The following is a 45,675-nucleotide window of genomic DNA, read 5'->3' as shown; positions in this document are numbered from 1 at the left end:
GCGGGTTCGAACCCTGCCGGGGGCACCAGTAAAATCAATCACTTAAGCGACGATTTGATGGCTGAACGTTCTTCGCGTTCCAGCCGCGTTCCTCAGTCTTGTTTACGCCCCGTTCTTGTCGTTGCGCGCTGCTACGCGCAGCTTTGCGACTTGGCGCGTCTTTTCCAGCGTAGTGCGGTTATACCGCTGCGTGGTCTGGGCGTTTTTATGGTTGGCGTGATGGCGCAGATGTTCAAGGTCGGCACCAGCATCGGAGCCTTCGGTTACACCACCGGCACGGCTGTCGCGGTTCCACACTGATTTCGGAATGCCTGCCTCCGTTGCCAGTGCACGCCAGACATCAGCGAAGTGACGACGGCGGTAGGGCAGTCCGGTTGCTTCGCATTTGATCATGGGGCCGATCCGGTTCGACGCCGGGAACAGCTCGAGCATTTTCTGCAGGAATGGGTATTCCTTCGTGTCGTGTTCGGCCGTGACATCATCAACCTTCGTCGTCTGCTTACGCAGGATGCCATTCTGATCGAGGTTCGCCCAGGTGAGGCCGTCACGCCAGCGCTGGCCACGGTCAAGGATGCCGCCGCCGGTCTGGTCTGCGTTCTTCTCCCAGATGCCGATAACGTCGACCTGTCGCAGCGTCAGCTCGAACTGCAACGCCTGCGCCAGCGCCATTGAGTGCATGCCCTTGGCAATCGCCAGATCGCAGATCGCCTGCACCTGTTCGAAGGTTATCGTTTCCGTGCGAGCCTTCGGGACAGGGAAGCGCATTTCTTCCAGCACGTTCTTGAGCCGGTAGCATTCGGAGATATCCGAGACGACGCCGAACCCGATCACGATGCGCAACACCTGCATGCACTGGTAGGCGCGGCGTGGGCGCTCCGGGTTCGGCGGAAGGATGATTCCGTTCGCCTTTGCCGCGGCGCGTTTCTTTGCCTGCTTCTCGGTGTCCTCGGCGGGCGCTCGCAGATATGCGAACCATTCCTTGATATCGAGGCCGGTCACCTTGTCGAGACGACGCATGCCGCAGGACTCGTTCAGAATGTCGAGGGCATAGTCGTACATCTCGCGGGTCTTCGGACTGATGTCGAAATAGCCCGATGCTTTGTTGGTCCGGTACATGCGGATCAACGAACGCAGCGTGCGGTCGTATTGAACTGGCGCATTGATTCCCTTCTCGGCAAGCCACTGCTTCAGCTCGGATGTGAGCGCGCGGCACTTCGCTTCGATCTCTTCCATCGATCCGTGCACGCGCACGGTTTTCAGCGGGAAATCACCCGCCTTTTTCGAGACGGCCGACGCCACCCAATAATAGGCGGTCGTTCCGTCCTTCCGTGGCCTGCTTTTCAGGCCGGTTATCGTTTCCATGGTTCTACCTCATCACGCGCCGGAATGGCGCTATCCGATCCTGACGCGAGTCCAGCCCGTCGATCAAGAAAAGCCTGAATGGCCGGCCAGTAGCGGCGATCTGCAAAGAGTGGGTCCGGCTGAGGAAACCCGATCCTCTGCAACGCTGGCAGCGCGTTTTTGAACTGGTCGGTATTGAGGCCAATGCGCTTTGCGATCTCTGACTCGGTTAGAAACAGGGTGTCGTTTTTCGCCGTCATCCCTCGCTCCTTTCAAGCTCCGCTCGGCCGGCGTCGGTGACATATGCCATCAGTTCACCTCGCTCTTGGCGCGGGCAGGCCCTGTGCCATCCTCATATTCGGACAGATCGTAGCCATAGCGCTGGAATTCGAGAATGTGCTTGGCGCGCTCCAGATTGTCGTCGCATCCCCATTCGTCCAGAGCATCGAGGAATTCAGCAAGCTTTTGCTCAAGACTGTCCGTCATCTGAAATCCCTCCCTGAACGATTGAGAATTTTCGCTTCCTTTTGATGAACGAGACGTACATCCAGCCATCGGTTCTGTCGTAATGGCCATCGAGGTCATAACCCATAGCTTGGGCCATACGTTTGAAGACTTCGATATTTTCGGAGTGCGTCGGCGGTTCGGTTGCTCCGCCAATCAATTCATCACCCGAAAGCATGCGCTGCCAGATCATGCCGGCTTCAAAGCCGTTGACGAAGCTTTCGCTCTCATCGGTGAACGGGACGAGACAGTGAAACTCGGAATCTGTGTCCATCACCGCTCCTCCGATTGCAGGGCCATCGTCGGTTCAACATTTACGCCAGTGAACTCCCAATACCCCGCAAGTTCCACAAGGCCAAAATCTCCAATCTGGGGCGGGTTCCATGAAAACTCTGCCCAAACATGATCGCCTTCGCCAAAGCCAAGGCTCTCTGCATGACGAATGATCGCCTCTGCATCATCGCTATCGAGATCGGCATCAGGGATGTCGACGGATCGTGGGAACGATTGGATGACGTGCGAGCCATGCTCGTTTCGTCCATCGAGAAACAGGACGCAAAAAGGCTTCCTCAAAAACTCCAGCGCCTTAGCCCTTGCCTCAGCCTCTGCGGCTTCGGCAAATTCACGTTCTGCCATGATAGCGCGGGCAATAGGAGATGCCATTTCGTCCAGTGTCCCGTAGGTGTTCGCCACCTCTGCAAACACAACTCGAGCAGTATTCATCACGTCTTCTGGGATGTCGCACATCCGTCAGCCCTCCTGCTTTGCGGGTGCTGCGGGTTTCATGATGTCACGAAGACGACCGGCAAATTTTTCGCTAACATCGGCAACAATCTTAGCAACCTTCTCAGCGCCACACGTGCAAAACTCTGGTTGCGCGCGGAAACGTGTGCATGGGCAAAGGTCATCATGCTTAATCGCGGCCATGTGCGACCTCCTTAAAAGCATCCCACAGACCATTTCCTATGATAAATTCATCGCGACGCTCGACCATTCGCCGCAACCTTTCTGCCTCGCACCCCGCCACGTCCTGCACCTGTGCGGTGAGGGCGGAGAGAATTTCGCTTTTGTGCTCACGGGCAAGATGAAATGCCGACGAGGACATGATCATCTTGCTCGTATCGGCAGAGAGTGAAAGCATGTCCTTCTCATCGGGATCCGCGCAGCGGAAAGCTTCTGTGCGTTTGCGGTCGTGATCTTCGCAGGCATCCACCAGACGATTGAACCACTCCAGCGCGCCCCAATTATCCACGTTGCTCGAAAAGAAACGCATCGGGCTTTCGTCAGCCTTCACAGCCACGGATGGCTCCGCAGCGGACAGGGCTGCTTCAATGTCGCTGAATTTTATATCCCAGAATGCGTCTCCGCCTTCGGGTGCGTGTTCGATAACTGCTTTTGCCAGTTTAACCAGCGTGTTGCTTTCTTCACTCTGCATGGTGTTCGCCTCCTGTGCTGGCGAGGGCGGTGCGGGCGGTACGAAACTGATTTTCCGTCAGGACGTAGCGACCGTTGGCGTCTTCGTCTTCATTCTCGTAGACATTGATCGGGTCGATTTCGGCAAACGGCTTCAAAGCTGCTTCAAGCACCTTCACGCGCTCCTCTATCTGTCGGCGGGAGTAGACGGGCTTGGACAGCGCCAGTTCCGTTTCGAGACGGAGGATTTCGCCCTTGGCTGCTTCGACGTATTCACGGACCGGTTTAGCACCCTGCCAGTTGGCCGGTTCGCCTTTTCCGCCGCTGATGATCTGGTAGATTTCGTTGACGGTGGCATTCGCACCGCGAGCTTCCATGGAGTGAATCTGGGCTTCCTGCTTCAGCCGGTCGGCCAGATTGCGCAGTTCCTCGTTATCGCGCTGCAAGCTTTCGAGGGTGGGTGAAACGGCATCAATTATTTTCGTGATGAACCCATGAACTTCAGATTCAACATCACATTCTTCATCCGTAAAATACAAAAGCCCTTCGTCAATGGATTTTGCTATCGCCTTCTTGATCTCTTCCAATGCGGTCATGACATCACCCGTCGATCACTGTTGAAACGTAAGTGGCGGTGGCATCGTCGTCGGCGTCACCGTTTAGGCGTGAGCGGTGGGCGATGAACACCTTCTGCGCGCTGTCGATCGTCGCCTGTCCCTTGAACTTGGGCTTATACTTCGTATGCACCGCGACCATCGCATCCTTGTCGGCCGTCGTGGCAAGGGCTGCATGGTATTCCCACAGCAACACGGAATCATGGGCGGGGGCCGACGCTTGGGAGGGGGTGTCGGCCCCCGTTTCGACCTGTTGGTCCGCTACAGGTCGTTTCTGTGATGGTGACTGCTCACCGCGCGCCCAGGCACCGAGACGTTCACCTGTCTCGACCGAAACCTGTTTCCCCGGCTCGAAGAACTGCGAATAGGGAGGGTTGAGCTTGCCGTAAAACTGGTTGCCCTGCATGAGCGGCACACCCTTGGCATCTGGCGTAACCATAAACGAGATCGTCAGATCGTAGAGCATGTTCTTTTCGCAGATCGGTTGCCAGCCTACATTCTGCACCGTCATGCGCTTCTTGCCGCGATCATCCGTCACCTCAACCGGTTTCGTTACCTCGTTGGCGCGGAAGCAGAAGATGACGTGCGCGCGGACTTGGCGCAGGTTCTTCATAAGGTGCTGCTTATGCTCGGCTTTCGGCACGGCCCAAGCCGGGAAATTGTACTTGTGCAGCTCCCAATCCTGAAATTCCTCATATGGCTTTTTCGCCAAACGGGCCATTTCGGAAATGTGCATGTCATGAAGACCGCCGATTCCTTCCCATTCGTCAGAGGCGGAATCCACTACGACAACCTTTGCGCCGATCCGGATTGCCTCGTTAATGGAATCCCAAATGGCGCGCGGGCTGAAGGGTGGGCGCATGTCGAGATACTTGACGCGGAACAGAAATTCCTTGCGCAGCTCGGCCTTTGAGCGCTTGTCACCGGAAGTCGGGAAATAGTGACGGGCTCTGCCGCCCTCGGTGTCGATAAATGCGACTTCGCCATCGTCGCCGGCCAAGCCTTCAGCGATCAGGAGCGCCGTGACAGTCTTGCCGGAGCCGGATGCACCAGCAATGCCGATGATGAGGGACGTGTCGTCGCGCACGCCGTCTGTGTAGTTGGTCATTATGATCTTCCGTGATTTTGATGAAAGCCATAAAGGCGCTCTGCCTGCTTCCGCGCGGCGACAGCATCCTCAAGTTTTTCGAAATGCCCCAGATGAACCCGCTCACCGTCAGAGCGGATGGATGCGCGCCATTTCCCTGATGGCGAATACCAATCGACTCCGGTGTGGTCGGACTTGTTGCGAGCCTGGCGCTTCTGGTTCTTCGTGTTTGCGTCCTGATCGGTGTGGCGAAGGTTACCGATCCCGTCGCCAGCCTCGATGCCATTTTCATGATCAACGGCGAGAGGAAGGACGCCGAAGACGTAGAGCCAGATCAGGCGGTGGCGGAGGTGGAGCTTTCCGTCGAAATGGATTTCGCGATACCCGCGCTTGTTCGTTGAGCCAGCTTCTTTTCCAGCGAACCGAGTGTTCCACGACTTGCATGCTCTCTCGGAATTGAACGCAGACACGGGGCGTTCTTTCCAGAACATAAGCCCACGGTTTGGGAACACGACGAAAAGCTCGTCCAAGCGATCTTTGGTGAGCATCAGCATGGATCCGTTATAGGCGTCGGGCGATATGGTTGGGTTTCGTAGAAGGGCATCGGGTCATGTCCGAGTCCCTGCAGGTGCGGGTCCTCGATCTCTTTCGAGGTCCACCGCGTATCGACATAGGCTGGCATTTCAGCGGTGACGATCTCTCCCGGATATCCCGGCCACCAGTTTTCGGCATGGCACTTGCGCCACATCAGGAAGGCGGCCGATGCCATCTTCTCGCCGATTACACGTCCGGCGGCGTCGACACGCGCGACAGTGATTTCATAGGGCGGCTCTTGCTCCTGCATGATGAACAGGAAGTCGAGGCGCATTTCGTGTCTGTCGATTTGCGGCAGGAGTGCGCGGATTCCTCGACGATAGAACGCATCCTGAAAATGATAGTTGTTGTTGTAGATCGCGCGCTGCACGGCGTCCGGTGCCACGCTCAATTCCGTGGTTTTGTAATCGAGGATCGTCACCAGCTTTGGCGCGAGGTTGAGGCGGTCCATTCTGGCGCGCGCCCACTTATCGCCGCAGCGGTCAATCCATGCCGCCGTGACTTCATTGAACACAACTGCGCTCGGGTCCGGGTCGACGATAGAGCGGATGGCCGGATGCTCGTTATCAATCAGCACGGCGCGGGCCTTCTCGACCATTGCTGTTGCTGTCTCGAAGTCCTTTTCCAGCAGCGGAATGCCGCCACGCTCCTGCACCTCGGCGCGGTGTGCACGCGCGCCGCCGGTCTTGAAGTCGGGATATTTCAGCACGGCGATTTCTGTCTGCTGCCCGAGCAACATGGCATGTGTCGCGCTGCCGATATCGCGTGTGCGGCTATTGGTTTCCGGCGTTTCGTCCTGCGCAGTCATCCGCGGATGTGCAGCTCGGGCGTGACGCGGCGATTCCAAGATCAGCTTTTCAGCAATCGACCGGCTCAAGCTGGGCGTCGGTGCCGGATCACCATGATAAGCCTTCTCGCTCATCCGGTAGATGCCTGGTACCGTGATCGTCTCGGAGTGGATGAGGTTCAATCCATCCGCTTCTTGTGTGTTGGTGGTGGAGAAAGCGGAGGGCATCACGAGCGGCCTTCCAGTTCAGAAAGGATCTGGTCGCGCGCGATCTGGATGTCGTTACGGCAGCTCGCGATAGACGTGGCAACGATATCCGGCGTTGACAGCCGCATGTATGACGACATCACTGCCATCGCTTGGCTATGGCCTTCGCAGCTACCTGCGAACCCGACGTCAATCCTTACTGATACGTTTCCATCGTCTTTTCCGCTCAGTTGAACCCCATAGTTCTCAAGCCAGCTTAGAGCCGCAGACTGTCGCTCGATAGTCGCGACGGCAGTTCGAATGCGCTGGGTGTCAATTTTATCTGCCATTATTCCTGCCCCTTTATATCTCGGGTTACTCTGACAAAGCCGGTGGGTTGGTTAGGAGGCCGCGCGAGGGAGTGTTCCCATGAGGTAGCAATTCCAATTCAGGCTTGCTTTTTCCCAGAAACTCCGCGCTTCCGTTTCGTCATCGAAGACGGCCAAATCCATCTGAGGATCATCGAACAGAACCAAGAATTGCCTTTTTGGCTGGTCTGCCGGTTGGCACCAGATTTCTTGATGTTCTGTCATGACTGGTGCGCCTCGCAATCGCGTTCAGCATCAGCATCCCGGACCGCCCACCATTTCGGGCACATGCCAGCGGCGGCATCATCGGCACTTTTTGCCATCTTCCGACCGCAGTCAGGGCATGCCGGTTTGGATGCGCGGTCTAGGCGGTCTATCTCCGCAAGAATGAAAGCAGCCGCCTTTTCGAGGTTTCTCCTACGATTGGTAGGCTTCCAAAAAGAGGCGTGGAACGGCCAGTTTTTTGGGGCAGCAGGCTCGCCAATGGCAAGCTTGACCGCCTCGCGGGTCGTTTCAACTTCTTTTTCTGAAATGGAATTGCGAGCATCCACGACAGCCGCATATTTCTTCCTCGGCGGGTAATGATCTGGCGCAGTGTAGGTCACTCCAGCAAGAGCGTAACAAGCTGCGGCTCCGGCCAACTCGCCCTTTTCGTGAGCGTCATCATGTTCCGAAGACCATCCTTCGACGTCTATCTGACGCTTGCGTTCGGCTATTACGTCTTCAATTGCCTTGCTCATCTTCATCTCCCGCTGTGCTGTGGTTACTTGGTGGGGGAGACGGCAAGTTTGCCGTCGATGACGCCAGCGCTTGTTGCGATCATTGAGGGAGCCCAGCCGACATTGACAAAGCGATATGCGCGCTCTTTTCCCCATCCGCTGACACCTGGAGTTCCGCCCCAAAGACGGTCCCAATCAGGCTCAATGCAACGCTTCTGATCCCAGAAATCGCCATTATCAGCGAGGTAGTCGGCAAGTTCTTCCTTGGTGGAGAACGGCGGCGAAACTGGTGTACCTTCGCTCACTGTTTCCCAAAGCTGGAACCATGTCGCTTCATCGTCGCTCCAAGGACGGTAATACTCTCGGGAAGGCGGCTGCACGTCCCACTCCCAGAATTCATATCCTTCAGGACGGTCCTCAAAGTAATCAGGGCGCTCTCCAGATTCCCACTTGAGGAACCCCGCCTTCCATTCTCCTGCTGCGGTGGAGAACGTTTCATCGTACATCGGTTGAAGCCGTTCGCGCCCGTACACGTCTCTCGACACCGGATGTTCCCAATTTGGAGGAACCATTCTGATTTCACGTCCCATTTCCCTATCCCTTGTCTGAAGCCCTATGCGGGGCGGCTATTCGGCGGACGGCTCGTTGTGGAGCGCCTCGCGCACAATTGTGAGAAGTCGCATCTCGTCGTTGGGAATGAAGCCTTCCTGATCGCAATCGGCGTCAGCGCGACCGTCGAAATAGTCTTCGCAATCGACCAAGACGGCGATCAAAGCAGCTATGCGCTTTTTCAGTTCGATTTCTTTTGCCGTCTCGGCTTTGGTGAACTGGCTCAATTCGAGGAAAAGACGATCGAGCGTTGAAGTATCCTTGATGTACGACACTAATTGATCCCCTCGTTGATCTCTTTCGCAATAGTAATGGCTTCTATCTCGCTATTGCATTCTCTAATTAAAACGAAATTGTAGTCCCAAATCTGATGCAATATTCTATCCGCGTCTTTTTCATCGGCAGGCCCGTCCCCTTCTGCAGTTACTGGCATTTTGACGTAGAATACTGAGTTCATCGTCACTCTCTCTCTTAGATGTATTTTGGAGCTGCTCGTAGTACCTTCAGAATCTTTACTGCTTCCTCATGTGAATAGTGCTTCCACTCCCAAACCAGTTTCCCAGATTTGAAAAAGATACTTTTGCTCTCAATAGAAAAGTTGCCTTCCCCACGAGCCTCCATCAAAGCCGCATCAATGCCGCTAATCTTGTGATTGTTCATAGTCATCACTCCGCCGCTTCCAGACGACCGATGACGGCGCCGTGGACGATGGGGTTGGAAACACGAATGGCGTAAGAAGCCGGATCAGCGTGGGTGGCATAGCGCTCGAACTTGACGACCTCGCCGCCGAATTCTTCGGCATCGTCATGCGCCTGACCTTCGCTGCGATACTCAAACACGTCGCATTCGTCGGTCGTGAACTCGGTTCCGTTGAAAACACGGGCACCGTCTTCAATTCTGTATCGAGTTACCCATGCCATTTGCTCATCCTCAGTGGTTGAGATCGAATTGGATATCCGCCCGGAGACGGATGCCGACTTAAGCCTTGACAGGGGCCGCGAAGAGCTTGGTACCGACTGCCAAAGTTGGTGGGTCGTTGAGGATTTCGATGATTGCCGTCTTACCGGGCTGGTTGTCGTTGATGACTACAGCAGCAGGAGTGGCGGCCTTGAATGTCTGCCAACCCTGCTCAACCTCCTGAGAAAATTCCTCGGTCATCTGGTCGAACAGTTCGGCATCGAGTACGGCCTGCTCATCGGTCAGAATTGCGATGACGAGATCTGAAAGCCCGTCTGCTGCCTTTTCCCTTGTCTCGACGTCATGCGGTTTCTGCAAGGTAGTCGCCAAAGACAGGAGCCGTTCCCTATCTTCCGGGTACGTGCTGAACGGGCGAATTTCATCTACCGGCGCATTGCCGTTAAATTCGCCGTCTCTGGTTATTCGGTGATCTAGAAATTCAATCCCAAGCTCGTGAGCGACCCTTTTCATGACCCTTGTGGTTTGTTCCGAGGCATCAGCCTGGAATGGGATGCCTGCTATCCAGACGCGGATCTGCTCAAAGCGCTTTCCATTTGAATTTTCAGAGTGCGCTATTCTGATCTGATCAATCATCACACCGCCTCCGAAACAGAACCGTCTTCGTAGCGGACTGCGTGATAGGTGCGCTTGCCATTTGGTCGGCGAAGCCTGATCTCAAAGCGGTTGTCGAAACCTGAGATTTTCTGCTCACCTACGACTTCGTAGAAAATTCCGTTTATCGACATCCGTCTCATCTCCGGTTCTTGTGGTGGCAGCGAGATCGGCGGGTGGCCGGTCGCTGGCGATGTTCAGTTGATTTGCTGGTGGTTGTCGTGAATCCAGTTCACGGCGGATTCCGCGTCCGGCAGGTAGCCGGCAGATGCCATTCCCTTGAAAGCAGGGACAAAACCGTTTGAGGCTTTGAATACGGTGCCGACAGAGCGGCCGATACGCACGTCACAAACCTGATGCGCTGATGCGTCTTTGTTTGCAGGGTGTGCGGCAAGTGCGATGATCTGATTGTCCATAATCAGACCCCCGCCGTGATGATGAAGCTGATTGAAAAGATGATCGCGCCCAGCAGGACGTTCTCAACTGCTTCGATGCGGATTGCCTGCCGTTCGGTCAGAAACTCGACGGCTTGTTCCTTGCAGGATTTGATGATTGCACGAGACATAGCGCTCTCCTTTGATGGAGAGCATTACACCTTAAAGAGTAATCGTTGTCAACACTAAATGGTGTAATTAATCTCAGCGATTAGTAGCCGCGTGTGCTGAGGTGCGTCTGCATCGCATCGTCTATTCTTTTTCGCTCGCTGGCGTAGTAGTTGGGGCCGATCGCTTTTGCGCCTGCTCTCCAATCGACAATTCGATTGTCAATCATCTCGCGAGCTGGCGCGAGGTCAGACATGTCGCCCGCCTCACATCTCTGCTGCGCAAGTTCTTCACCTCTTTCTCCGAATTTAACCTGAAGGTCCAATGCCAAGCTATTGCATGATGCCTGTATGTAGGCGTCCCACTGATCTCGACACCGTTGAATCGCGGCTTTGCTTATCGTGGATGCGGGTTCGTCCGTCATCTCTGCGTAAATCGAGGCCGCCTTGAGTGAGCACAGCTTTGCTTCTAGCAATAAATCTGACTCGGCCTTTTTTGCGACTCGTAGCTGGACGTAGAGTGGCTGATCCTCAAGTTTTTCCTGCGCAAACAACTCGCCCGACGTGCTCAGTGTCAGCATCAACGCCGTCGATAACTTCCAACAACCAAGTGACATACCGGCCATTCCTCCCGGTCCAGCGTGAATTCTGCCGGCTCATCCGGGCCGGGATTGTATTGCTTCAGGTGCCACTTATCTGCCGTCACCTTAGTCAGAAGCTTGATCACAGCATAATGTTCGCCGTTCACGTCTATGGAGCAAACCACCACTTCATCGCCGGGCTTCGGCGGCATGTTCGGGTGCACGAGGGCGAGATCGCCCTGCCGGAAAGCGGGTTCCATGGAATCGCCTACGATATAGAGGCCATACCCATTCTTTGCTTTAGCCAAAGGCTCCGGGCGCTTCACATAGTCAATCGGCTCTGGTGAGACGAGGATGCTGTCGTCGATGGCTCCGGCGCGCACCGATACGTAAATTGGCAGATCAGCGATCCCAACAAGTTCTGATTTTGGAACAATAGGCTGCGCTGCCTGGGCGGATGCTTCCGTCAATGCCTCAAGGGGAATGCCAAGCACGTTGAAAACGGCAGGCAGAAACTTTGACCGCTGGCTCCGGTTGTTCTCGATCTTATCGATAGTTCCTTGTGACGCACCAGCGCGCTCCGCCAATGTCTCTTGAGACATGCCGAGTGCTTCTCTGCGTTCCTTAACGAGTTTTCCAAACGATTCCATGCGGTTAAAATACCCCTTTTGGTGTAAAAATCAGCACTCTTTTGGGTGTATTGACGATTACACCATATAGTGTCATTGTGGGTGTTATGAGCGACACTCACGAAAACCCACTCATCCGTGCCGCAATCGAAATTGTCGGCAGTCAAACGAAATTGGCGGACGCCATTGGCGTTCGTCAGCAGACGATCTCAAAATTGCTGCTTGGCCAGAGAGAAAAGATTTCTGGTGAGATTGCCGTTGGCATCCATCAAGCCACCAGCGGTGCCGTCCCGAAGTGGAAGGTTCGCCCCGATCTTTTCGAGGCTCCTGTTTCTGCGGAGGTGGCGTGATGGACATTGCCAGCCAATATCCAGAGTTCACTGCCGCGCTTCGTGCGCGTCGGTCAGCGTGGCTCGGAAGCCATCAGGAAAGCGACCGTTGCCTCGGTAGCCTCTCTGGCTTCTCCGGGCAGGGCCGGGGCCAGATTGGAAAGCTCGTTCGTTACGGCTTCCAGAAAATCGGCCGCGTTCTCAATCGGCTTATAGATCGCGGCAGTGAGCGCGATGATGAGCGTTGTGTTTGCTGCGGCAAGGTCCGTGGGCGTCAAGGTCATTCTCCGTTGGGTGATCGTTGATGTCACTTACCTTACCGTTATTTCGCGAAGGTGGATTCGGAAACAATCGAAAGGGGATTCGGTTCTCTGACGCTGTTTGCGATCTAGCTCGCCGTTTGTGGCCGTCGAAGACTGCTGCAAATCTTGCTGGACGTGCCGGAACGTCGGTTCGTGCAGCTGAACTCTGGCTTGAAGGCCGGACGGAGCCGGGTGCGGAAGCGCTCGTCCAGTTGCTTCGTTCCGATGCCGGTTTCGAGCTTCTTCAAAATCTCATGGAAGGCTCCGGCACCCGTTGGTGGCGCGAGTTCGAGCAGGGCGTCCAGATCGCCGAGCTTGAGCAGCAAATCGCGTGGCGGAAAGAGAGCCTGGCGAAACTGAAAGGGGAATTGAAATGATCCGCAGTTTCTTCGTGGACATGTTTCTCCGCGCCTCGTCATTCTTCAACTGGTGTGCAGAGAAGGCGCAGAACGCGGCCATCTTCCTGTTCAACTGGCGTCGGGGAAAGAAGGTGCGCCGATGATCGCCCTGTCCGCTGCGCTCGCCGTTCTGATCGTTCTGGCATTTGTCGGCCTCGTTGCCGTGAGCCTGCGCGCCCAGATGGCCGGCCCCACGATCTGGAAATGATCAAGTTTCCCCTGCGCTGCAACGAGTTCGTTGCGGCTCAAATCGATCTCGATTGCCAACAGGCGATTGAACACGTTCCCGGCGCTGCCCTGCTTCATCGCCCGTGGAAGCCTCGAAAATCAAGCAGGTTTGGAGCGATAGAAAATGAGCGAAACGAGTACGGAGACGGTTGCAGCCGCTGAACTGCGCCAGATCATCGAGCGGATCGAGCGCTTGGAGAGCGAGAAAGATGCGATCCAAGGCGATATCAAAGACGTGATGGGCGAGGCAAAAGGCCGGGGTTACGACACCACCGCGATCCGCACAATCATTCGCCTCCGCAAGAAGGACGCGAACGAGCGGATCGAGGAAGAGACCATCTTGCAGGCCTACATGGCTGCACTCGGGATGGAGTGAGCCGATGGTTTCACCTGCAATGCATTCCGGCAAACGCGGCGCTGCTGCCAGAGGTCAATTTGCTCTCGGCCGCCTGAAAACTGGCGAGCGAAACAAAACCGAGGCGGCATATGAAGAGACGCTGAAGCTGAGGATGCAGGCAGGTGAAATTCTCTGGTTCTCGTTCGAGGGCGTCAAGCTGCGCCTTGCTGACCTGACTTTCTACACTCCCGATTATGCGGTGATGCTCTCCGATGGAACGCTCGAAATGCATGAGGTCAAAGGCTTCTGGCAGGACGATGCGCGCGTGAAAATCAAAGTCGCCGCCGATCTTTTCCCCTTCCGATTTATCGCTGCCATGCCTCGCAAAAAGAAGGATGGCGGCGGCTGGAATATCGAGGTGTTCGAATGACCCACGTGTGGACCGATGCAGAAGTAGAGACACTGAAGACGATGTGGAACAAAGGCCACAGCGCGGGCGAGATCACCGAAGCGATCCCCGGCGTCACGCGAAACAGCGTGATTGGCAAGGCTTATCGTCTCGGCCTCCGCGAACACGTCAACGCTCCGAAGCTGAACAAACCTCTGCCGGTTAAAGAGAAAGCTGACAGGCATGTGAAAAAGCTTGTTCGCGATCGACGCGTGAAAATTTCAAAGCCCGATCCGGTGAAGGTTGCCGAGGTGCGGCGGATCGCCGAGCGCGCGCAAGCGCTGCCAGCTCCTGCACCCCTAAATTTCACGCTGCTCGAACTGAACCACAACGATTGCCGGTGGCCGGTGTCAGGCGAGGGCGCAAAGATGCTGTTCTGCGGCCACAACGTCGAGGACGGCAAATCCTATTGCCCGTGCCACGTTCGCATGTCTGTCGGTCGCGGTACCGAGAGCGAGCGCAATGCGGTCTATGTCGGAAAGGCTGCGTGATGAACACCGGAGAGCGTCCTATTCCCGGCGTGCTGTATGGCGATGAACTCCCCGAAGTTCACGCTGAGATGGATGCATTTGATCAGCTTTCTCCGCGAGTTCGGAAGGAACTCGCGAACATGCCTTATGACTGCGATGCGCTCGAAATCTTCCGGGCCTCCAATCTGGGCGTTGATGATCTCTCAATAATTCTTGAGCTGCGGACGATCGCCAGAGACGCCGTCCATGCAGCCTATGTGGATAGGGGCGTTATCAATGGGTAAGTATTCCAATTTTCCGCGCATCGAGCGTGACGCATACCAGACAATCGATCCGCGCGCTGTCGACAAGCTCCTGCCGCATTTGCACGGTGTCCGCACCTTTGCCGAGCCGTGCGCCGGGGAGGGCCATCTCGTCGGCCAGCTTCAGCGCGCCGGTCTCGTCTGCACCTATGAGGGCGATATCGGTTCCGGCCTCGATGCCCTGACGCACCCGTTCGATCAGGACGCCGTGTTTGATGTCATCATTTCCAACACGCCATGGGACCGGCCGATCCTGCACGCGATGATCTTGCGGTTTCAGGTAATGGCCCCGACGTGGCTGCTGTTTGACGCCGATTGGGCGCACACAAAGCAGTCCGGTTCATATCTCGACCAGTGCAGCCATATCGTTTCTGTCGGCCGCCTGAAGTGGATCCCCGACACAAAGATGACCGGCAAAGAAAACTGCGCCTGGTACCGCTTCCACGCCCAGCACACGGGCGGCCCTCGGTTCATTGGTCGCGAGGTGGCAGCGTGAACAAGCCGGTTTTAGATGTTTGCTGCGGGAGCAGGATGTTCTGGTTCGACCGGAGCGACAAGCGTGCCGTGTTCGGCGATATCCGCCGAGAGCATCATACGCTTGCGGATCGCAGCAGCGCCGGAGGAAGCCGGGAGCTTGTCATCGATCCAGACCAGCAAATTGATTTCCGCACCCTGCCGTTCGAAGACGACAGCTTTCATCTGGTTGTTTTCGATCCTCCCCATTTGGTGCGCAACGGTTCGACCGGATGGCTCGCGAAAAAGTACGGCAAGCTGGAAGGCGATTGGCGTGAAGATATTCGTGCCGGGTTTGCCGAGTGTTTTCGGGTTTTGAAGCCTTACGGAACGCTGATTTTCAAATGGAACGAAACGGACGTGAGGGTTTCGGAAATCCTGAAGCTCACCGACGCGAAGCCGCTCTTCGGCAATCGTTGCGGCAAAACAGCGAAGTCTCACTGGATCGTTTTCATGAAAGGCGGTGCAGCATGAAGTGCAACTTCGTCGTCGGCCAGCGGGTCGTTTGCATCGATGACAATTGGCCGGAACAGGCAGTCATCAATGGTACCTCAATTATCGTGCAGGGCAGCGCTCGCGTTCCGATGTTGAATGAGGTGTTGACCATTGTGGCGATTGTCCCGGTCGAATCTCCAATTCTTAAAACACAGCGCGTCGCGCTATTGTTTGCAGAGATAGCAGAGGGATGGAATTCCACACATTTCCGCCCGCTGGAAGAACGCAAAACCGACATCAGCGTCTTCAAAGCCATGCTCACACCGGCAGGGAGGATTCCTGTCGATGCTTGAAAAAGTCTCCTTTCACTCCGTCATTCGCTATCTCGAACGTGTGCTGCACCTGCCTGTGGATGAATGGCTGCGTGGCAAGGAGCACCTGAACGAAAAGGCACGCGCTGAACACTGCTGCAAGTGTGCTGGCCTGCCTGTGGATGCCGTGCGCCTCACGATGCTGACACCTGCCGTCATCCGGCAGATGAACCGCAACGACAGCCACAAGGCCAAGGTGATCACCGCTGAAGCGATCTTCGTTGTCGTCGAGGGCCGCGTCGTCACTGTCCTGGCGCTCACCATGCAGGCTTACCGGAAGAAGAAATACAAGCCGTACAAGAGCCGGCAGTTGGAAGAGGTGTAACGTGCCAGTCAGCGCCGCGACACTCTCCAAGCTTATTGCCGCTGGCCTGTCGGGTCAGGAATTGATCGATGTCGTTGCATCGATTGATGCGGATATGGATTCGAACCATGCGCCTAAAAAGCGGAGCGCCGGAGCCATCCGTCAGGAGCGTTATCGTGAGCGGAAAGCGTCACAAAGCGTAACAAGTGACGTAACGGAAAGTGACGCCCCCCTTTCTGATAAAGAAAAGTCCCCCACACCCCCTAAAGAAATTAACTATCCCCCGTCCTCGCTTCGCTCGGAAACAAAACGCGCGACCCGCCTTCCGGCCGATTGGTCGCTGCCGTCGACGTGGGGCCAGTGGGCTTTGCAGCAAGGCCATTCCGAAGCCCATATCCGGCTCGAAGCCGACAAGTTTCGGGACTTCTGGTGCAGCAAGAGCGGCAAGGACGCAACGAAAGTCGACTGGCTCGCCACGTGGCGGAATTGGATCCGCAACTCGAAGCCCGCCGCGCACCGGGGACAGGCACCGCCGCCCAGGATGACGCACCACCAGCAGCGACACCACGACGCCCTCAAAGCAGCAGATGAATTCATAGGGATCAACCGCGATGAACCAGAATTTGCCGGTAGCACTTTCGACCTTGACCCGGGAGATTTCCGTTCTCACTGAGAAGCTTCAGCCGATCAACGATGATCAGGCCGGTGTCGCTTTCCGTCGCCTGCTGATGACCGGCCTTTCGCTGCCGGCATCGATGGATGCGGCAAAAGCCCCTGCGATCTATGCGTTTGCGCTGCGTGGCATTTCCAGCGACGGGCTGACGCGCGCTGTCGAGAAGGTGATCAGGGGTGAATACGAGAACCTGAACCGTGCGTTCATGCCGACGCCGCCGGAGCTGGCAGCGCTGGCCCGAGGTGAAGAACGAACACTGGTCAACGATCTGGTGCGCCTGAAGGACAAGCGGGAGGCGTTGACAGCAAAGCCGGTCGAAAAGGACCGGTCGCCGGAAGTCATGGCCCGCGTCCGCGCGCTGCGCCAGAAGGCAAAGCAGGAGCTGCAGTCGCCCAGCCAGAATGTGCCGACCAGCGCGCCTATGACCGACGAGCAGGCGGCCTATTGGGCGAAGATCAACAGCATGGTGGACGCCAACAACGTTTCGGCCGAGCAGCGCGCTTTCAGGGGCAAAATCGCAGCCGATCTACAGGCGCATGAGCCTGCGCCGACGAAAGAACCAGCGTCCGATATCGAGTTCTGACGGCACATTTCGGCACGAAACGGGACACTTTGAGACATGGCGGGGAATATGAAAAACACGAAATATCTATCGATACCGGACATTTGCCAGCGTTATGGCATCGGGCGCTCGACGTTTCACCGCTGGGTTCGAAACGATCCATCATTCCCGGCCGCCGTGCTGATCAGCAATCGCCGGTATTACTCCGAACTGGATCTGATGCGCTGGGAATCCGCCCGTGGTGGCGTCGATCCCGACATGCCCGACCGGATGCACGGCCTGAAACCCTGCTCACCGGTGATCACGCAGTACGACGAGCTTGTCGAGGCATTGGTGAAGCGCCGCAAGGAACTCGGACTGTCCAGCATCGAGCTGGATGCCAAATCCGGGGTGCAGGAAGGCTACATCTCGAAGCTCGAAAACTATGACCGGCCACAAGGTCGAGGGGTTGGCAAAGAAAGCTTACCGCTTTGGCTCGGTGGCCTGAAGTGCGGAATAGTGCTCGTCGATCTGCCGCGCCGGCCGCGTCAGAAGAAGGGAGGCCAGGATTGAAGGATCTGGTTAAATTCTTCGTCGGCCTTCATCAACCCGCCGATGCGCGTCATTTTTCGCTCGCATGCATCAGCATTAATCGCTTGCGGGGTAGAAAAAAGCCAGTGCAGTGCGCGGAGGTCCTGGTGGACAGCGGCGCATTCACAGAAATCTCCAAGTTCGGAGGCTATCGCCATTCGGTGGCGCAATACGCGTCAGAGCTATATCGCCTACACGTGGGCGGTGTGGTGAAAATCGTTGCCGCTGTGGCGCAAGACTATATGTGCGAACCGTTCATCCTTTCGAAAACCGGCATGTCTATTGAGGAACATCAACGCCTTACCATCCAGAGATATGACGATCTGATCGCGGAGTTGAATCGGCTGTTCGACGGCTGCATTCCCTTCCACGTCATGCCGGTTATCCAAGGTTTCGCACCATCAGATTATGCCCAACATATGAAAATGTATGGCGACAGGCTCACGCCGAATATGTGGGTGGGTGTGGGGTCAGTCTGCAAGCGGCAAGGTGATCCAAGGGCTATAATTGCAGTGCTGCAGGCGATTGTTGCTGAACGTCCGGACCTGTTGCTCCATGGGTTCGGAGTAAAAATCACATCTCTTCTACACGCTGGTGTCAGGGCGATGCTCGCAACAGCCGATAGCATGGCGTGGAGCTTTGCAGCTCGAAAGCAGGGCAGAGATGCGAACGATTGGCGTGAGGCTGAGCGTCTTGTTCAGCGTGTCGAAGATGCTGCCAATCAAAACAACGACCCCTGGCAAATGGAGATGTTCGCATGATCAGGACTTGCAGCGGCACTATTCAGACTTTCGTCAGCCATAGCGCGCCAATCCCGCAGTGCTGCCCCGTATCATCAAATCCACTGCCTGGATCGCGAGTGACGGTGTGCTACATCCCAAATGATGTAGTGTTTCCAGTCGAAGATTTGGCGAGCTTCATCGATGAATATGTCGGCGGGCATAAGAGCCGGGATGTCCGCAACATGGAAGAAATGGTGCAGGATTTGGCAGTCCGCGTCAGAGATGTCGTCGGCGTTGCAGTGAGAGCATATGCTGATCTCATTATTCAGCCGCCATATGGTGGCGCGCAACAGACGATGCGAGTATCAGCCAGGGCGAAATGATCACCTCGGCGTCATCACCTCTTTGCACCGGTCCCAATATTCCTCGCATTTCTGTGTCGCTATCCTGGCAGTGTCCACCCAGCCTGTGTTCGGTGTCGGTGGACTGCCTTTGAACGTGCGAGGATACCAGCCCGACCATTGCCATTTGCCCTTTGTCGGGCCGTGCATCTCTTTTCTGATCCGGCCGACAGCGCCGTCACCGTCGTAACCGATCCAGTCGAAGTCAGTCGGCGGATCGTTCTCGTCGATCTGCGTGCGCTTCCATGTGTATTTGGGCTGATACTGCTCTGTCATTGGTCGAGCGCTTTATCGATCCGCTCATTCCATAGCCGGACAGCCTGATCAGCGTATTCATCCCTCTCCATCGGCCGCGTCGGCGTCTCTTCGCGCATCGCTCGTAGCGCTGTCTTTGCCGCCGCTTCAAAATCCCGCCAGTTCGCATCCACATTCGCAATCACATGCTTGTGGTCTGCCGGCGCATCAAAACGCGCTGCATAATGCTCTGTCGCCAGTGCTCGGGCTATCTTTTCGATCAGGTTCAATTGTGATCCTCCAATGCAGCCCCAACAGCCGCCCTCATAACGCCGCGCGCCATCGGATATGTCTCATCGGCCGCAACATGATCGAACCAACCCGTCGCCGCTTCAAGCATTTCCGGCGTTGGCTCTCGCATCGCCTCAATCGCGGCTTTGGCTTCATCATGCGCATCCAGAATATGATCCGGGTCAAGCTGGTAAAAGAACGCCTCTGGGTCATTGCCGTACATTTGCGGCTCTGGATCGTAGTATCGGCGTTTCAGGATTGCCATGGCGACCTTCTCTATCATGTTCATATCAGCACCTTTCCGAGCAGTATAAGGCCAGCAATAAGCCCGATTGCCGCTATGGCTATCGGCGGGTAGATCACATATGTCAGCGCTTCTGGGCCTTTTCCTGCGCCGATCCTGCTTCCGATCACCACAGACACAGCGCACAGCAGGATAACACTCCAAATGTAGATAGATGCTGCGCCAATCATTTCGAGACTGTTCATTGCTTGTCTCTCCTGACCAATATCTCGACAGGCACAGTCGGCAGGTATCGCACAGTCAGCCAGTCGAATTGAATGCCCATCGTCACAGCAGCAACCACCATACGGTATCGCTTCCGCGCCTTATCATCGATCTTCTTGTCGCCGCGCTCATAATCCTTGATCGCATCCGCAGAGAAGCCCGTCAGCGCCGCCATCTCTGTTCGGGATAGCTCAAGCACTTCCTCACGCCAGCGCCTGCACAGCACGTGTTCTGGCTCGATATCGCTATTATCCATCGCAAATCCGTCATTCCGGCAAGGTGTATAACACCTCATAAAGCGCAATATACAGGTGTTATGCACCCGTGCAAAGCACCATCTGAAAAGGCCCAATGGGTGTTTAACACCCCTCTCTTTTGGAGAGTGTCAACGAAGATGAACAAGCCGCATTGAAATCATTGAATAATTTCCCTGTGCTTTGCGTCCACCGAATCAATCATGCTACCCAACGCGCGGCGCTCCCCCTTTCTCCACTCGCTCTGCCCTCTCAACCCATAGAAGCGAAGCCAGAGCCGACCAAGGCGGCGGCGCAGCGACACACGAACTCAACGGGTCAAGGACAAGCGATGGTCATGCCCTCCAAGCAGAGCCTTACAGCTCACAGCAAAGCCGCTCAGACAGCAGCAGCAACCCTCCGCAAAGAAAAAAAAGCGCCGGTCATCACCGCCAAACAGCGCAAGGCAATCCACGCCATGGTGTTCGATGGCTTGAAGCGCCCCGACGCAGCGAAAGCCGCCGGAATGCACGATGACACGCTTCGCCTCGCTCTCCGCAAAACAGATGTGCTTGCTTATCTGAATGAGTGTCAGGAGGTGTTGAGGACTAGCCTCCGGCCTCGGGCGCTGCATACGATGGGTGAATTGCTCGATACGAAGAACGAGAGCGTGAAGTTCAAGGCGGCTGAGTATCTGGACGGCCTGAACCGTGGATCGCATACGGTTGGCGCAACACAGGTCAATGTGCAGGTCAACAACAACGTGACCACGCACGTCACCCCTGGTTACGCCATTGATCTGCGGCCTGATGAGCGCGACCAGATAGGCCATCAGGAGCAACATGGTGATAAGTCGTTAGAACTACAGGTGAATGTTCCTGATGATGAGTGAGGAACGCGGCCCCCGGGGGGCGTTTTCGCCTGTTTCGAGGCTGAAACGGGGGTGGGGGGGCAAAATTGGGCGTGAGTTTTCCAGTTCCACCCTCACACAATATTCGGCCCATTCAGGAATGTTCGATCAGAAATATTTTTCACCACATGGAGAAACGCGATGGGCAAGTCGGTGATGAGGATAGACAAGGGTTTCGTGGCCCACTTCCTGACAGCGATGCCGGAGGGAACGATTGTATCAGGAGCGAAAGAGGTTTCGGAGCATCACATCATCGTCGATGTGTCCGGTCCGCTTGTCCCGGATGTGCCGGAAGTCACCGGGGTCGCCACTGCGAAATTCAATGATGACCGTGTGGCAGAGGTGAGTTGGCGGTTTGATCCGTCAGGATTTCAGAGCAAGAAGTAATTGGCCAACACCGACAGCGAGGTTGGCGGCGTTGAAGCCGTGGTTCGATAGAAACGCTTTAGTCGTGGCGAGGCCTGAGAGTTTCTCAACGGTGTCTTCTCTCGAAGACCCGGACTCCGAAGCTTCAACCAAGGCCGTAGAGATTTCTGAAGCAACATCATCGGGGATGCTGATTCTTTGACCATTTACGACGATAGCGCGTTCAACATTGGAAAAGTTGTTATCTTCCGCTTCGACGCATTCAATGTTTGCCCCTGAAAGGATAACGGCATTTTTAGTTTGCATGAAGTTGTTGCGCTTCAGAACAATTTTCATCTGATCCCCCATTCTTTTGATGTTTTCCAGAATGCACAGGCTGCGATGGCGCGCAAGCTGTGCTTTGCCGCGATTTCCCGGCGGCGCGACATTGCATCATCTCAAGCGATGGAGAGATGCGGTGAAAGCTTTCTGGAAATTGGTGGTGCGGATCGGTGAGGCATTGCTGAAGGCGGCGGGGGCGCGCTGACCGATATGCTACAAATCATCGAGCCGGATCGGCCGACGACACTCCCGACAATCGAGCTTGATGAGCAGGGCCGCAAGATTTACCGGCCCGATGGCAAGGTTCTGCGCGATTTCCTGCGCTGCCGGAAGCATGTTTCGGTTGTCCGGGGGTCTATCGGGTCTGGTACGTCAACGGCCTGCATCATGAAGATGTGGTTGATTTCGTGTGAGCAGAAGCCGAACCATGATGGCGTCCGCAAAACGCGCTGGGCGGTCTGCCGCAACACCTTTCCTGACCTGAAGAACACGACGGTAAAGTCATGGCTCGACTGGTTCCCTGAGGAAATCTACGGCCGGTTCTATTGGGACCGGCCATTCAAGCACATCATCCGGCTGCATGATGTCGAGATGGAGGTGATCTTCCTGGCGCTCGACAGCGAAGACGACATCCGCAAGCTACGATCCTTCGAATTTACCGGGATATGGTTCAACGAGCTGGAGTTCATCGAAAAGGCCATTCTCGACGAGGCCGAGTCTCGAACAGGCCGATATCCGGCAGTGAAGGACGGCGGCGCGACATGGGACGGCGTGATTGCCGACATGAACGCCCCGCGCGAAGATCATTTCATCCCGCTGATGATGGGCGAGGTTCCTCTGCCGGACGATTGGACGGAAGAAGAGCGTCTTTCATACCGGAAACCGGACAATTGGGGTTATCACGTCCAGCCGCCGGCCATGCTGGAAATCAAGGACGCGTCGGGTTCGCTGGTCGGGTACAAGATGAACCCACTGGCCGAGAACACAAAGTGGCTGAAACCCGGATATTACGCTGAAAAGATCAAGGGCAAGACGAAACAGTGGATCGACAGCCGCGTGCTGAACAAGATCACGGTCTATGTCGATGGTAAGGCGGTCTGGCAGCAGTTCAGCGAAGACACACATGTGTCGAAAACGCCGTTGGAGCCGGTGCCGGGGTGGCCGGTTTATGTCGGTTTGGACTTCGGGCGCAATCCGGCGTGTGTTGTGGGACAGCTCGTCAACAATCGGTGGCGGATTTTCGCGGAATTGACCGCGCGCGACGCCGGCGCATCGATTTTCGCGCCTCTGGTCAAGCAATTGTTGGACCGGAGGCTCGGTGATTGGCACGTTTCGAGCCGCGAAAAGGCCGGATACGGCTATTCTGTAGAGTTCTGGGGTGATCCGAAGGGGCAGGACGGCACCCAGGCTGACGAAAACACGGCATATGACGTTTTCCGCAACCACGGCATGCCAGTCCGGCCCGCACCGGTCAAAAACAACCATATTCAGACGCGTATCGAGGCCGTCGAGTATCCGATGATCACGATGGTGAACGGTATGCCCCGTTTGCTGGTCTGTGGTGTGAACTGCCGGACGCTCAAGGTTGCGATGGCGGGCGGCTATCACTTCGCCCGCATCAAAGGCACGTCGCGGCACAAGGACACGCCGGAAAAAGACCGATATTCCGACATTGCCGACGCCTGCCAGTACATGGTGCTGGGCGCGGGCGAGGGCCGGGTCGTGACAGGCAATGATCGAGGCGGCAGGCGTGGCCCGGTCGATATCAAGGTTCACAAAAAATCGAGGCGGCGCGGTGGGTTCTGATTTTCAAACAGGCGGAATCCGCCTTTCCGAGTGCGAGCCGAAAGACTGGTATGTCGTCTTCACCGAAGAGAGCGATAAGTGGTGGATTCGCTGGCTGGCGCGGGGCCGGTTCAAGCACGTCTCCTGTTTCGGCTACGTCGAGCGCGCCTATTCGTGGGTGTTTTACGATTTCTATCTCGACCGCGCCAGGATCATGCTGGTGGGCGATCATGAAGCCGATGCCATCCTCGGCCATTACGCGGACGCTGGGACTGTCGTTCGCATGGCGCGTCCCATAGGTCGAGAGTACGAAGTCAATTTCCGATCCGGCTGGTGGTGTGTGCCGGCAGTCGCCCACATTATCGGCCTGAAGTCTTGTGCTTTGCGGCCAGATGCCTTGTTCCGGCAATGTCTTGCCAACGGTGGTGAAATCATTGGTGGACGAGATGAAGGTAAAAACGCCCGAAGACCCGGAACTGAAGCGGCAGCAGGAAGCGGCGGCGCAGGAGAAGGTCACGACGATTCAGCAGCGTCTGTCGTCTGACACCGATGCTGCGCTCCGCCGGTTTGGTGCTCGTCAGTCATTGGGGATGACTCCGTCGATCGGGGGCGGCTCCTCCAGTCAGAGCGGTCTAATGGGGGCCATCGCCCGGTCATACAGACAGTGATTGAGGTGTGGCGTGGCTGACACGAAAGCAGTTTCCAGTTTCCCGGCTAAAACCTTTGCCGAAGACGCACTGTCGCGTCTGGCTGATGCGAGGTCGCAGAAATCCGATGCCCGGAAGGATATTCAGGAAGCGCTTTTTTTCACGCGCCCCCGCCTGAGTTACAATATCGATTCATCGAACCGGCACACGAAACGCCGCCAGGATGAGGACGAAGACCTTGCGACCGGCATTGGCTCTGAAGTTTCCGAAGATTTTGCGACAGAGGTTGTTTCTGCATTTTTCCCCGAAGGCACCGATTGGGTCGCCGCGACGATAGACAAGTCGTCTATCAGCGATGACGTGGAGGAATCCGCTATCACTGATGCCGAAAAGGATGCGAAAGAGCGGAACGATTCAATTTTCGCCTCGATCCGCGCCTCGAATTTCGAATCCGAGCTTGGAACTTCGCTCGATCCGCACGCCTCTGTTGGCACAATCGCATGGTGGATCGATAAGCCTTACAACACCCGACCAACGAATGTGCAGCACGTCCCATATCGGGAGCTGGAATTCAACATTGAGGCCGATGGGTCTGTCGGTGATCGCTTCCGCGTCCGCTGGGTCTTGGGATCGAGGCTGAAAAGCGTCTTGCCTGATGTCGATATCCCGGCGGAAGTGCAGACCAAGATCAAGAATACGCGCAAATGCTGGATAGAGGTGGTTTGGGCATTCTGGCGCGACTGGTCGCAGCCGGAAGATGAGGTTTGGCAGCACGTTATTCTAGTCGACAAAAAGGCGGTTCACGAACAGAAATTGGTAGGCGAGGGCTGTCTGCCGCTCATCATCGCCCGATTTGCTCCCGACAGCGAATTTGCCTGGGGTTTTGGCCCGTCGATCAAGGCGCTTCAGGATTATCGCGTTCTCGACGTGATCACCGCGGCGACACAGGATCGTGTCGATATCGCGCTCGCGCCTCCAATTGGTTATCCCGATGACGGGGTGACTGATTTTGAAGGCGGACTCGAGGCAGGTAAGGCTTATCCGATGCGCCCCGGCTCGGGCCGGGACATTGCGAAACTCTATTTCGAGGGTGATGCCGATCTCGGATTCTACACCGCCCAGGACTTAGAGCGCCGAATCCGCCGCAAGCATTTCGCCGACTATCCCGAGCAGAAGGGCGACACCCCGCCGACCGCGACACAGTGGATCGACGAAATGGTGAAGTCGCAGCGCCGGATCGGTACCGCCGGCAAAAAATTCTGGCGAGAAGGCCCATATGAAATCTATCGGCGCTTCGAATGGCTTCTGAAGCAGGACGGCAAAATTCAGGATGTGGTGATCGGTGAACAGACGCTCACGCTGATTCCGAACAATCCGGCCACTCAAGCCGCAAATAATCAGAAGCTTCAGACAGGCATGCAGGTTCTGGGGATCGTCAAGGCTAACTTCCCTGAAACTGCCGCCGCGTCCGTCGATGAACGGGCGACGATCGATAACATTAAGAAGCTCGCCAACGATGAGGTTGTCGTTCTGCGGAGCGAGGCGCAAACGCAAGAGCTGCTTGGCGCGGTTCTCGGCGTAGCACAGGAAGCGGGCGTCGTACCGGGAGCGCAGCAATGAAATTCAGGACTGATGATCCCTATCTAAGAGCGGCTGTGTGGAAGATCGCCCGGACGCCAGAAGGCTCCGTTTTGTTCTCCGCTTTACAGTCGGTTGTCGAGGAAATCGGGCCGACTGATACCTGTGCTTTGCACGCTCATAACGAACGCCGCAAATTCGCTGCCAATCTGATAGCGATGGCAGAGGCAGAACGGAACGATGAGCGAAACGCAGACGACACAAGAGGTCAAAACGGAAACGGCAGCAACAACCGCCGCGCCGGAGGTAGTAAAACCCTCCGCCGAGGTCCAGCCGCCCGCGACTGAAAAGCCTGTCCGTCCCGATTACATTCCGGAATCTTTCTGGGACACCGACAAAGGGTTCAAGACCGAAGATTTTAACGCCCTGGTCGCGTTCAAGTCCGAACAGGACTCCCGCGTGGCTTCGGTTCCCGAGAACAAGGACGGTTACAAAGTAGCGTTGCCGGCCGAGTTCAAGATCGAGGGCCTTGAACTGCCCGAAGGCGAAAGCCCGATCAACGAAAATGACCCCCGCATCGGTTTTGCCCGCGAGTTCGCCCATTCTCAGGGGTTCACCCAGGCACAGTTCGAGGGCCTCGTCGCCCTCGGCGTGCAGATGGATTACGCGGAAAGCCAGCAGATCAACGAGGCTCTCGGCGAACAGGCCAAGGCCCTTGGCAGCAAGGCAAAGGAGCGGGTGCAGGCTATCACTGGATGGCTGGGCGCGCGCCTCGGCGGCGAGGCCGCTGCAGCTCTGGCGCCAATGATCCTTACTGCGAAACAGGTTCAGGCATTCGAACGCATCATGCAGCTCAACAGAACTGTTCCCGGTCACCCGGGGGCCGGACGCGATGGAACAGGCGATCCAACCAAAATTGACGGCTACGAGAACATGACCTTCCGGCAGAAATTGGCAGCAATCGACGCCCAGAAGTCTCGGTAATCACAGGAGATACCTTTAATGCCCATTCCAGCGGTCACCCCTTCCATCACGGCACCGATCTCGCTCACCGAGTATTACAAGACGCTGCCGGAAAACTCTGCCGAGCGCGTGTTCGTTGAGAACATGGCCCGCACGTCCGACCTTCTCGCCCATTTCATGTTCCTTCCCGCCACCAACGGCAAAAAGGAATTCATGGATATCGGCCGCCTGCCGTCTGTCGGCTTCCGTAACTTCAACTCCCAGGGCAACAAGGACACCGGTTCTTTCAACCTGCGTGAAGAAGATACGTTCCCGATGGATGAGTTCGTCGAAGTCGACCGCGCTATCGTGGATCGCCTCGGCCCCGACCATCGCTACAAGCAGATGGAGCTGAAGAACATCGCCCTCTCGCAGTATGCGAGCCAGATCATCATCAAGGGCGACAATTCGGCTACCGGCGCAAAGCAGCCGAACGGTCTGCAGGTTCGCTGCAACCAGGCAAACATCAACCTGTTCCACAACTCCGTGGCTTCCGGCGGTGCGGCCCTGTCGCTTGCGAACCTCGACATCCTTTACTGGTCCGTCAACAAGCCGACACACTGGCTGTTCCCGCGCTCCCTGATGCCGTACCTCGACATCGCCGCGCGCAACACCACCCTGACCGGCCAGTCGCTGGCTTACGACAATGCCCCCGACGAATTCGGCCGTCGCATCATGCGTTACAAGGGTCTGCCGATCCTTTTCGGTTACGAGCCGGACGATACGCCCGATCTGTTGCCGATGAACGAAGTCGGTCAGGGGGGCGGCGCGGCAGTCACCGGATCGATCTACTGCCTGTCCATGGGCGACGGCAAGTTCTATGGCATCGAGCAGACCCCGCTTTCCGTGGGTGACTTCGAGCGCCAGGTCGGCACACCGTTCGAAGTCGCAAACATCAAGTGGGATTGGGGTATCGTCCGCGAGCATCCGCGCGCGTTCAGCCGCCTCACCTCCATCACTGCAACAACCATCGTGGCCTAACCGGCCACGGTGTAACTTTCTTAGGAGATGGTGCAATGCCCCTAACGCAGTCCACACTTCCGTCTGTTGTCCCGGATTGGGATGTTCCTTTCGATGTCGCAACCGCGTTCGCGAACCCGCAGACACTCACCGCCACCGGCTACGTGAACGGAATTCAGGCGCAGGTCGATATAGGCGTCGGTCGCTGGATCGGCAAACTGGTTCTGGATATTTCGGCTCTCGATCTTTCGTCTGCCGATGAAACCTACCGCCTTCATCTGCTCGGGTCGAACGACGCCGCTTTCGGTAACGGCAACGTCGAAGTTCTCGCCACGCAGGATTTCGCAGCAGCAACCGCCGGTCGTCTGGTGCCGACGATTGCTCCGGCATCCGATGCTGTCCCGTCGCCACGCAAGAGCGCTTCGCGCTTCATCGTGCCTGTCACGAACCAGCGCGGAATCTACGTGTTCCGGTATCTTCAGCTTTACCTTGTCGCTGCCGGCACCACGCCCTCTATCACGCTCGCCGCCTGGCTGGCCGCTGGTCTGGACCCTTAACGGGGTCCATTCCGATTTAGGAGAGAATGATGTTCAAGAACGTTTTCCATATCGAAAATCCGACGACTCCGGTGGAAATGTACGAAGTCGACGCGCGCGGGGCCGTGGCCAATTTTCCGGAAGAATATTCCGAAAAGCCGTGGTCTGACGAACATGCTGAAGCATGGCGCGAAAAGCAGAAAAAGCCTGCAGAAAAGACCGACAAGCAGGAAGATTTCGAACCTGCGAATTTCACCGCACCTTTCGAGGCCAAGAACAAGGGCCGCGGCTGGTGGGCGATCTATGATGCCACGGGCGCGGAAGTCGTCGGCGGCATGCGTGAAGCTGATGGCATCGCGTTCAATGACATGAGCGACGATGACAAGCAGGAATATGTCAACGCCGAGTTGGCGAAGGGCTGAGGCTGGTAGTCATTCCATCGCGACCGGCTGGCTGAGGGGAACCGGGGGCATGATGCCCTCGGTTTTTTTGTGTCCTGCCTGTGCTTTGCCGGGCCTGTCTGAAACGGACATTCTCCGCTTCATGGACAAGCTGACGATACTCAACGACGCGCTGCGCGCCACCGGCAACAATACCGTGAATGTGCTCAACGATCCTTCGGATGAGTACATTATCGCGAATGGTGCGTTTGAGCGCGCCGTGCGGTTTCTGACAGCCCGCCATAACTGGCCCTTCGCAGAAATCAGCGAAGAGCTGGTGCGCGCACCAGATGCGGACAATAAATCCCGGCGCTTCTCCAAGAACGGTTTCCGACTCCCGGCCAACACCCTTCATGTGAAAGAGGTGTTCTACGGTTCCGCCTATCTGACGGACTATGAAATTCAGGGCCAAATCCTCTCCTGCAATTTCGATTCCCAGATATCGGCCACGGTCATCAAAGAGGTGACAACCGAGAAGTGGCACCCGATGGCGGCCGAAATCCTCACGCTCTACGTTGAGGCCGGGTGCTATCGAGGCCTGAACGAAGACCCCGCAGAAGCCCGGAACGTCGAGACGAAGGCGGAATTGCTGCTGGATGAGACACGCAGCCGTGTCGATCAGCAGAACCCAGCCCGCAACACCTATAAATCGAAGATCGCCGATGCGCGCCGGAGGCGTCGTGTATGAGCCTCAACGAACAGATCATCAGGCAGCGTGATTTCTCCGGCGGCGAGATCGACCCCGATGCCGTGCGCCGCGATGACATGCAAATCCTCGGCTTCGCCAGCCGCCGCGCCCGGAACATGGTTTCTACCCATACCGGCGCGCTTGTTCGTCGGCCGGGACGCCGTATGCTGTTTGAAAATGATGGCGTGCACGGCGAGTTCAAGCCGTTCGACGATATCTCTTACACGCTGGTTTTCGTTGCCGGCGGCGTCGTCATCAGGACGCAAGACGGAACGCTCGTCACCAATCTGAGTGCGCCGTGGGCATATAGCGATCTTGAAAACCTTGTTTTTGAAATGTTCGACAACGAGGTTTTTGTGACCTGGGGCGGCGAGCCGCAGGTGATCCGCATTTCTGACACAAACGCGTCGTGGACGATTGAGCCATTCACCTTTTCGACTGGTATCAATGGATCGAGCCGGATGCCGTTTTATCGCTTCGATGGAACGCTCGGGATCACGATGACGGCCAGCGCTTCAACCGGCTCTGTCAACGTTTTCTTCTCTGCACCGATTCTCAGCGCCTCACATGTGGGCGTGATCTTCCGGTATGCTGGCCGTCAGGTGCGGCTGACATCGATAATAAACAGCACGCAGGCTGTTGGAACGGTGCTTGAAGAGCTGCCTTCCACATGGGCGATCACCGTTGGCAGCTCGGCCGGTTTCTCGGTGGGGCAGGCCGTTGAGACTGACACGACCAACGTAACCGGTGAAGTTGTCGGTGTGGCGGGCAACATTGTCTATGTCGTAGCCACGAACAAACTCACATCGCCGCAGAACGGCGAGAAGCTGGTTGGGCCGACCGCGGCATCGACAATATCCGCCTTTTCGGCGTCCGGTCCTTCTCCTACCGTTCAGTGGGATGAACAGTTCATGTCGCCCCATCGCGGATGGCCGCGCTCGGTTTCCAAGGATCGCCAGCGCCTCATTTTCGCGAACTGGCCGCAGAAGAAGAACGCGGTTTTCTGGTCTGCCGTCGGCAACCCGCATGATGGTTATATCGGGGCCGGATCGTCTGATGCGATGCTCGAATTTGTCGGTGCGGAATGCCAGGTGTTCCATGTCGTCGGCGGATATGACGAGTTCGCCGTCACGGATCGGGGAATTTTCTACATCCCGGTGTCTGTCGGCACGCCGTTGCAGCCCGGAAGCGTCGAGTTTCGCCCGATCTTTTCGAGTGAGATCGCGAATATCCGCCCTGTCGAAGTCACGGAAGGGTTGCTGTTCGTCGATAAAAGCCAGACCGGGATTTATGCGATTTCGGCGACCGGCCAGACTGCGCGCCCGTATATCGCAAACGAGGTCAATCGCTTCCATCGCCCGCTTTTCTCCGGCGTCAAATCCATCGCGGCCACCTCTGCAACGAAGGAATTCCAGTCCCGCCAGATTTATTGCGTGAACGATGACGGCTCGATTGTGGTTGGGCAGTTCAACCCGGATCGCGATTCTATCGGCTGGTTCCGCTGGGCGACCGAAGGCGGCGTCGTAAAAAGCGTCAGCGGGTCATATGGAAAGGTCGTTATGATGACCTCCTATGATTTCGGCGGCGAACCTCTCAACGTCGGCGAAGAGGTAGATTACTCGCTGCTTTGCGATTGTGCGATGACGCTCGATCCGAACAATGACAGCGATTTTCTTGCCCTGTCGGATGGATCGCTTCTCGAACTATCGACTGGCGCACCGGTCACGCTCTCGCAGCTTGTGGGCCTGCCATATGCCGGCAGGGAAGTAAGTGTGTTCGGTGGCGGGTTCTATCTCGGCAAAACCACAGTTGGATCAGAAGGGCTGCTGCAGGGTTTCGCGGATTATTCCCAGATCACAATAGGCGTCGAATGGGATTGGGATTTTGTCCCGCTGTTCACGAATTTTGATGGTGGCCAGCCGGTCGGGCAAGGTGAGCAGCGCCGCAAGGTTTCAAAGCTTCTGGCGACGGTTCGCGACACCCAAGAGTTCATGATAGGCGAACGCATCTTCGGAAGCTGGCGCGGTGGCGAGGATATGTCTCTGCCGATTCCATCTCGCGACATGACTTATACCTATCGTGAGACCGGACGGTCCTATGACCCCGTGGTGCCGTTCAAATCCACGGTTCCCGGCAAGTTCAAACTCATCGAATTGACGACAAGGATAACGGTCTAATGGCTGCTGCTGCACCAATTTTCATGGGGCTTTCCGGCATCGTTGGTGCCGTTGGCCAGTATCAAGCGGGCAACTATGCTGCTGCGCAGTCCAAGCGCGCGGCGCAGGTTGGGCGCATCCAGGCGGATCAGATCGACGCCAGTTATCGCGACGAGTTGAACAGCACGCTTGCGAACATCAAATCGATCCGGGCGTCTGCCGGCGTTGATCCGAACTCGCCGACTGGTCAGGCCGTCAATGCGGATCAGGTTCGCACCAGCAACCGCGACAGGATCATTGATGTGGGCAGCAAGCGGATGCAGGCCAATCAGGATGAGGCCGATGCGAAGTTCCGCAAGTCTGCGGCAAAGGTGTCGCTGCTGGGCGGCACGATGAAAGCCCTTCCTTCCTTCTTCGGAGCCTGATGATGGTAAAACTTCCGACAATTCAGCCGCGTGGCTCGGTCACCCGTGGCCCTCAGTCATCCGTCAGCGCTGCCGAAGTCGCTAACCCTTTCCAGCAGATTGCCGATGCTCTTGGTACCGCTGGCGCGGCCTTCGAAAAGCAGGCGATTGTCGAGGCCGAGCAGCAGGGACAGAACGCCGTCTACCGCGATTCCGATGGGAATTTGCAGGTTGATCGCCGTTCCGATTTCTCTGCGACCGGTCGCGCATATAATGCTGCGGCGGGGCAGGGCTATGCGGCGCGATTGGCCGGAGACATCCGGGCGCGCGGTACGGCTCTTTCGAACGAGGCGAAAGGCAACATCGACACCTTCAATACGAGCTGGAAAGGCTTCCGTGATCAGACGCTGAGTGCGGTTCCGAAGCAGTTCCGCGGCGCAGTGCAGACAATGCTCGATACGGAAGGCCCGCGCTTTTCGATGGGCGTCTCGGAACAGAAGCGCACTTCGGACCTCAAAGAGTTCGAGGGCAACATCAAGGCTGAAATCCAGTTGCTGGATGATGACCTCTCTGTTCTTGCCCGATCCGGCGGCACGGGTACGGATGCATACCAGCAGAAACAGCAGCAGTTGAAAACCCTCTGGGATCAGTTGGCCGAGAACCCCGATTTCACTGTCGGACGGAAAGAGGCTGACATCGCTGTTCAGCGCATGGAGTCGCGCCATACCTCGGAGGCGATGCTTGGTGCTGTCGATCGCACATTGCAGAACGGTGGCCTTACTGAAGCGCGGAAGCTTGCGACCAACATCCTTACGGATGAGAAAATCCAGCTTACGCCCTCCGAGCGCCGGCAGTATGCCAGCCTCGCCAATGAGCGGATCAACGGCTACACGGCGCAGGTGAAAGCGAACCTGAAGCCATATCAGGATCAGTCCAAGACCATTCAGGAGAGGCTAAAAACAGGCGTCGGCCTGGATAATGATGATGTCGATTTCGTTGCCAACCAGCTTGCCAACGGCGGCGACATGGCGGGCGCAATCGAGCTTTATCGTTCCCGCAATTCGGCGAAGACGCTCCGTTCTTTCGGTCTGTCTGATAATGCTGCGCAGTTGAACGTTACTGAAACGCTGTTCTCCCAGGCGAACGGCGGCGCTGAAATGCTGGCCGCAATCCAGTCCGTTGAAAGCTCGGGCAATCCCGGTGCTGTCTCGCCAAAGGGCGCGGCGGGCCTGATGCAGGTGATGCCTCAGACCGGCAACGAGATTGCAGCCGAGCTGCGCGATGCAAACTTCCCGGTCAACGGTACCGATGAAGAAAAGCAGGCATATCTCAAAAACCCGGAAGTCAGCCAGCGGTATGGCGCACACTACTTCAACAAGATGATGAATCGCTATGGCGGCGACAAGGAAGCCGCTCTCATCGCTTATAACGGCGGGGCGGCGCGCGCTGATGCGTGGCTGCGCGCTGGTCGCGACGACAGCGTTATTCCAAAGGAATCAGCGGACTATTACAAAAAGGTCATGGGACGTGCGAACAGCGGAAACATCCGTTACACCACGGAGGATGTCAGCGCCGCCCGCCAATTCCTTCAGGGACGCACGGACAAGGATGCCACCCACATCAGCGGCATGAATGATCTGTTTGCGGTCAAGCTGTCCCGGCTCCTGCAGGCCGCGCCGCCGGAAGTCCGCGAGCGCCTTGGCATCTATTCCGGCGCTCGATCGGTGGAGCGTCAGCAGCAGCTTTGGGATGAGGCGCTAAAAAAATATGGGTCCGAAGCTGAAGCCCGAAAATGGGTCGCACCTCCCGGGAAGTCCGAGCACAATCACGGTAACGCTGCTGATCTGTCCTATGATGGACAGTCTTTGAAGAACGCACCGAAAGAGGTTGTGTCCTGGCTGCACGATAACGCCGAGCAGTTCGGCCTTAAATTCCCGCTGGCGAATGAAAACTGGCACATCGAGGACAGCGGCACGCGCGGCGGGACACAGACCGCCTACATCGACCCGGAAGTCGTCAAGGAATATCGCGCCGAGATGACCCGCGATGCCAAAGAGCTGTTTGGCAACATCAAGTCCGGCAGCGACAAGGGTTTTACGCCTGCGGTGTCTGATCTCAACATCCTGACGCGGCAGCTTGCCGTCGTCGATGATGCAGATTTCAAGCGCCAGGTTGCGGACTATTTTTCCAGCCAGTCGGCAATTTCGTCTTTCCAGAACCTTGCCCCCGGCGATGTCGAAAGCATGATGACCTCGCTGCGCGCCGATGCTGCCGATGGTGCCACGGTGGCGCAGCAGCAGTTGCTGACCGATCTTCAGGCATCGCAGGAGGCTCGGGCAAAGGCGCTTGCCAATGATCCTATCGGTTACGCGGCCAGCCGCGGTTACACGCCGCCGCCGCCAGCACTGAACCTCACCCAGCCCGACACATGGGCAGGCACATTCCAGTCGTTGCAGAAGGGCGTCGATGTTCTGCAGGCGCGTGGCGAGGTTGGCAACATCTCGGCACTCCGGCCGGAAATGCTGGCGCAGATGACGCGGGTTTTCGAAACGGCGACACCCGGCGAATCCGTTCAGCTTCTCGGCTCGATGCAGCAGAACCTGCGACCTGAAACCTACAAGGCCACGCTCTCGAAGCTGTATTCGTCGGGGCAAGGTCGGGCGGCAGCGACAGCCGGCGCATTGGTCGGGGATAACCCGGCGGTGGCTGAAGGTATCTTGCGCGGCCAGATGCTGCTGAAAGAAAACCCGAACCTCGCCCCGAAGAAGACAGACGACAATTCCCTCGCCATCGACGAAAAGCTGCCGATACAGGCTTTCGCGGCAGGGCAAGAGGTTTCGCGTCAGTTCCTGCTGGAATCTGCAACGGCGCGGTACGCTGACCTTTCCAATCAGGCAGGCGACACATCCGGCGAGTTCAACGACACCCGCATGCAGCAGGCCATCGATGAGGTGACGGGCGGCGTGGCCGATATGAACGGCTATTCCGTGATCGTCCCGCGCTACGGCATGACGCAAGATGATTTCGACAAGCGTCTGGCCCAGCTCACTGACGATGATCTGTCCGGCGTCATTGCCAAGAATGGCAGCGCCGTGCGGGCGCGGGACGTCCGTGATCAGGGCCGTCTGCGGGCGGTGGCAGACGGGCGCTATATCGTTGAGTTCGGCAGGCCAGATGCTCCCATGTATGCCACGAAGCAGGATGGCAGCGCATTTGTTCTTGATCTGAGGGACCGCTGATGCCGATGCTGACCGATGAAAAGCAGATGCGTTCGGCCCTTCAACTGGCTGCGCAGAATCCGTTCGAGGGTGTGGACCCCGGCTTTATCGAGCGCTTCAAATCGGATTATGCCGGGATGCATGAGGCGAAAAACTCGAACGCCCGCGACCTGATCGTGAATGAAATCCAGCGCGATTTCATGAGCCAGTTCTACAAGGAGTCTGGCCAGCAGCTTCAGGCGTGGATCACTCCGAAAGCTGGTATGCTTGGTCCGGCTGACTTCTCCCCCGACGAAGGGCTTGAGGCATCGGCGCGCGGCATGTTCGATGCTTGGAAGAAGCAGAACCCGCAATCGGCGCTCACCTTTCCAGATCGTGATTTCATCGACAAGGAAGCTGTTCGCCGTGGTGCCGCGACGATATCGTCGGGCAAGACGTTGGAACGGCGGTCGACGGGGTTCGGATCGACGGCCGGCGGATTTGCCGGAACGATGGTCGGGGCTATGACAGACCCCATCAATGCCGTGTCTGTCCTGTTCGGCGCTGGTGCCGCGTCTGGTGTGCTTCGAACGGCTCTCATCGAGGGCGGTATCGGCATGGCGTCGGAAGGCGTCATCCAGGGCCTGAACTATGACTGGCGAAAGCAGGTCGAGCCGGACTATTCGTTGTCCGATGCGCTGGGCGAAGTTGCGGCGGCTGGTGCTGGTGGCGCTATCCTCGGCGGCGGGATCAAGGGTCTTGCCGCGGCATGGCAGCGGGCCAAAACTGGTAGCTGGCCCTCGCATGTAAAAGACACCGCAAACATTGTAACTCGTGAGGCTGCGGTTCCGTCCGGTCGGTTCGAACAATCGGTGCAGGGAGCCGCCGCGCATCAGGCAGCGCTGACGAAATCGCTTGATGATATGATACAGGGCAGGCCGGTTGAGCTGCCGCCGGAGGCATTCGTTCAGGCGAACGCGCGGCCCGGTCGCGTCTATGATGCTGACGGCAACAGCGTCGGCGTCCGCTATGAGGTTGTCGATGCGGATTCTCTCATCACCTCGAACCGTGATGACCTGTCGATCAATCCCGATTTCCCCCAGGAACTTCAGCCCCGTGACCGGTCGCGAGCGATGTCGCAAGATCAGATCACCGGTATTGCCGCGAATCTTCAGCCTGAGCGGCTGGGCTTTTCGTCTGATGCATCTACCGGTGCGCCCGTTGTCGGGCCTGACGGGCTTGTCGAGTCCGGCAATGGTCGCGTGCTGGCCTTGCGGCGCGCTTATCAGCAGGGCGGGATTCCGTCCGAAAACTACCTGAATTACCTCAGGTCGCAGAATTTCGATGTCGAGGGCATCCGCAATCCGGTTCTCGTGGCCCGCCGTGTCACCGATCTCGAAGACCGCGTTGGATTTGTCACCGCCGCCAATCGTTCGACCGCGATGCGCCTTGGTGCTGCCGAACAGGCTTTGTCCGATGCCCGCCTGCTGGATGGTGATCTGCTGTCCCGGCTTGATGGCTCCGATATCACGGCCGCCGGCAATCAGGCATTCACGCGCGGGTTCATGCAGAAACTGCCGCGCGCCGAGCAGGGCAATCTCATCGACAAGGACGGCTTTCTTTCGCAGGAGGGCGAGCGCCGCATCAGTGCCGCGCTCATGGGGCGTGCCTATGGTGAGCCTGCCATGCTGTCTCGCGCGCTCGAAGACACCGACAACAACATCAAAGGCATTGCCGGTGCACTCTCCGACAGTTCCGCGCCGTGGTCGATGATGCGAGATGCTGTCGCTCGCGGCGACATTCCTGCGGGCATGGACATCACCGATGATCTGCTTAACGCCGTTCGCCTGGTCATGAAGGCCCGCGACGAGGGCCGCGCCGTTCGTGATGTGGTCAATCAGGGTGAAATGTTCGGCGGGCCTGACGAGTTATCAAAAATCGTCGCCCGGGCGATGTTCTCCGATGCTGACCTCAAGCGCCCTGTGGGCCGCGCGCGGCTGTCCGAGTTCTTGCGCGATTATTCGACCGAAGCGATGAAAAACGACACCGGCCCACGGCTGTTCGGCGATCCGCTCGGTTCCGCTGATATCCTGAAGTCGTCGCTTGAGCGTGTCGGCCGCAACGATCTCATGCGTGTGGCAGAGGAACGCCTGACGCCGGAAGCTGTCGAGAAGATGACGGGCGATCCTCTGGTCGACGAGGTGGCCGTGATGGATGCCCAGCGCCTGCGCATGGATCAGCCAGAAATCAAGGTCGATCTCGGCGACGGCCTCGGGGAGCGGTCCCTTGCCGATATTCTTGATGAAGCAGATGATGAGATCGCAGCGGCACGCGAAATTGAGGCCTGCGCGATTGGTCGGGAGAAAACGGAATGAGCATTGCGAACTGCCTGACAAAGCTTGTCGCAGCGAAACAGATCACGCAGAAGCAGGCCGATGATGCCATCGCGCTGCACGAAGGCATTCAGGGTCGGCTCTATCCAGAGATGGGGCCAGCATCGGCGGAAGCAGCCAGCGCGCTGGAAGCTGCGCGCGTCATGGCGCAGGCGGCGCAGGAACGCCGGCTGATGGCCGCCAAACAGGCGATCCGACAGGCCGAAGTGTTGCAGCGCATGGAACGGCACCCGAAGGGCAAAACGTCTGGTCTCATGTCGGCACTGGTGCGCGATAACTGGGAGGGCGGTTCACAGATGGGCGATGCAATCAACATCGAGTCCCATGCTGAAGGCGTCACGAAACGACTGCTCAAGCTGGTTGACGGCGCATTCGAGCCATATCGCTCGACAATGGCCGGTCTTCGCCAGGACACAGAAACGATCTGGAACGTGGTTGACGAGATTTATGGAATCGATACCGGAGACATCAATGCCAAGGCAGCGGCCAAGGGCTTCACGGATGCCACGAAATATGCCGTCGACCGTGTGAAGAAAGGCGGCAAGCCTCTCTCCGTTCTCGAAGACTGGCGGCTTCCGCAGATGTGGGATGCGAAGCAGGTCAAGAAGGGCGGCGAGCGGGCATTCCTTGATGATCTGTGGAAGGAATACGAGGCCGGAAACCTGAAGGTGATCGACAAGGCGGGGCAGGGCGAAGCACCGCGCGGCGCGGTTCCGGGCATCATCCAGAACGCGTTCAAGGATATCACGCTGGGCAAGGGGCAAGGCAGTGGTGCCGGCGGCTTCTCCAATCAGCTCCGCGTGTTCCGGTTCGAAAACCCAGAAACCTACAAGCGGCTGATGAAGAAATACGGCGTCGGCGATGGTGGCCTGTTCAACACGATGATGGGCCACATCCAAGGCATGGGTAAGGAAATCGCTTTCGTCGAGGTGCTGGGTCCACGGTACGAGCTGGCTTTCGATAAGCTGCTCGCCGCTGCCCGTGATGACGACACTGTGCGGGCGAACTCCATCGGCAAGAAGTTGCAGCGCTCGATCACCATGAACTCGCCGTCTGCCGTGCAGCGGACCTATGACGCCCTGTCTGGCCGGCTTGGCGTGGCTCAGTCTGAACTCATTGCCGGTATCGGCGGCGGCATCAGGAATCTTCAGACCGCCTCACGGCTCGGCTCCGCTGCCATTGCCGCGCTCCCCGGCGATTCCGTCACCACGATGCTGGCGTCGAATTACAATGCGATCCCGGCGGCGAATGTCCTGTCTCGGCTGATGCGGGACCTCACGACGAACCGGGAGGGCGCGGAAGAACTGGCGAAGCAGTTGAACCTCACGGCAGCAACGGTTCTCGATACTGCCATTGGTACCAAGCGTTTCGACGACGAAATCATCGGGCAAGGGATTACCGGCCGTGCGGCGGATGCTGTGATGCGCCTGTCCGGTATCAATGGGTGGACGGAAGGCCTGAAGCGCGCGTTCTCGATGGAGTTCATGGGGATGATCGCGCGGCAGGCGGATATGAAGCACGGCGATCTCGATCCCATGTTTCGCGGATTCCTTGATCGATACGGGTTCACGCCGGATGATTGGGACAAGCTGCGTGCTGCGCCCCAGCTTGAGGCGGAAGGCTCCCGCTATTTCGATGTAAACGGCGTCGAGGATGAACGCCTCGCTGACCGGTTGATGTCGGCTGTCATCGACGAGCGACATTTCGCTGTTGTCGAACCGGACTCCCGCATTCGCGGCGCGATGGCCGGCGGATTGCAGCGCGGCACGATCATGGGCGAAGCGGTGCGTTCCGCCACTCAGTTCAAATCCTTCCCGATGACGTTCATGATGACGCACCTGATGCGCGCCATGACACAGGGCGACATGTCGAACCGCGCCTATCGCACAACGCAGCTCTTCCTGCTGACGACGCTGGGCGGGGCGGCGCTCGTTCAGGCGCAGTCTGTCATCGCCGGCCGTGATCCGAACGATATGGGGACGGGGCAGTTCTGGCTTGAGGCCGCAATGCGCGGCGGTGGCCTCGGTATGATGGGTGATTTCGTCTATTCGTCGGCAACGCGCGGCGGCGAGGGGATTACCCAGCTTGTCGCCGGTCCCGGCCCCGGCGCGCTGATCGGCGCGACTGGCGATCTCGCGCAGACCTTGGCGGGCAACAAAGAGGTGAGCGGCAAGACCCTTGCCCAGCACATGAAAGCTTGGACTCCCGGCTCGTCGCTCTGGTACTCCAAGCTGGCGACGGACAGGCTCATCTTCGACAACATTCAGTCGATGATTGATCCTGATTACCGTTCGTCGTTCGCTCGCTATGAGCGCCGGATGAAGAAGGATTTTGGTCAAGCCTTCTGGTGGGGACCGGGCGATGCGTTGCCAGAGCGCGGACCGCGCCTGCCGCAATAGCCTGTGCTTTGCGGGCAATCCTTCGACATGGGCAATCTGCCACTAAATCAATCTTGCTTTGGTGGTTTCGCATATGCCCATTACCGCACCAGATGATCGTGTCACCACTTATAATCCCGTGGTTCCGACTACAGATTTCCCGGCCATTTTTCCCGTTTTCAACAACAGCGACATCAAAGTGTTCGTTGATGACGTAGAGCGGTCGGACTTCTCGGTCTCAGCAACTTATGTCGAGGGCATTTCGAATGATGCCAAAGCGGTCTTCGCGCTTGGTATAACTGGTCGCGTGGATGTTGTCGGCGCTCGCGCTCCTCGGCGAACCAATCGTTTTTCGAATGGTGGCCCTCTGCCGATCTGGCAGCAAAACCTCGCGCTCGACACCGTTGAGGCAGAGTTGCAAGAGGTTTCACGCGACTATAAGCGCACCCATAAGGCTCCTTATGGAGAAGACGGCGGCGTGTTTACTGCCGCAGATATCGGGCTGGCCCAAGGGTATGCAGAGGAGGCAAAAGAAGCCAGAGACGAGACGCTTATTTTGACAGGTGAAGCAGAGGCTGCGCGCGATGCAGCGCTCAGCGCGGTTCCAAACACTTTCCCGGCAACCGTCCCAGACCTCGCAGCGCTTGATCCGTCGAATAAGGTTGCTGCCTATCTTCTTGCTGCAGGTCGGGAAGGGCAGTTTAAAAAGGTCAATTGGGCCGACGTTGCGACCGTTGGAGCTGCAGACACGGCCAATGGCCTTATTGTCCGCTCGACGCCCGATAACACCAAGGCATGGGCGCGCGTCAACACCGAAGGATGGTTGAATCCGATGTGGTTCGGCGCAAAGGGTAACGGCGTCGACAACGACAGTGCTGCAATCGAAGCGGCGTTGGCGGTTGTTGGTGACGGACAGCGGGCCACCATTTTGCTGCCGCCGGGAAAGAACTTTCGCCTGACCGATGATGTCGATGTCCCCCCTGGCAAAATCATCAAGTTCATGGGGATGGGGGCTGAAACTTCTCTCGTCACCGTCAACGGGGCGATCGATGGCTTTATTCAAGACAATTCGGCTGGGGCCGCACTTACGTCAGGCATTGAATTCTCCAATTTCCGCCTAGCTGGAAGCGGCGGCGCGCTGCGTGGCATTTGCACGAAGGGCGGCGGAACTCCGGGGGTTCTGGATGCCCGATGCCAACTGATCCACATCAACGATATGCATATCAGCGGTTTTGGCGAGGCGATCAGGCTTGAGAAGGCCACCAATTTTCTACTCACCGATCTGTTCCTGTTCGGGAACGGATTCGGCTTGAGGACACTGAATGCCGGTGATGGTAAGGTTTCCGGGGTCAAAACCGGTTCCAACACCCTCGGCGGTATCTATGTTGAGGGCGGTGCCGGCGGCGCGTGGGATGAAGGATTCAATATCCATGGTTGCCACCTGAACGGCGATCTTCTCGGAGTCGTGTTCAAGGATATGTACTATTGCTGGTTGGTGTCGACGCAAGTGGGATCAACGGCAAACGGCGGCGTCCATGTGAACAATGCGGACAACTGCATCATCATGGGCAATGAAATCTCAAACGCGCTCGGCAATGCCGATGGGTTGACGTTCCTGAACAGTCCCGACCGCGCAATTGTGACCGGGAATTTCATCAATGGCTGCAAGAATTTTGGCGCTGTTTTGTCTGGGTCGCGGCACACGTTCAGCAACAATACCCTTACCGGAAACGGCTCAAACTCAGGCCGGGACCTGCAACTTTCAAGCGTTGCTGGCTCGATCATCAATGGAAACAGGTTCCTCTCCACCCCGGTGCCTGCAAACTCCATCGAAGAGTCCGGGACGAGCGATTACAACATCATCAGCGCGAACAATTGCGCAAAGGCCATCGTTAAGGTCGGTGTAAACACGATCACGCCCGACAATATCCAAAACGCTCCCTAGCGCACGGGAATTGAGCCGATATACTGCCGCCCGATTCCATGCCAAACGCCGGGGGGCGCAATGTATATCGACGGATACGAGTTCGTGGCAGATACTGTCGCGAAATTTCACCACGCACTTTATATCTCGGGATGGTTTCATCATCCCGATGATGCCCTTAAATCGGTGATCCTTCACAATGCAGGTGATCTTAAATCACTGTCAGACGTGCAGCAGCCTCACGGCGGTGTCTCGGCGACACTTGGCGAGAATAAGGGCTTCTGGCTTCACGCCTTTCGCGGCGACACCACCTTCCCGCAAGCTGCTGAAATCGAATTCATCAGCAAAAAAGGGAAGAGCATTCGGGTAAACCTTGGCGATCTGGCCAAGGATCGCACGCAACGATATCAAACAGTTGATATGAGCCGGAGGTTTGTCGAAACAGTATCTGCCACGCCTGGCGCGAAAGTTCTGGATATCGGGGGGCGTGCGCGAAGTAAGCTGGATCGCAGCAAATCGTTTCCCAATTCAGAGGTGACAGTCTTTGATGTCATGGCTGGCGACAACGTTGATGTTGTCGGAGACGCGCACGATCTATCGAAATATTTCGCGCCGGAAACTTTCGATTTCGTCTATTCGGTTTCTGTTTTTGAGCACCTGCTCATGCCGTGGCGCGTCGTAACGGAAATGAACAAGGTTCTCAAAGTCGGTGGGATTGGATACGTTCACACTCACCAGACTTTGGGCATGCATGATGCGCCTTGGGATTTTTGGCGGTTTTCGGACACGTCATGGGACGCGTTGTTCAATGCTAAAACGGGCTTCGAAATAACAGAACGAGTTCTCGACAGCGAACAATTCGTTATTCCATTCGTCTATAGGCCGTCGAAAGAGCACGCTGAAAGGTCCGCCGGCTTCGAAGGATCAGCAGTGGTATTCCGAAAGGTCGGTCCATCGCAGGTGGAGTGGGCAACCACGCTAAGCGAACTCGTTGACACCTCTTATCCAGACAACGACGATGGACGCACCGGCGGAACTGACTACATTTAAGCCTTCAGTTCATTTTATCTGGTGAACGAAGCATCGCTCCAATTTTTGCCGCGCTATCTGTGAAAGGTAGCGCGGTTTCTCGTTCAAAAACGAAATCAAATGCACCAACGGTGGATACCACTCGCAATATTGCTGATGTTTGGTCTTTCGCGGCCGCGAAACGAAACGCGGTGACTTGGGCGGCCGGAAAAGAAGCAGCCTCGTCTTTCGACGCTCTATCTCTCCATTTTTTAACCTGCGCCGCGCTTGCGGAACGCATCAATGCCTTAAGCGCCTGCTCGAATTGATCGAGGGGTATGGAGATGGAGGCCGCTTCTCCACTCGCGTCAACACCTTTCAAAATGATGGTGTCCCCGTCTGTTTCGGAAGACCAAAAACTTTTTACATCACTCATGCTTGCCTCGATATGTTTGTCGCTCGATGGTTTGGCGCAAAGAACGCGGGATATGATGTAGAGTCAACCGTCGAATCGCTGCTGTGCTTTGCGGCAAATAGGGGAAACGCGGAATATCCCGGCATCAAATCGAGGGATGCCGGATGTCCGACCGTTTCACCATATGCCACAACATCACTGCCAAATGGGAAGGCGGGTGGAGCGACCACAAGGCCGATCCCGGCGGCAAGACGATGTACGGCGTCACGGAAGCTGTTTATCACGCATGGCTGAAGGCGCGCGGGCTTAAAGAGAAACCGGTTCGCAATATCTCCCTGTCGGAAGCTCTCATCATCTACCGGGAGCAATACTGGAATCCCACGGCGGTCAAATTAAACTTATTCCCTGGCGTCGATCTCGCCGTCTATGATGCGGCGGTGAACTCCGGCGTTTCTCGCGGCGTCAAATGGCTGAAGGCGGCGGCCGGCAGCAATGACCACGCCGAGACCGTGAAGAGAATTTGCCGTGCTCGTTTGTCTTTCATGCAGTCGCTCGAGATCTGGAAGCAGTTCGGAAAAGGCTGGGGCCGCCGGGTCGCTGACATCGAGGCCAAGGGCGTCGCAATGGCGCTGGCCGCGATGGGTGTTTCTGAGGCGGCGGTGAAAGTTGCAGCAAACAAGGAAGCCGAAGCGGCCAAGAAACAGGCCAGCACGGCGGCGAAGACAGCGGCCGGCACGGCGTCAACATCTGCGGCCAGCGGCGGCGCTCCCGTCATCGAGCCGACAGCCGCAACGGACGCGGCCACACTGTGGGCGCTGGGCGCTGTCTGTGTGGTCGGTATCGTGGTGACGATCTATTTCATCGCCAAGCATCGCGCCGCGCGCGCCCGGGCGGAAGCCTATAAAGAGGTGGCAGTATGAGCGCACTTGCCTCAATCTTGATCGGCGCGGCTGTGCGCGTCGGCGCGTCGACCGTCAAAACGATCCTCGAAAAGCAGATTGGCGGTGTTGCCGGTGAGATCGGCGGCAGCGTCATCGACGCCATTGCGGCGCAGGCTGGCGTCAAGCCGGAAGAGCTGCCGACGCTGCCGGATGCGCAGCTCGATGAAGCGGTCGCCAAGATTGAACCGATTGCGCCGGAATTGATCCTTGCCGAAGTCGAGCAGCAGAAAGAGGCGAACCGCCTAATGTTGGCAGAAATGAACAAGGATACGTCTTTCGGCTGGCTTTGGCGGCCGGCGGGCATGTGGCTGATGCTGGCCTGCATCGCGTGGTATGTCGCGGTTCGCCCGCTGCTCAACGCTGTTCTGTGGTCGTTTGGGATCGCCGTGCAGATCGAAATCGGCCTCGATATGCCGACGTTCCTCACAATTTTCATGACCTATGCCGGCCTCTACATGGGCGGGAATACGGTTATTCGCGCGGTGAAGAAAGAAGGCTGATGGCAGCGGAGGATGCTCAGATGCAACTGCCGAAGAAATCGCCAGACGCATTCAAATGGAATCTGAATACGATTCTTCAGCTTATCACGCTGGGGATGACGCTTATCGTTGGCGTCACGGCATGGGTCAACCTCAACCGTGATAACGACGATATGAAGAATTGGCGCACCAGTCACGAAGAGCTGCACAAGGAGCGGCAGCTTGAGACGCGGACATCAAACACCCGTTTCGATGAACGCATCAAAGTTCTCGAAGATTCGAATATCAAGCGCGATAGCCAGATCGATGCATTGACTGTGCAACTCACCGCGCTGAAACAGAGCCAAGAGTCAACTAACTTGGCGATCCGGGAAATCACCTCAAAGCTTAATGACCTCGTTGCCGATAGCCGAGTGAACAGAGAAATTTTGCAACGGCTCGAAGCGAGCTTTCGTAATGGAGCGACGAGATGACGAAAGTTCAAGACCTTACCGAAATCGACGCGCTTGCCGATGGCGATCTCTTTTATGTGGCCGATGTTTCGAATCCTGGCGCACCGGATCGGAAAGTTCCGTATTCAAAGATGAAGCCGGCGGGCGCGAAGATCACAAATCAATACCGCTATGATGGCAGCATCACCATCCCGACCATTGCTGCCGGTGCTGAAGGAACGGCAACGATCACTGTCAATGGTGCGCAGGTTGGCGATCATGTCGTCTTCAATCCGAACGAATCTCTTGCAAGCAACATCGGCATCACGGCGGTGAGAGTTTCCGCCACCAACACCGTGGCTGTTCGTTTCAGGAATTTCGGTGCGGGTAGCTTCACCTCTGCCTCAATCGCTTGCTTGGCGTTCGTCACTCGGTCGGTAGTTTAATCGATGGCGTTCCATTGGAAAACCGGGAACGGGCGGCTATTGAGGAACGCAGCTCAACGATTTCAAAGGTCGGCCCCACATTTGTAATCAGGGGGTC

At 57.0% G+C, this 45,675-nt stretch carries 68 protein-coding genes; 37 read left to right on the top strand and 31 right to left on the bottom strand.

Translation table 11 applies throughout. The annotated features are described in order from the left end of the window. Window positions 1–102 precede the first annotated feature (102 nt). The 23 genes from WDZ78_RS23155 to WDZ78_RS23045 all read right to left on the bottom strand — a co-directional run bounded on the left by WDZ78_RS23155 (window position 103) and on the right by WDZ78_RS23045 (window position 11,563). Window positions 103–1,362 (bottom strand): site-specific integrase, encoded by a 1,260-nt coding sequence (locus WDZ78_RS23155; RefSeq protein WP_425674394.1) that lies wholly within the window; start codon window positions 1,360–1,362, stop codon window positions 103–105. Further along, on the bottom strand, window positions 1,350–1,601 hold the full coding sequence (locus WDZ78_RS23150; protein ID WP_425674393.1) for a winged helix-turn-helix domain-containing protein: 252 nt from the start codon (window positions 1,599–1,601) through the stop codon (window positions 1,350–1,352). The genes WDZ78_RS23155 and WDZ78_RS23150 overlap by 13 nt, the downstream gene beginning before the upstream one ends. Before the next feature lie 49 nt (window positions 1,602–1,650). Continuing rightward, window positions 1,651–1,827 (bottom strand): hypothetical protein, encoded by a 177-nt coding sequence (locus tag WDZ78_RS23145; RefSeq protein ID WP_425674392.1) that lies wholly within the window; start codon window positions 1,825–1,827, stop codon window positions 1,651–1,653. Continuing rightward, on the bottom strand, window positions 1,811–2,119 hold the full coding sequence (locus WDZ78_RS23140; protein ID WP_425674391.1) for a hypothetical protein: 309 nt from the start codon (window positions 2,117–2,119) through the stop codon (window positions 1,811–1,813). The genes WDZ78_RS23145 and WDZ78_RS23140 overlap by 17 nt, the downstream gene beginning before the upstream one ends. After that, window positions 2,119–2,592 (bottom strand): hypothetical protein, encoded by a 474-nt coding sequence (locus tag WDZ78_RS23135; protein WP_425674390.1) that lies wholly within the window; start codon window positions 2,590–2,592, stop codon window positions 2,119–2,121. Before WDZ78_RS23135 ends, WDZ78_RS23140 begins: the two co-directional genes overlap by 1 nt. Before the next feature lie 166 nt (window positions 2,593–2,758). Then, entirely contained in the window at window positions 2,759–3,280 is a 522-nt protein-coding gene (locus tag WDZ78_RS23130) for a hypothetical protein (RefSeq protein ID WP_425674389.1), read from the bottom strand. Then, window positions 3,270–3,854, bottom strand: coding sequence for a hypothetical protein (locus WDZ78_RS23125; RefSeq protein ID WP_425674388.1), 585 nt, complete (start codon window positions 3,852–3,854; stop codon window positions 3,270–3,272). The genes WDZ78_RS23130 and WDZ78_RS23125 overlap by 11 nt, the downstream gene beginning before the upstream one ends. A gap of 4 nt (window positions 3,855–3,858) precedes the next feature. After that, on the bottom strand, window positions 3,859–4,980 hold the full coding sequence (locus WDZ78_RS23120) for an AAA family ATPase (RefSeq protein ID WP_425674387.1): 1,122 nt from the start codon (window positions 4,978–4,980) through the stop codon (window positions 3,859–3,861). Continuing rightward, window positions 4,980–5,513: a hypothetical protein gene (locus tag WDZ78_RS23115; RefSeq protein ID WP_425674386.1), complete on the bottom strand. Its 534-nt coding sequence runs from the start codon at window positions 5,511–5,513 to the stop codon at window positions 4,980–4,982. Before WDZ78_RS23115 ends, WDZ78_RS23120 begins: the two co-directional genes overlap by 1 nt. Then, the gene (locus WDZ78_RS23110) at window positions 5,507–6,568 is read right to left on the bottom strand and encodes a PD-(D/E)XK nuclease-like domain-containing protein (protein ID WP_425674385.1); all 1,062 of its coding nucleotides are present in this window, start codon (window positions 6,566–6,568) and stop codon (window positions 5,507–5,509) included. The genes WDZ78_RS23115 and WDZ78_RS23110 overlap by 7 nt, the downstream gene beginning before the upstream one ends. Beyond that, a complete protein-coding gene (locus tag WDZ78_RS23105) occupies window positions 6,568–6,876 on the bottom strand; it encodes a hypothetical protein (RefSeq protein WP_425674384.1) in 309 nt (102 codons plus the stop codon). The genes WDZ78_RS23110 and WDZ78_RS23105 overlap by 1 nt, the downstream gene beginning before the upstream one ends. 239 nt (window positions 6,877–7,115) lie before the next feature. Continuing rightward, the gene (locus tag WDZ78_RS23100; RefSeq protein WP_425674383.1) at window positions 7,116–7,634 is read right to left on the bottom strand and encodes a hypothetical protein; all 519 of its coding nucleotides are present in this window, start codon (window positions 7,632–7,634) and stop codon (window positions 7,116–7,118) included. A 23-nt stretch (window positions 7,635–7,657) separates the two neighbouring features. Further along, window positions 7,658–8,203, bottom strand: a complete 546-nt coding sequence (locus WDZ78_RS23095; protein WP_425674382.1) for a hypothetical protein — start codon at window positions 8,201–8,203, stop codon at window positions 7,658–7,660. A 36-nt stretch (window positions 8,204–8,239) separates the two neighbouring features. After that, window positions 8,240–8,497: a hypothetical protein gene (locus WDZ78_RS23090; RefSeq protein ID WP_425674381.1), complete on the bottom strand. Its 258-nt coding sequence runs from the start codon at window positions 8,495–8,497 to the stop codon at window positions 8,240–8,242. Further along, window positions 8,497–8,679 (bottom strand): hypothetical protein, encoded by a 183-nt coding sequence (locus tag WDZ78_RS23085; protein WP_425674380.1) that lies wholly within the window; start codon window positions 8,677–8,679, stop codon window positions 8,497–8,499. The genes WDZ78_RS23090 and WDZ78_RS23085 overlap by 1 nt, the downstream gene beginning before the upstream one ends. Window positions 8,680–8,693: 14 nt before the next feature. After that, window positions 8,694–8,882, bottom strand: coding sequence for a hypothetical protein (locus WDZ78_RS23080; protein WP_425674379.1), 189 nt, complete (start codon window positions 8,880–8,882; stop codon window positions 8,694–8,696). 5 nt (window positions 8,883–8,887) lie between these two features. Continuing rightward, a complete protein-coding gene (locus tag WDZ78_RS23075; RefSeq protein WP_425674378.1) occupies window positions 8,888–9,142 on the bottom strand; it encodes a hypothetical protein in 255 nt (84 codons plus the stop codon). A 58-nt stretch (window positions 9,143–9,200) separates the two neighbouring features. Further along, the gene (locus WDZ78_RS23070) at window positions 9,201–9,773 is read right to left on the bottom strand and encodes a hypothetical protein (protein ID WP_425674377.1); all 573 of its coding nucleotides are present in this window, start codon (window positions 9,771–9,773) and stop codon (window positions 9,201–9,203) included. Beyond that, window positions 9,773–9,925: a hypothetical protein gene (locus WDZ78_RS23065; RefSeq protein WP_425674376.1), complete on the bottom strand. Its 153-nt coding sequence runs from the start codon at window positions 9,923–9,925 to the stop codon at window positions 9,773–9,775. Before WDZ78_RS23065 ends, WDZ78_RS23070 begins: the two co-directional genes overlap by 1 nt. A gap of 63 nt (window positions 9,926–9,988) precedes the next feature. Continuing rightward, window positions 9,989–10,207: a hypothetical protein gene (locus WDZ78_RS23060; protein ID WP_425674375.1), complete on the bottom strand. Its 219-nt coding sequence runs from the start codon at window positions 10,205–10,207 to the stop codon at window positions 9,989–9,991. Window positions 10,208–10,209: 2 nt separating this feature from the next. Next, window positions 10,210–10,356 (bottom strand): hypothetical protein, encoded by a 147-nt coding sequence (locus WDZ78_RS23055; RefSeq protein WP_425674373.1) that lies wholly within the window; start codon window positions 10,354–10,356, stop codon window positions 10,210–10,212. 80 nt (window positions 10,357–10,436) lie between these two features. Continuing rightward, the gene (locus WDZ78_RS23050) at window positions 10,437–10,913 is read right to left on the bottom strand and encodes a hypothetical protein (protein ID WP_425674372.1); all 477 of its coding nucleotides are present in this window, start codon (window positions 10,911–10,913) and stop codon (window positions 10,437–10,439) included. Then, window positions 10,913–11,563 carry an XRE family transcriptional regulator gene (locus tag WDZ78_RS23045; protein WP_425674371.1) on the bottom strand — a complete coding sequence of 217 codons (651 nt, stop codon included), beginning with the start codon at window positions 11,561–11,563 and terminating at the stop codon, window positions 10,913–10,915. The genes WDZ78_RS23050 and WDZ78_RS23045 overlap by 1 nt, the downstream gene beginning before the upstream one ends. Before the next feature lie 86 nt (window positions 11,564–11,649). Here WDZ78_RS23045 and WDZ78_RS23040 point away from each other — a divergent pair, with 86 nt between their 5' ends. Further along, window positions 11,650–11,892: a transcriptional regulator gene (locus tag WDZ78_RS23040; protein ID WP_425674369.1), complete on the top strand. Its 243-nt coding sequence runs from the start codon at window positions 11,650–11,652 to the stop codon at window positions 11,890–11,892. A 53-nt stretch (window positions 11,893–11,945) separates the two neighbouring features. Here WDZ78_RS23040 and WDZ78_RS23035 read toward each other — a convergent pair whose 3' ends face one another. Beyond that, complete coding sequence (locus WDZ78_RS23035) at window positions 11,946–12,149, bottom strand: hypothetical protein (protein WP_112766455.1); 204 nt, start codon at window positions 12,147–12,149, stop codon at window positions 11,946–11,948. Between the two features lie 26 nt (window positions 12,150–12,175). Between WDZ78_RS23035 and WDZ78_RS23030 the strand changes: the two genes are divergently transcribed. The 15 genes from WDZ78_RS23030 (at window position 12,176) to WDZ78_RS22960 (ending at window position 18,889) form a co-directional block, all read left to right on the top strand. Further along, complete coding sequence (locus WDZ78_RS23030; RefSeq protein ID WP_425674368.1) at window positions 12,176–12,550, top strand: hypothetical protein; 375 nt, start codon at window positions 12,176–12,178, stop codon at window positions 12,548–12,550. Next, window positions 12,547–12,675 (top strand): hypothetical protein, encoded by a 129-nt coding sequence (locus WDZ78_RS23025; protein WP_425674367.1) that lies wholly within the window; start codon window positions 12,547–12,549, stop codon window positions 12,673–12,675. The genes WDZ78_RS23030 and WDZ78_RS23025 overlap by 4 nt, the downstream gene beginning before the upstream one ends. Window positions 12,676–12,923: 248 nt before the next feature. Beyond that, window positions 12,924–13,175, top strand: coding sequence for a DUF2312 domain-containing protein (locus WDZ78_RS23020; RefSeq protein ID WP_425674366.1), 252 nt, complete (start codon window positions 12,924–12,926; stop codon window positions 13,173–13,175). 4 nt (window positions 13,176–13,179) lie between these two features. Next, window positions 13,180–13,566 carry a DUF1064 domain-containing protein gene (locus WDZ78_RS23015; protein ID WP_425674365.1) on the top strand — a complete coding sequence of 129 codons (387 nt, stop codon included), beginning with the start codon at window positions 13,180–13,182 and terminating at the stop codon, window positions 13,564–13,566. Beyond that, window positions 13,563–14,075: a GcrA family cell cycle regulator gene (locus tag WDZ78_RS23010; RefSeq protein ID WP_425674364.1), complete on the top strand. Its 513-nt coding sequence runs from the start codon at window positions 13,563–13,565 to the stop codon at window positions 14,073–14,075. The genes WDZ78_RS23015 and WDZ78_RS23010 overlap by 4 nt, the downstream gene beginning before the upstream one ends. After that, on the top strand, window positions 14,075–14,338 hold the full coding sequence (locus tag WDZ78_RS23005; protein WP_425674363.1) for a hypothetical protein: 264 nt from the start codon (window positions 14,075–14,077) through the stop codon (window positions 14,336–14,338). Before WDZ78_RS23010 ends, WDZ78_RS23005 begins: the two co-directional genes overlap by 1 nt. Continuing rightward, on the top strand, window positions 14,331–14,852 hold the full coding sequence (locus WDZ78_RS23000) for a hypothetical protein (RefSeq protein WP_425674362.1): 522 nt from the start codon (window positions 14,331–14,333) through the stop codon (window positions 14,850–14,852). The genes WDZ78_RS23005 and WDZ78_RS23000 overlap by 8 nt, the downstream gene beginning before the upstream one ends. Beyond that, a complete protein-coding gene (locus WDZ78_RS22995) occupies window positions 14,849–15,343 on the top strand; it encodes a class I SAM-dependent methyltransferase (RefSeq protein ID WP_425674361.1) in 495 nt (164 codons plus the stop codon). Before WDZ78_RS23000 ends, WDZ78_RS22995 begins: the two co-directional genes overlap by 4 nt. After that, complete coding sequence (locus WDZ78_RS22990; protein WP_425674360.1) at window positions 15,340–15,657, top strand: hypothetical protein; 318 nt, start codon at window positions 15,340–15,342, stop codon at window positions 15,655–15,657. The genes WDZ78_RS22995 and WDZ78_RS22990 overlap by 4 nt, the downstream gene beginning before the upstream one ends. Continuing rightward, on the top strand, window positions 15,650–16,000 hold the full coding sequence (locus tag WDZ78_RS22985; protein WP_425674359.1) for a hypothetical protein: 351 nt from the start codon (window positions 15,650–15,652) through the stop codon (window positions 15,998–16,000). The genes WDZ78_RS22990 and WDZ78_RS22985 overlap by 8 nt, the downstream gene beginning before the upstream one ends. A 1-nt stretch (window position 16,001) precedes the next feature. After that, window positions 16,002–16,652, top strand: a complete 651-nt coding sequence (locus WDZ78_RS22980) for a hypothetical protein (RefSeq protein ID WP_425674358.1) — start codon at window positions 16,002–16,004, stop codon at window positions 16,650–16,652. After that, entirely contained in the window at window positions 16,591–17,235 is a 645-nt protein-coding gene (locus WDZ78_RS22975) for a hypothetical protein (protein ID WP_425674357.1), read from the top strand. The genes WDZ78_RS22980 and WDZ78_RS22975 overlap by 62 nt, the downstream gene beginning before the upstream one ends. A 48-nt stretch (window positions 17,236–17,283) precedes the next feature. Continuing rightward, complete coding sequence (locus tag WDZ78_RS22970; RefSeq protein WP_425674356.1) at window positions 17,284–17,766, top strand: helix-turn-helix domain-containing protein; 483 nt, start codon at window positions 17,284–17,286, stop codon at window positions 17,764–17,766. Then, window positions 17,763–18,545, top strand: coding sequence for a DUF7221 family queuine tRNA-ribosyltransferase-like protein (locus tag WDZ78_RS22965; RefSeq protein ID WP_425674355.1), 783 nt, complete (start codon window positions 17,763–17,765; stop codon window positions 18,543–18,545). Before WDZ78_RS22970 ends, WDZ78_RS22965 begins: the two co-directional genes overlap by 4 nt. Then, entirely contained in the window at window positions 18,542–18,889 is a 348-nt protein-coding gene (locus WDZ78_RS22960; protein WP_425674354.1) for a hypothetical protein, read from the top strand. Before WDZ78_RS22965 ends, WDZ78_RS22960 begins: the two co-directional genes overlap by 4 nt. Here the strand turns inward: WDZ78_RS22960 and WDZ78_RS22955 are convergent, their stop codons facing one another. From WDZ78_RS22955 to WDZ78_RS22935, 5 genes are read right to left on the bottom strand one after another with little or no spacing between them, the layout of a single operon-like run. Continuing rightward, complete coding sequence (locus tag WDZ78_RS22955) at window positions 18,890–19,183, bottom strand: hypothetical protein (protein WP_425674353.1); 294 nt, start codon at window positions 19,181–19,183, stop codon at window positions 18,890–18,892. Further along, window positions 19,180–19,431: a hypothetical protein gene (locus WDZ78_RS22950; RefSeq protein ID WP_425674352.1), complete on the bottom strand. Its 252-nt coding sequence runs from the start codon at window positions 19,429–19,431 to the stop codon at window positions 19,180–19,182. The genes WDZ78_RS22955 and WDZ78_RS22950 overlap by 4 nt, the downstream gene beginning before the upstream one ends. Then, window positions 19,428–19,721, bottom strand: a complete 294-nt coding sequence (locus tag WDZ78_RS22945) for a hypothetical protein (RefSeq protein WP_425674351.1) — start codon at window positions 19,719–19,721, stop codon at window positions 19,428–19,430. Before WDZ78_RS22945 ends, WDZ78_RS22950 begins: the two co-directional genes overlap by 4 nt. Next, on the bottom strand, window positions 19,718–19,921 hold the full coding sequence (locus tag WDZ78_RS22940) for a hypothetical protein (protein WP_425674350.1): 204 nt from the start codon (window positions 19,919–19,921) through the stop codon (window positions 19,718–19,720). The genes WDZ78_RS22945 and WDZ78_RS22940 overlap by 4 nt, the downstream gene beginning before the upstream one ends. Further along, window positions 19,918–20,196, bottom strand: a complete 279-nt coding sequence (locus tag WDZ78_RS22935) for a helix-turn-helix domain-containing protein (protein WP_425674349.1) — start codon at window positions 20,194–20,196, stop codon at window positions 19,918–19,920. Before WDZ78_RS22935 ends, WDZ78_RS22940 begins: the two co-directional genes overlap by 4 nt. Before the next feature lie 329 nt (window positions 20,197–20,525). On the opposite strand from WDZ78_RS22935, the gene WDZ78_RS22930 reads away from it, so the two are divergent. Beyond that, complete coding sequence (locus WDZ78_RS22930; RefSeq protein WP_425674347.1) at window positions 20,526–21,065, top strand: hypothetical protein; 540 nt, start codon at window positions 20,526–20,528, stop codon at window positions 21,063–21,065. A 159-nt stretch (window positions 21,066–21,224) separates the two neighbouring features. After that, entirely contained in the window at window positions 21,225–21,470 is a 246-nt protein-coding gene (locus WDZ78_RS22925) for a hypothetical protein (protein WP_425674346.1), read from the top strand. On the opposite strand, the gene WDZ78_RS22920 is transcribed toward WDZ78_RS22925, so the two are convergent. Beyond that, complete coding sequence (locus WDZ78_RS22920; RefSeq protein WP_425674344.1) at window positions 21,447–21,785, bottom strand: hypothetical protein; 339 nt, start codon at window positions 21,783–21,785, stop codon at window positions 21,447–21,449. The genes WDZ78_RS22925 and WDZ78_RS22920 overlap by 24 nt on opposite strands. A 576-nt stretch (window positions 21,786–22,361) precedes the next feature. Here WDZ78_RS22920 and WDZ78_RS22915 point away from each other — a divergent pair. From WDZ78_RS22915 to WDZ78_RS22845, 15 genes are all read left to right on the top strand, one after another. Beyond that, a complete protein-coding gene (locus tag WDZ78_RS22915) occupies window positions 22,362–23,576 on the top strand; it encodes a hypothetical protein (protein ID WP_425674343.1) in 1,215 nt (404 codons plus the stop codon). Beyond that, the gene (locus WDZ78_RS22910; RefSeq protein ID WP_425674342.1) at window positions 23,566–24,099 is read left to right on the top strand and encodes a hypothetical protein; all 534 of its coding nucleotides are present in this window, start codon (window positions 23,566–23,568) and stop codon (window positions 24,097–24,099) included. Before WDZ78_RS22915 ends, WDZ78_RS22910 begins: the two co-directional genes overlap by 11 nt. A 136-nt stretch (window positions 24,100–24,235) precedes the next feature. Beyond that, the gene (locus WDZ78_RS22905; RefSeq protein WP_425674341.1) at window positions 24,236–25,822 is read left to right on the top strand and encodes a portal protein; all 1,587 of its coding nucleotides are present in this window, start codon (window positions 24,236–24,238) and stop codon (window positions 25,820–25,822) included. Between the two features lie 198 nt (window positions 25,823–26,020). After that, on the top strand, window positions 26,021–26,764 hold the full coding sequence (locus WDZ78_RS22900) for a hypothetical protein (RefSeq protein WP_425674340.1): 744 nt from the start codon (window positions 26,021–26,023) through the stop codon (window positions 26,762–26,764). 18 nt (window positions 26,765–26,782) lie between these two features. Next, on the top strand, window positions 26,783–27,763 hold the full coding sequence (locus WDZ78_RS22895; RefSeq protein WP_425674339.1) for a major capsid protein: 981 nt from the start codon (window positions 26,783–26,785) through the stop codon (window positions 27,761–27,763). Between the two features lie 35 nt (window positions 27,764–27,798). Then, complete coding sequence (locus WDZ78_RS22890) at window positions 27,799–28,299, top strand: hypothetical protein (RefSeq protein ID WP_425674338.1); 501 nt, start codon at window positions 27,799–27,801, stop codon at window positions 28,297–28,299. 29 nt (window positions 28,300–28,328) lie between these two features. Next, window positions 28,329–28,700 (top strand): hypothetical protein, encoded by a 372-nt coding sequence (locus WDZ78_RS22885; RefSeq protein ID WP_425674337.1) that lies wholly within the window; start codon window positions 28,329–28,331, stop codon window positions 28,698–28,700. A gap of 121 nt (window positions 28,701–28,821) precedes the next feature. Further along, window positions 28,822–29,406, top strand: a complete 585-nt coding sequence (locus WDZ78_RS22880) for a hypothetical protein (protein WP_425674336.1) — start codon at window positions 28,822–28,824, stop codon at window positions 29,404–29,406. Between the two features lie 62 nt (window positions 29,407–29,468). Beyond that, the gene (locus WDZ78_RS22875) at window positions 29,469–31,583 is read left to right on the top strand and encodes a hypothetical protein (protein WP_425674334.1); all 2,115 of its coding nucleotides are present in this window, start codon (window positions 29,469–29,471) and stop codon (window positions 31,581–31,583) included. Next, window positions 31,583–31,987: a hypothetical protein gene (locus WDZ78_RS22870; RefSeq protein ID WP_425674333.1), complete on the top strand. Its 405-nt coding sequence runs from the start codon at window positions 31,583–31,585 to the stop codon at window positions 31,985–31,987. Before WDZ78_RS22875 ends, WDZ78_RS22870 begins: the two co-directional genes overlap by 1 nt. Next, window positions 31,987–35,205 carry a transglycosylase SLT domain-containing protein gene (locus WDZ78_RS22865; RefSeq protein WP_425674332.1) on the top strand — a complete coding sequence of 1,073 codons (3,219 nt, stop codon included), beginning with the start codon at window positions 31,987–31,989 and terminating at the stop codon, window positions 35,203–35,205. The genes WDZ78_RS22870 and WDZ78_RS22865 overlap by 1 nt, the downstream gene beginning before the upstream one ends. Then, window positions 35,205–37,538: a hypothetical protein gene (locus WDZ78_RS22860; RefSeq protein WP_425674331.1), complete on the top strand. Its 2,334-nt coding sequence runs from the start codon at window positions 35,205–35,207 to the stop codon at window positions 37,536–37,538. Before WDZ78_RS22865 ends, WDZ78_RS22860 begins: the two co-directional genes overlap by 1 nt. Then, complete coding sequence (locus tag WDZ78_RS22855) at window positions 37,535–39,955, top strand: hypothetical protein (protein ID WP_425674330.1); 2,421 nt, start codon at window positions 37,535–37,537, stop codon at window positions 39,953–39,955. The genes WDZ78_RS22860 and WDZ78_RS22855 overlap by 4 nt, the downstream gene beginning before the upstream one ends. Before the next feature lie 73 nt (window positions 39,956–40,028). Beyond that, window positions 40,029–41,879, top strand: coding sequence for a NosD domain-containing protein (locus WDZ78_RS22850; RefSeq protein ID WP_425674328.1), 1,851 nt, complete (start codon window positions 40,029–40,031; stop codon window positions 41,877–41,879). Between the two features lie 60 nt (window positions 41,880–41,939). Next, a complete protein-coding gene (locus tag WDZ78_RS22845) occupies window positions 41,940–42,908 on the top strand; it encodes a class I SAM-dependent methyltransferase (protein WP_425674327.1) in 969 nt (322 codons plus the stop codon). Between the two features lie 4 nt (window positions 42,909–42,912). On the opposite strand, the gene WDZ78_RS22840 is transcribed toward WDZ78_RS22845, so the two are convergent. After that, complete coding sequence (locus WDZ78_RS22840) at window positions 42,913–43,302, bottom strand: hypothetical protein (RefSeq protein WP_425674326.1); 390 nt, start codon at window positions 43,300–43,302, stop codon at window positions 42,913–42,915. A 143-nt stretch (window positions 43,303–43,445) separates the two neighbouring features. On the opposite strand from WDZ78_RS22840, the gene WDZ78_RS22835 reads away from it, so the two are divergent. Genes WDZ78_RS22835 through WDZ78_RS22820 form a run of 4 tightly spaced genes read left to right on the top strand, consistent with a single transcriptional unit; the run spans window position 43,446 to window position 45,578 of the window. After that, entirely contained in the window at window positions 43,446–44,201 is a 756-nt protein-coding gene (locus WDZ78_RS22835) for a glycoside hydrolase family 108 protein (protein WP_425674325.1), read from the top strand. Beyond that, entirely contained in the window at window positions 44,198–44,722 is a 525-nt protein-coding gene (locus WDZ78_RS22830) for a 3TM-type holin (RefSeq protein ID WP_425674324.1), read from the top strand. The genes WDZ78_RS22835 and WDZ78_RS22830 overlap by 4 nt, the downstream gene beginning before the upstream one ends. A gap of 20 nt (window positions 44,723–44,742) precedes the next feature. Next, window positions 44,743–45,174 (top strand): hypothetical protein, encoded by a 432-nt coding sequence (locus WDZ78_RS22825; protein ID WP_425674323.1) that lies wholly within the window; start codon window positions 44,743–44,745, stop codon window positions 45,172–45,174. After that, window positions 45,171–45,578, top strand: coding sequence for a hypothetical protein (locus tag WDZ78_RS22820; protein WP_425674322.1), 408 nt, complete (start codon window positions 45,171–45,173; stop codon window positions 45,576–45,578). The genes WDZ78_RS22825 and WDZ78_RS22820 overlap by 4 nt, the downstream gene beginning before the upstream one ends. The last annotated feature ends 97 nt before the right edge of the window (window positions 45,579–45,675 follow it).

Origin of the sequence: Agrobacterium sp. M50-1, from assembly GCF_049843495.1 — a bacterium.
In the GTDB taxonomy this organism is placed as follows: domain Bacteria; phylum Pseudomonadota; class Alphaproteobacteria; order Rhizobiales; family Rhizobiaceae; genus Agrobacterium; species Agrobacterium radiobacter.
The sequence above is the reverse complement of the archived record's forward strand: the minus strand, read 5'-3'. Positions and strand labels throughout refer to the sequence as shown.

Bases quoted from the DNA above. Each gene is read 5' to 3' on its own strand.
- WDZ78_RS22885 (WP_425674337.1), top strand. From the start codon at position 28,329: ATGTTCAAGAACGTTTTCCATATCGAAAATCCGACGACTCCGGTGGAA.
- WDZ78_RS23150 (WP_425674393.1), bottom strand. From the start codon at position 1,601: ATGACGGCGAAAAACGACACCCTGTTTCTAACCGAGTCAGAGATCGCA.
- WDZ78_RS22830 (WP_425674324.1), top strand. From the start codon at position 44,198: ATGAGCGCACTTGCCTCAATCTTGATCGGCGCGGCTGTGCGCGTCGGC.
- WDZ78_RS22975 (WP_425674357.1), top strand. From the start codon at position 16,591: ATGAACCAGAATTTGCCGGTAGCACTTTCGACCTTGACCCGGGAGATT.
- WDZ78_RS23145 (WP_425674392.1), bottom strand. From the start codon at position 1,827: ATGACGGACAGTCTTGAGCAAAAGCTTGCTGAATTCCTCGATGCTCTG.
- WDZ78_RS23015 (WP_425674365.1), top strand. From the start codon at position 13,180: ATGGTTTCACCTGCAATGCATTCCGGCAAACGCGGCGCTGCTGCCAGA.
- WDZ78_RS22890 (WP_425674338.1), top strand. From the start codon at position 27,799: ATGCCCCTAACGCAGTCCACACTTCCGTCTGTTGTCCCGGATTGGGAT.
- WDZ78_RS22955 (WP_425674353.1), bottom strand. From the start codon at position 19,183: ATGACAGAGCAGTATCAGCCCAAATACACATGGAAGCGCACGCAGATC.
- WDZ78_RS23095 (WP_425674382.1), bottom strand. From the start codon at position 8,203: ATGGGACGTGAAATCAGAATGGTTCCTCCAAATTGGGAACATCCGGTG.
- WDZ78_RS23135 (WP_425674390.1), bottom strand. From the start codon at position 2,592: ATGTGCGACATCCCAGAAGACGTGATGAATACTGCTCGAGTTGTGTTT.
- WDZ78_RS22880 (WP_425674336.1), top strand. From the start codon at position 28,822: ATGGACAAGCTGACGATACTCAACGACGCGCTGCGCGCCACCGGCAAC.
- WDZ78_RS22865 (WP_425674332.1), top strand. From the start codon at position 31,987: ATGATGGTAAAACTTCCGACAATTCAGCCGCGTGGCTCGGTCACCCGT.
- WDZ78_RS22990 (WP_425674360.1), top strand. From the start codon at position 15,340: ATGAAGTGCAACTTCGTCGTCGGCCAGCGGGTCGTTTGCATCGATGAC.
- WDZ78_RS22855 (WP_425674330.1), top strand. From the start codon at position 37,535: ATGAGCATTGCGAACTGCCTGACAAAGCTTGTCGCAGCGAAACAGATC.
- WDZ78_RS23055 (WP_425674373.1), bottom strand. From the start codon at position 10,356: ATGTCTCGTGCAATCATCAAATCCTGCAAGGAACAAGCCGTCGAGTTT.
- WDZ78_RS22935 (WP_425674349.1), bottom strand. From the start codon at position 20,196: ATGGATAATAGCGATATCGAGCCAGAACACGTGCTGTGCAGGCGCTGG.
- WDZ78_RS23045 (WP_425674371.1), bottom strand. From the start codon at position 11,563: ATGGAATCGTTTGGAAAACTCGTTAAGGAACGCAGAGAAGCACTCGGC.
- WDZ78_RS22845 (WP_425674327.1), top strand. From the start codon at position 41,940: ATGTATATCGACGGATACGAGTTCGTGGCAGATACTGTCGCGAAATTT.
- WDZ78_RS22825 (WP_425674323.1), top strand. From the start codon at position 44,743: ATGCAACTGCCGAAGAAATCGCCAGACGCATTCAAATGGAATCTGAAT.
- WDZ78_RS23120 (WP_425674387.1), bottom strand. From the start codon at position 4,980: ATGACCAACTACACAGACGGCGTGCGCGACGACACGTCCCTCATCATC.
- WDZ78_RS22870 (WP_425674333.1), top strand. From the start codon at position 31,583: ATGGCTGCTGCTGCACCAATTTTCATGGGGCTTTCCGGCATCGTTGGT.
- WDZ78_RS22840 (WP_425674326.1), bottom strand. From the start codon at position 43,302: ATGAGTGATGTAAAAAGTTTTTGGTCTTCCGAAACAGACGGGGACACC.
- WDZ78_RS22860 (WP_425674331.1), top strand. From the start codon at position 35,205: ATGCCGATGCTGACCGATGAAAAGCAGATGCGTTCGGCCCTTCAACTG.
- WDZ78_RS22985 (WP_425674359.1), top strand. From the start codon at position 15,650: ATGCTTGAAAAAGTCTCCTTTCACTCCGTCATTCGCTATCTCGAACGT.
- WDZ78_RS23010 (WP_425674364.1), top strand. From the start codon at position 13,563: ATGACCCACGTGTGGACCGATGCAGAAGTAGAGACACTGAAGACGATG.
- WDZ78_RS22970 (WP_425674356.1), top strand. From the start codon at position 17,284: ATGAAAAACACGAAATATCTATCGATACCGGACATTTGCCAGCGTTAT.
- WDZ78_RS23115 (WP_425674386.1), bottom strand. From the start codon at position 5,513: ATGCTGATGCTCACCAAAGATCGCTTGGACGAGCTTTTCGTCGTGTTC.
- WDZ78_RS23105 (WP_425674384.1), bottom strand. From the start codon at position 6,876: ATGGCAGATAAAATTGACACCCAGCGCATTCGAACTGCCGTCGCGACT.
- WDZ78_RS22915 (WP_425674343.1), top strand. From the start codon at position 22,362: ATGGAGGTGATCTTCCTGGCGCTCGACAGCGAAGACGACATCCGCAAG.
- WDZ78_RS23100 (WP_425674383.1), bottom strand. From the start codon at position 7,634: ATGAGCAAGGCAATTGAAGACGTAATAGCCGAACGCAAGCGTCAGATA.
- WDZ78_RS23070 (WP_425674377.1), bottom strand. From the start codon at position 9,773: ATGATTGATCAGATCAGAATAGCGCACTCTGAAAATTCAAATGGAAAG.
- WDZ78_RS22895 (WP_425674339.1), top strand. From the start codon at position 26,783: ATGCCCATTCCAGCGGTCACCCCTTCCATCACGGCACCGATCTCGCTC.
- WDZ78_RS22820 (WP_425674322.1), top strand. From the start codon at position 45,171: ATGACGAAAGTTCAAGACCTTACCGAAATCGACGCGCTTGCCGATGGC.
- WDZ78_RS23110 (WP_425674385.1), bottom strand. From the start codon at position 6,568: ATGCCCTCCGCTTTCTCCACCACCAACACACAAGAAGCGGATGGATTG.
- WDZ78_RS23075 (WP_425674378.1), bottom strand. From the start codon at position 9,142: ATGGCATGGGTAACTCGATACAGAATTGAAGACGGTGCCCGTGTTTTC.
- WDZ78_RS23130 (WP_425674389.1), bottom strand. From the start codon at position 3,280: ATGCAGAGTGAAGAAAGCAACACGCTGGTTAAACTGGCAAAAGCAGTT.
- WDZ78_RS23125 (WP_425674388.1), bottom strand. From the start codon at position 3,854: ATGACCGCATTGGAAGAGATCAAGAAGGCGATAGCAAAATCCATTGAC.
- WDZ78_RS23080 (WP_425674379.1), bottom strand. From the start codon at position 8,882: ATGAACAATCACAAGATTAGCGGCATTGATGCGGCTTTGATGGAGGCT.
- WDZ78_RS22835 (WP_425674325.1), top strand. From the start codon at position 43,446: ATGTCCGACCGTTTCACCATATGCCACAACATCACTGCCAAATGGGAA.
- WDZ78_RS23025 (WP_425674367.1), top strand. From the start codon at position 12,547: ATGATCCGCAGTTTCTTCGTGGACATGTTTCTCCGCGCCTCGTCATTC.
- WDZ78_RS23050 (WP_425674372.1), bottom strand. From the start codon at position 10,913: ATGCTGACACTGAGCACGTCGGGCGAGTTGTTTGCGCAGGAAAAACTT.
- WDZ78_RS23000 (WP_425674362.1), top strand. From the start codon at position 14,331: ATGGGTAAGTATTCCAATTTTCCGCGCATCGAGCGTGACGCATACCAG.
- WDZ78_RS23085 (WP_425674380.1), bottom strand. From the start codon at position 8,679: ATGAACTCAGTATTCTACGTCAAAATGCCAGTAACTGCAGAAGGGGAC.
- WDZ78_RS23065 (WP_425674376.1), bottom strand. From the start codon at position 9,925: ATGTCGATAAACGGAATTTTCTACGAAGTCGTAGGTGAGCAGAAAATC.
- WDZ78_RS22945 (WP_425674351.1), bottom strand. From the start codon at position 19,721: ATGAACATGATAGAGAAGGTCGCCATGGCAATCCTGAAACGCCGATAC.
- WDZ78_RS23005 (WP_425674363.1), top strand. From the start codon at position 14,075: ATGAACACCGGAGAGCGTCCTATTCCCGGCGTGCTGTATGGCGATGAA.
- WDZ78_RS22940 (WP_425674350.1), bottom strand. From the start codon at position 19,921: ATGAACAGTCTCGAAATGATTGGCGCAGCATCTATCTACATTTGGAGT.
- WDZ78_RS22850 (WP_425674328.1), top strand. From the start codon at position 40,029: ATGCCCATTACCGCACCAGATGATCGTGTCACCACTTATAATCCCGTG.
- WDZ78_RS23030 (WP_425674368.1), top strand. From the start codon at position 12,176: ATGTCACTTACCTTACCGTTATTTCGCGAAGGTGGATTCGGAAACAAT.
- WDZ78_RS22900 (WP_425674340.1), top strand. From the start codon at position 26,021: ATGAGCGAAACGCAGACGACACAAGAGGTCAAAACGGAAACGGCAGCA.
- WDZ78_RS23020 (WP_425674366.1), top strand. From the start codon at position 12,924: ATGAGCGAAACGAGTACGGAGACGGTTGCAGCCGCTGAACTGCGCCAG.
- WDZ78_RS22960 (WP_425674354.1), top strand. From the start codon at position 18,542: ATGATCAGGACTTGCAGCGGCACTATTCAGACTTTCGTCAGCCATAGC.
- WDZ78_RS22930 (WP_425674347.1), top strand. From the start codon at position 20,526: ATGGTCATGCCCTCCAAGCAGAGCCTTACAGCTCACAGCAAAGCCGCT.
- WDZ78_RS23060 (WP_425674375.1), bottom strand. From the start codon at position 10,207: ATGGACAATCAGATCATCGCACTTGCCGCACACCCTGCAAACAAAGAC.
- WDZ78_RS22925 (WP_425674346.1), top strand. From the start codon at position 21,225: ATGGGCAAGTCGGTGATGAGGATAGACAAGGGTTTCGTGGCCCACTTC.
- WDZ78_RS23040 (WP_425674369.1), top strand. From the start codon at position 11,650: ATGAGCGACACTCACGAAAACCCACTCATCCGTGCCGCAATCGAAATT.
- WDZ78_RS23140 (WP_425674391.1), bottom strand. From the start codon at position 2,119: ATGGACACAGATTCCGAGTTTCACTGTCTCGTCCCGTTCACCGATGAG.
- WDZ78_RS23155 (WP_425674394.1), bottom strand. From the start codon at position 1,362: ATGGAAACGATAACCGGCCTGAAAAGCAGGCCACGGAAGGACGGAACG.
- WDZ78_RS22920 (WP_425674344.1), bottom strand. From the start codon at position 21,785: ATGAAAATTGTTCTGAAGCGCAACAACTTCATGCAAACTAAAAATGCC.